The sequence below is a fragment of the Actinomadura sp. RB99 genome (assembly GCF_014706005.1).
Lineage (GTDB): Bacteria > Actinomycetota > Actinomycetes > Streptosporangiales > Streptosporangiaceae > Spirillospora.
This window is the reverse complement of the sequence record NZ_JABMCA010000082.1, coordinates 1-41456: the sequence shown is the minus strand read 5'-3', so window position 1 is coordinate 41456 and position 41456 is coordinate 1. Positions and strand designations below refer to the sequence as shown.

Genomic DNA, 41456 nt, shown 5'->3' with positions numbered 1-41456 from the left:
GGGCGCGGCGCGCCGCGCCCGGGTCCCCGCCCAGCCCCCAGGCGAGGGCCACCGCGCCGGCGAGGCCGCCGGCGATGAGCGTGCGGCGCCGTCCCCGGCGGTGGCAGGCCGGCGAGGGCGTCCCGGTCACGGCCCGGGGGCGGTCTTGATCTGGTTCGCCGGGTCGGTCAGCGGGTCGGTGACGGGCGCGTCGCCGGTGGTCAGCGCGTGCTCGACGGCGAACCGGTCGAAGGCGGGGGTGACGGTCGGGGCCTGCTGGCGGCCGCCCGCCGCGTAGGAGGCGGTGCCGAGCCCGATGAACAGGGTCGCGGCGCCCACCACGAGGTAGCGGCGGCGGTGCCGGGTCAGCCCGGCGGCGCGGGCGCCCGGCCGGGTGTCGCGGGGCCGGCCGGCCGGCGCCGTCCGGGCGGGCCGGACGGATGATCGCAGCGGCCGGGCGGGCGGCGCGGGACGCATCGGCTGGGTGGTCGCGGGCGGCTCCGGAGCGGAGCCGGCGTCGGCGCCCATGGAGCGCAGGCGGTTCAGGAAGTCGCCGGACGGCAGGTCGTCGGCGCCGTCGGAGGCGGGGATCGCGCTCAGCCCGCGCAGCCGGCCCTTGACGCGGCGCAGCTCGTCGGCCTCGGCCCGGCAGGCGGCGCAGCCGGCCAGGTGGGCGAGGGCGCGGTCGCGGTCGGCGGGGTCCAGCTCGTCGTCGATCAGAGCGGTCAGGCGCTCACCAAGGCAGCTCACACGGCCTCCTCACGCAGGGACGACCCCCCGCGCCCCCCGGCGGCCCCCGGATGGATGCCCTTGCTACGCCTGGTCATGACGCCCCTGTTCGTTCCGTTCTCCTCCGCGCGCGGCCCCGCTGCCACGCGCGCGGTCGCTACACGCCCTCCGGCTGCGGCCGGACGTCGCCGGCCGTGCTCGGGTCGGCGCCGTCGGCTGCCCGCACGCTACCGGTGCCGGAGATCGCCGCATCGGCCCGCTCCCCCACCGCGGCGGCCTCTGCGACGGCCTCGGTGGCCTGCCAGTCGTTGCGCGTCCCGGGACGGCGCCGGGTCGGTGCCCGGTGCTCCAGCGCGGCCCGCAACTGCGCCCGGCCCCGGTGGATGCGGCTCCGCACGGTGCCGAGCTTGACGCCCAGCGTGGCGGAGATCTCCTCGTAGGACAGGCCCTCGATGTCGCACAGCACGACGGCCGCGCGGTACTCGGGGGCCAGCGCGTCCAGCGCCGCCTGCACGTCGGCGTCGAAGTTGGTGTCGTCGAACGCCTGAGCGGGCGTGGGCTCGCGGCCCTGCAGCCGCTCGGCGGCGTCGTCGGCGAGTCCCTCGAAGCGGATGCGCTGGCGGCGCCGCGCCATGTCGAGGAACAGGTTCGTGGTGATCCGGTGCAGCCAGCCCTCGAACGTGCCGGGCGTGTAGTTCGACAGCGAGCGGAACACGCGGACGAAGACCTCCTGCGTGAGGTCCTCCGCGTCGTGCTGGTTGCCGGTGAGCCGGTAGGCGAGCCGGTACACGCGCGCGGAGTGCTCGCGGACGACCTCGTCCCATGACGGCGGCGCCCATTCGGCCTCGGGGGCGTTCTCACGCGCGGCGTTTCCCAGCCCCTGCCTGGGGCCGACCCCCACAGCGCCTCTAAAACTCAGTGCTGCGACTCCCATGGTGCCGGGCTGTTCCTCTCTGGTGAGCCAAGACTCTTCGCCTTGGAACGGCACGGTCTCGCCTGGGCTGGGGCGGTTCTGGACCGGTTCGGTGCTCGTGGTTCCACCCACCGGACGGCGGGTGCTTACGTCTGCTGCAACGCGCTGGAACTCCGGATGGTTCCCGGTCAGCGATATGGTCTTTCCAGCATGAGCCAGGCGGGGGTCCCGCGAGGAGGCAGCCATCGACGCCATTCAGGCCACCCTGGCCTACGTGGAGGATTACCTCCCCGAAGACGAGCCACTGCTGGAGGCCCGGCGGCGCGGCCACGAGATCGGCGCGACCCCGATCGGCCCGGCGGGCGGCGCCGCGCTGCGCTTCCTGGCGTCCCTGCTGGGCGCCCGGACGGTCGTGGAGGTCGGCTCGGGCTGCGGGGTGTCCGGCGTGTACCTGATGCGGGGGATGCCGAAGGACGCGGTGCTGACCAGCGTCGACATCGAGCCCGAGCACCAGCGGCTGGCGAAGCTCGCCTACCGCGAGGCGGGCCTGTCCGCGTTCCGCACCCGGATGATCATCGGTCCGGCGCTGGAGGTGCTGCCGCGGCTCACCGACGGCGCCTACGACATGGTCTTCTGCGACGCGGCGAAGTACGAGTACCCGGAGTACCTGTCGGCGGCGCTGCGGCTGCTGCGGCCGGGCGGCGTCGTCGCGTTCGACAACGCGCTGTGGCAGCACCGCGTCGCCGACCCGGACGCCCGCGACCCCGAGACCGAGGCGATCCGCGAGGTGCACCGGGCGGTCCGCGAGGACGAGCGGCTCGTCCCCCTGCTGGTCCCGGTGGGCGACGGCCTGCTGTGCGCGGTGAAGCGCGACTGACCGGTGACCGGAGTGGAGCGCCAGCGGAACGGAGGTCGCCGGTCAGTCGGCCTTTCCGGGGGGTCTGGGGGGTCGTCCCCCCAGAAGGGAAGCGACCGGTGACCGGAGTGGAGCGCCAGGCGGACGAAGCCGACGCCGCTGAGGGGCCGGCGGACGCGGGGCGGGACGTGCCCGGCGAGGTGTTCGCGGTCCGCGACCGCGTGACGTGGCGGGCGGTCTGGCGGCTCGCCGCGTTCCTGATCCTGTTCGTGGCGTCGATCGGGTTCGTCGCGGGCGGCGTGATCCGCGGCGCGGGCGTCGGCAGCATCACGTTCATGGTCATCGGCGTCGCGGGCTTCCTGCTGTTCGGCGCGGGCCTGGCCGTGTCGCTCGGCGGGCTGGTCGCGCGCCGTCCCGTCCTGGAGCTGGACGCCTCGGGGGTGCGGCGGCCGGCGCGCTGGCCGCTGCCGCGCCGGGCCGGGCGGCACCTGCCCTGGGACGAGGTGGCGGCGATCACGGCGCTGCGCCGGGGCGTCCCCGGCACGCGCCGCGGCGAGCAGGACTACGTGGTGTTCCTGCCGACGCAGGAGCTGGCGGAGATGGCACGCACGTCCGACCGGCCCGTCCTGGTGGCGCTGACGATGCGGGACGTCCCGGCGACGGCGGCGGCGGTGCCGTGGTGCTTCGCGGTCGGTCCCGGCTGGGACGCGGCCCTCCCCAAGATCGTCAAGGAGGCCCGGCGGCGCCGCCGCGTGCCCGTCATCGACCGCCGCACCCGCTGACGCGCGGCCCCGGGACGGCGCCGCGCCGCCCGCCGGCTCGGGTCAGGCGGTGAGCCAGTCGAGGAGGAGGCGGGTGCCGTAGCCGGTGGCGCCGCGGGTGATCTCGGCGTCGTCGGAGGTGGCGCGGCCGGGGCCGGCGATGTCCAGGTGGGCCCAGGTGCGGTCGCCGACGAACTCGCGCAGGAACAGCGCCGCCGCGATCGCGCCGCCGTTGAAGCCGCCGCGGCCCATGTTGCTGACGTCGGCGACGTCCGACTCGATCGCCTCGCGGTAGTCGTCGACGAGCGGCAGCCGCCACAGCGGCTCGCCCGCCGCGGCCCCGGCCGCCGTCAGGGCCTCGGCGAGGGCGTCGTCGTTGCTGAACAGCGCGCCGTGCCGCAGTCCCAGCGCGACCTTGGCGGCGCCGGTGAGGGTCGCGACGTCCACGACCGCGTCGGGGTCGAGCTCGGCGTCGGCGTAGGCGAGGGCGTCGGCGAGGACGAGCCGTCCCTCGGCGTCGGTGTTCAGCACCTCGGAGGTCTTGCCGCCGTAGTGGGCGATGACGTCGCCGGGCCGCATGGAGCCGCCGGACGGCATGTTCTCCGCGGCGGCGACCAGGCCGGTGACGCGGGCGCGGACGCCGAGGCCGCGCAGCGCGCTCATCACGGCGATGACCACGCCGCCGCCCGCCATGTCGGTCTTCATGGTCTTCATGCCGTCGTTCGGCTTGAGCGACAGGCCGCCGCTGTCGAACGTGATCCCCTTGCCGACGAGCACGACGTGCCGGTCGGGCGTCCCGTCGGGGGTGTAGGACAGCTCGATCAGGCGCGGCGGGCGGACGGAGCCGGAGCCCACCGCCAGCAGGCCGCCGAACCCGCCCTCGACCAGCTCCTTCTCGTCCCGGACCCGGACGGTGAGGCCCGCCTCGCGGGCGACCTCCTCGGCGCGGGCGGCGAGCCAGGACGGGTCCTTCTCGCCGGACGGGGTGTTGGTGAGGTCGCGGGCGAGGGCGGTGGCGCGGGCCCGCGCGGTGCCGCGCTCGATCGCGGGCGCGTCCGCGTCGGGGCCGGCCTCGGTCAGCACGGCGAGGGTGCCGAGCGGGCCCTTGGGCGCGGCGGCGCCGATCCGGAACTCGTAGGAGGCGAGCAGGGCGCCCTCGACGAAGGCGGCGAGGTCGCCGGAGGGGACCCCCGCGACGAGGGCCGTGCGGCCGCGGCCGCGGCGCGCGAGGGCCGCGCCGGCCTTGCGCAGCTCCGCGGGGGCCGCCTCGCCCACCCCGTACAGCAGCAGCTCGCGGACCTTGCCGCCGACCTGGACGGGGGCGGCGACGATCTCGCCCGCCTCGCCCTTGGCGCCGTGCAGCGCCAGCAGCTCGTCCAGGGTGAACGGCAGGGACTTCGCGACCTCGGCGTCCGGGGCGACCGGGCCGGAGCGGACGGGGACCGCCACCGCCTCCGCCTCGAGGTCGACCGCGGTGCCGGTCACGGTGCCGCCGGCGCCGTGGATGCGGGTCTCGATGGGCATGGCGACGGATCCCCCCTGGGCTGAGCTTTTACCGGATGTGCGGTGTACGGGAACGGCGATGGTCCCGGCGAGCACGCCGGGACCTTCGCCGGAGAGCCGGGAACGGCGGAGCCGTCAGCCCACGACGCCCTTGAGGGCCTCGCCGAGCTCCTTGGCCTCGTCGGCGGAGAGCTCGACCACAAGGCGGCCGCCGCCTTCGAGCGGGACCCGCATGACGATTCCGCGCCCCTCCTTGGTCACTTCGAGCGGACCGTCTCCCGTCCGCGGCTTCATCGCCGCCATGCGTGCATCCCCTTCCTGCCTAAAGGCCCCGCTTGGGGCCGTTTGGAGCCTCCGGGCACCGTTGGCCGCGTGGCCGCCTGTCGCATCCGCGTCATCAGTAGTGGTCCATTATCTCGTCTCCTGGGCGCGAAGTGGTAACGATCAGCCTCCAGATCGGAAGACTGCAGGCGTACGGGGCACTCCGGCGCTGATCTACCGGCATCGCCCCGGTCACCGGGAGCGAGGCGGAAGAAGCGGCCCGAAGCCCACCGGACGGTCACGCCGGGTGCACGGGAACGGAACGGCACTTGCCCGCCGCGCCCCGGTTCGTCGATGGTTGCCGGGGAAGATCTACCGAGGACCGGGAGGGTGCCGCATGTCCGAGACCGTGCTGTACGACGTGACCGACGGTGTGGGAACTATCACACTGAACCGTCCGGACGCGATGAACTCGCTGACGGCGGAGATGAAGGGCGCGCTGCTGGAGACGGTCCGGCGCGCCTCGGCGGACGCGTCGGCCCGCGCGGTCATCCTCACCGGCGCGGGACGGGCCTTCTGCGCCGGTCAGGACCTGCGCGAGCACGCCGACAACCTGGCGGCCGGCAGGGGGCTCGACGGCACCGTGACCAAGCACTACAACCCGATCGTGCTGGCGATCGCGGGGATGGCGAAGCCGGTCGTCGCGGCGGTGAACGGGGTGGCGGCGGGCGCGGGCGCGGCGCTGGCGTTCGCCTGCGACCTCGCGGTGGCCGCGGACACGGCGCGGTTCGCGACGGCCTTCACCGGCATCGGCCTGGCGCCCGACAGCGGCATGTCGTGGACGTTGCAGCGGCTGGTCGGCCGGTCGAAGGCGGCGGAGCTGCTGCTGCTCGGCGACCCGCTGAAGGCGCCCGAGGCGCTGGAGCTCGGCCTGGTCAACCGGGTCGTCCCGGCGGACGAGCTGGCTCCCGCCTCGGTGGAGCTGGCGCGGCGCCTCGCGGCGGGCCCGACCGTGGCGTACGCGGCGGTGAAGCAGGCGCTCGACCACGCGGCGACGCACGACCTGGCATCCGCGCTGGAGCGCGAGGCCGTGCTGCAGGACGAGTGCGCGGCGACGTCCGACCACCAGAACGCGACCGAGGCGTTCCTGAAGAAGCAGAAGCCCGCCTTCGAGGGCCGTTAGGGGCTCCACGCGCGCGCGGGGTGGGGACAGCCCCACCCCCGTTTCTGGAGCGCGCGCCAATGTGCCGGAAGGCCCGCGGCGGTTGGCTTGAGGGCATGACACAAGCATCCGCCGCACCGCCCGCGGGGCAGGTCCGCGATCACGTCGCCGTCGCGTCCGGCCTGGTCAAGTCGTACGGGACGGGCGACGGCGCGGTGACCGCACTGCGCGGCGTCTCGGCCTCGTTCGCGCGCGGGCAGTTCACCGCGATCATGGGGCCGTCCGGCTCCGGCAAGTCGACCTTCCTGCACTGCCTGGCGGGGCTGGACACGGTGACGTCCGGCTCGGTGCTGATCGGCGGCGTGGAGATCACCGGGCTGTCCCGCACGCGGCTGACCAAGCTGCGCCGCGACCGGCTCGGGTTCGTGTTCCAGTCGTTCAACCTGCTGCCGATGCTGACGGCGGAGGAGAACATCCGGCTGACCGGGCGGCTCGGGAACCGCCGCACGGACCGGCGGTGGTTCGACACGGTCGTGGACGCGCTGGGCCTGCGCGAGCGCCTCGGGCACCGGCCGAGCGAGCTGTCCGGCGGGCAGCAGCAGCGCGTCGCGGTCGCGCGGGCGCTGCTGACCCGGCCGGAGGTGCTGTTCGCCGACGAGCCGACGGGCAACCTCGACTCGCGCTCCGGCGCCGAGGTGCTGGGGTTCCTGCGCTCGGCGGTGGACTCCTACGGCCAGACCGTGGTCATGGTGACGCACGACCCGGCCGCCGCCGCGCACGCCGACCGGGTGCTGTTCCTCGCCGACGGCATGATCGTCCACGAGCTCGCCGGGCCGACCATCGACCAGGTGCACGCCGTGATGCGCCGGATGGGCGGCTGATCCCCATGTGGCTCATCGCGCGGCGCTCGTTCGCCGAGGGCTGGCTGCGGCTGGCCGCCACGATGCTCGCGGCGCTGTTCTCCATCGGCCTGATCGCGGGCTCGCTGCAGTTCACGCTGCGCGCGCAGGAGGCCGTCTCCGGCAGCGACGCGAGCGAGTACGCGCGCGCCGACGTGCTCGTCCAGGGTGGCTCGGTCGACCCCGACGACCCGTACGCGGTCCCGGACGGCCGGGTCGCGCTCGCGCGGGTCGCGGGACGGCCCGGCGTCGCCGCCGTGGCCGGGGACGCGTCCGTCCCGGTGACCGCGAGCGGCGCCGGCCACAAGACGATCATGCCGCCGGCCGGGGCGCGGACCCTGCTGCGGCCGTGGACGTCCGAGGCCGCGCTCAACCCGTACCACCTGGAGTCCGGGCGCGCGCCCGCCGCCGGCGGCGAGGTCGCCGTCACCCGGCACGCCGCCCGCGCCGGGAAGCTGGGCACCGGCGACACGATGACCGTCATGACGCCGAAGCAGGCCCTCACGATGAAGGTCGTCGGCATCGTCACCGTGCAGGGGCACAGCGCCGTCGCGAGCGGCGACCTGCTCCTCGCGCCGCCCGCGACGGTCCAGCAGGTCGCCGGGCTGCCCGCCGGGACCTGGCAGTCCGCCTGGGTGAAGGCCGCCCCCGGCGTGCCGCCCGCGAAGCTGCGCGGCGAGCTGACCCGCGCGTTCGGCTCCGCCGCGACCGTCCGGACGGCGAGCGGCGTCCGGCACGCGCAGTCCGCCGACCTGCAGGGCGCCGGCGCGTCCGTCGGCGGCGCCATCGGGATGCTGTCGTCCGTCGCGGTGTTCGTCGGCCTGTTCGTGGTGTCCAACACCTTCGGCACCCTCGTCCGGCAGCGGACCCGGCGGCTCGCGCTGCTCGGCGCGATCGGCGCCACCCCGCGGCAGATCAAGCGGCTGATCCGGCTGGAGGCGCTCGTCCTCGGCGTCGTCGCGTCGGCCGGCGGCGTCCTGCTCGGCTACGCCGTCTCCGAGCTGCTGACCAGGCTGTTCGCGCAGGACGGCTTCGACATCACCGCCGCCGACGCGCAGTACGGCTGGATCGCCCTCGCCGTCCCGGCCGCCGTCGGGATCCTCGTCACCCAGCTCGCCGCGTGGCGGGCCGCCCGGAAGGCGGCGCGCATCTCCCCTATGCAGGCGCTCAGGGCGGCGAGCGCCGACACGACCGGCCGCCGCTGGCCCCGCCTCGCCGGCGCCTTCGCGGTCTTCGCCTGCGCGTGGATGTTCTTCGGACCCGTCTGGGCGATCCGCGCCGAGGAGCCGCCCGGACCCGACCGCACCGTCGGGATCGCGGTGCTGATCCTGATGGGCTGCATGACGACCGTCGCGGCCCTCGCCGTGCTCGGGCCGTTCTTCGTCGGCCCCCTCGGCGGCCTGGTCGGGCGGATCGGGATGGCCGTCAGCGGTGAGGCCGGACGGCTCGCCCGCGCCACGATCACCCGCAGCCCGCGCCGCGTCTCGTCCGCCGCCTCGTCGCTGATGCTCGGCGTCGCCCTCGTCGGCGCCACCGCGATGATCGTGATGTCGGCGAACGGCCGCTTCGACGAGGCCGGACGGCAGGTGATGCGGGCCGACCACGCCATCGCCGCGACCGGGAAGACCGCCGACGGACCGGCGCCGCTGCCCCGCGACCTCGCCGCGAAGGCCGCCGCCGTCCCGGGCGTCGCGCACGCCGCCGCCCTCACCGCCTCCCAGGTCAAGCTCGTCTCGCCCCAGCCGAAGTCCCACGACGGCGACAGCGACTCCCTCTACATCGCCGTGACCGGCGTGGACCAGGGCGCGCTGCCGTCCGTGCTCCGGCTCGGCGGGCACCTGCCGGCCCTGCCGGACGGGCGGATCGGGCTCACCTCCGCGATCATGAAGGCGAAGGGCCTGCACAAGGGCCAGCGGATCGTGGTCGCGGGCGCGCGGGGCCGCGTCCCGCTCACCGTCGCGGGCGCCTACCACGACCCGTCCCACCTGTTCGCCGACGGCGCGCTCGTCGCCCCGTCCACCATGGACCGCCTCGACCCCGATGCCGCCGCCCAGGCGATCCTGGTCAGCGGCGGGTCGGCGGACGCGCTGTCGCGCGCGGTCGCGGGCCTGCCCGGCGTCGAGGTCATGGACCGGCACGCCTACGTCGAGCGGGCCGCGGGCTCGATGACCAAGGGCATGAGCGTCATCTACGGGTTCATCGGGATGTCGCTGGTCCTGTCGCTGTTCGGGATGGCCACCACCGTCTCGATGAGCGTCGCCGAACGGACCCGCGAGTTCGGCCTGCTCGGCGCCGTCGGCGCGACGGTGACGCAGATCCGGGCGATCGTCCGCTGGGAGGCCGCCACGGTCGTCCTGCTCGGCGGCCTCCTCGGCATCGGCGCCGCCGTCGGCACGGTCGCCGTCCTGCACGCCGGGACCGGCAGCTCGTTCCTCACCCCGGACCCGCCCTGGTGGCTGTTCGTCCTGGTCGCCGCCGGCGCCGCCGCCGTCACCCTCGCCACCTCGGCCCTCCCCGCCCGCCGGGCCTCCGCGATCCCCGTCCTGGAGGCCGCCAAGGCCGAGTGACCGTCAGGTGTACGCGCCTCGTCGATGGCACCCCGTCAGGTGGTCGTCGACGAGGCCGCACGCCTGCATGAGGGCGTACGCGGTGGTGGGGCCGACGAACCGGAAGCCGTGCTTCTTCAGCTCCTTGGCGAGGGCCTTCGAGCCGTCGGTGGAGGCGGGGACGTCGGACGTGTCGGCGTACGCGGGGGCGTCGGGGTCGGCGTAGCGCCAGGCCGTGGTGGCGAGGCCGCCGGGCAGGTCGAGCGCGGCGCGCGCGTTCGCGATCGCCGCGTCGATCTTCGCGCGGTTGCGGACGATCGACGCGTCGGCCATCAGCCGCGCGACGTCGTCCGGCCCGAACGCGGCGACCTTCTCGGGATCGAAGCCGCAGAACGCCGCGCGGAACCCCTCCCGCTTGCGCAGGATCGTCAGCCAGGACAGCCCCGACTGGAACGCCTCCAGGCACAGCCGCTCGTAAAGGCCCTGGTCGTCGCGGACGGGACGACCCCACTCCTCGTCGTGGTAGGCGATGTAGTCGGGGGCCGACAGCCCCCACGGGCAGCGGGCCAGCCCGTCCTCGCCTCGGATAGCGGTGCTCACCGGCCCGTTCTACCTCATGCCTCCGACAGAACGGCCCGGGTCGGGGAAGGCCGGGTCAGGACGGGCCGGCCGCCAGCGCGGCGAGCCGCCGCAGCCCGAGGCGCATGAACGCCTTCACGACGGGGCCGAGGACCAGCCATCCGGCCCGTCCGAGGACACCGAGCGGCAGGTCGACGCGTTCCGCCCACACGACGCGGCTGCCCTTCCCGTACGGGAGCACCTCGAACCGGGCCTCCCCGCGCACGAGCCGCCCGGTGTGCCGGACGGCGACGAGCCGCCCGGCCCGCCAGCCGGTGATGACCATGGTGTCGAGGAAGCCGACGGGGCCGACGCCCGTCCACGCCCTCAGCTCGGCGCCGACCTCGCGGCCGCCCTCGGCGCGGGTGAACGGCATCCAGTCGGCGTGCCTCGGCCAGTCGGTGAGGACCTCGAAGACCCGCTTCGGCGGTGCGTCGGAGAGCGCCTCGGCGTGGACGGCGACCTCGCTCACGGAATGTCCCATGGCCCGTCCTTGCCCGATTCCGGGTCGTCGTCCCCCTCGTCCTGCGGCTCGCCGTCCTCGCGCAGCCGGATCGGCGGGGCCTCCTGCTCGGGGAAGTGCGGGTCCTGGAGGCCGTGCAGCGCGCCGATCCGCTCCGGCTCGGGCGCCACCGTCGCGCCGCGGCGCAGGTCGTCGACCTGCCGCTCCAGGTCGGCCACGCGGGCGTCGCGCTCGGCGAGGGCGCGGGCGAGGTCGCGGAACGCCTGGTCCGCCACGGGCGCCTGGTAGCCCCAGAACGCGCGGGGCAGCCGGAGCGAGAGGACCGTCCGGGGCGTGACGTACCGGCCGTCGCCGAGCGGCAGCGGCGGATGGTCGGGATGGGTCTCGGTCAGCTCGCCGCCCCGGCCCATCGCGAGGACGACGACGGAGCCCAGCACGGCCAGGCCCGCCAGCACGAAGACCACGACCAACATCTCGCTCCGATCTCCTCACGACTCCGCACCCCTGATCGTGCCACGCTTGGGCGCATGGGGTTGCACGAGGAGCGCGCCGGGTCGCGCGACGGCCTGATCCTGACGGGGCCGGAGCGGGCGCCGGACGGGACCGTGGACGCGGGCACGGCGCCCCCGGCGGCCCGGGTGAGCGAGCTGGTCGAGCGGGCAGGGCCGTCCGGCGCCGTCATGGTGGCGCTGGAGTCGGACGCGGCGGAGCCCGATCCCGGGCTGATGGCCGCCGCGTCCGTCTACGCGTGGCTGGGGGCGAGCGTGTTCCGGGTGCCGCCGTCGCAGGCGGACGGGGTGCGCCAGGTCCTCGACATGGTCGCCGCGATCCGCGGCACCCGCCCCCCGGCGGTCGCCCGCCGCGGCCTCGCCTAGCCCGCGGCGGCCCCGCCTGATCCGCCGCGGCCTCGCCCAGGCCGTCGCGGGCCCGCCGGCTCAGGCGCGGAGCTTGTGCCAGGGACCGGTGATCGCGAAGGTGACGCCGGGGCCCTCCTGCCGGTTGGCGAAGAGGATCCTGCCGTCCGGGGAGAACGTGACGCCGGTGAACTCGCTGCCGTTGAGGGCGTTGCGGGCCATCGCGAACGGCTTGCCGGCCTTGGTGGTGCCGACGAGATGCTGGTCGCCGTCGCCGTCCTCGGCCAGCATCACGCCGCCGCCGTACGGGGAGACGGTGATGTTGTCCGGGCCGTCGAACCTGCCGCCCGGCTTGAACACCAGCTGCAGCTCGATCTCGTTCTTGCGCGGGTCGTAGGTCCAGACCTGGCCGGCGTGCTCGGCGGCGCCGCCGTCGGCCTTGTGGGAGTAGGAGCAGACGAAGTACGCCTTGCCGTGGCCCCACCAGGCGCCTTCCAGCTTCTGGCTGCGGGTGACGTCGTCGAGCTGCATGCGGGTCGACTCGGTCTTCGCCGACGGGTCCGGCACGGCCACCCAGCGGCAGTGCAGCTTGGTGCCGGGCTCCTGGACGACCGACAGGTCCGGGACGTCCCGGACGTTCATCGCCTCCAGCCGTCCGCCCTGCAAGTAGGCGTGGTAGTCGCCGCGGTGCGCGCGCGGGCGGAACCGGTAGAACAGGCCGAACGGACCGTGCGCGTCCTCAGTGAGGTACGCGGTGAGGGTGTCGGGGTCGACGGCGACGGCCTCGTGGGCGAACCGGCCCAGCCCCGTCAGCGGGACGGGCTCGGTCCGCCGCCCGTGCGGGTCGACCTCGAAGACCCAGCCGTGGCTCTTGGTCTGGCCGGTGAAGCCCTCGGTCTCCTCGCAGGTCAGCCAGGTGCCCCAGGGGGTGCGGCCGCCCGCGCAGTTGGTGGACGTCCCGGCGAGGCTGACGTACTGCGACAGCAGGTCGCCGTCCTTGTCGACCTCCAGCGTGGTGGTGCCGCCGTTGGCCGCCGGGTCGTAGGTGAGGGCGGCGGGCGCGACGGCGCGGGTGCCGTTGTTGCTCTGCTCGTGGTTGCGGACGAGCCGGGTCCGGCCGGGCCTGCTGCCCGGGAAGGTGGCCGTGCCGTCGTGGTGGCCGGGGACGACGACGCCGTCGGAGATCGGGTCGCCCTCCGTCGACAGGGTCTTGTAGGAGAAGCCCTTGGGCAGGTCGAGGACGCCCTTGGGGTCGGGGATCAGGGGGCCGTAGCCGTAGGCCTCTCCGGTATCGGCGCCCGCGGAGGTCTGGAAGACGGAGTCGAGGCTTCCGGCCAGGGCGATGGACAGCGCGCCGGCGGCGCCGCCCTTCATGACACCGCGACGGGTCACGGACATGGTGCGGTCTCCTTCAACGTGAGGGGATCACGCAGGAGCGTCGCGGCCGGTGCTGAACCGGGGGTGAACGATCACCTGCCGGATGGCAAACCCCCAGGACAATCTTGGTCTTTTCCGGCGTCCGCCGCGCCGAAAGCGTCCCCCACGCTGCCGTGGGGGACGCGCGGGCGGGCGGGTCAGAGCTCGGCCTCGGCGTAGTCCTCGAAGCTCATCCCGATCTTCGGCTGGGAGCGTTCCAGCAGGTCGAACGCCTCCGGCACGGAGGACGACCAGCCGATCGCGTCCCAGATCTTCGGGCGGGCGAACCCCCGCTCGGTGAGGCCCTTCATCAGCTCGCGGAGCGGCTCGTACACGCCGGTCGGGTCGAGGATCACCACGGCCTTGTCGTGCATGCCGAGCGTCCGGGCGGTCCAGATCTCGAACAGCTCCTCCAGGGTGCCGATGCCGCCGGGCAGCACCAGGAAGGCGTCGCTGCGCCTGTCCATCTCGCCCTTGCGGGTCCGCATGTCGGGCGTGACGATCAGCTCGTCGCTGTCGTCGTCGGAGAGCTCGACGCTGACCAGCCCCTCGGGGATCACCCCGACGGTGCGGGCGCCGCCGGCCCGGGCGGCGCGGGCGACGGCGCCCATGCAGGACACCCGGCCGCCGCCGCTCACCAGGCTGTGCCCGCGCCGGGCCAGCTCGTCCCCGACCTCGGCGGCGAGGTCGACGTACCGCCGGTCGATCTTGGTGCTGGAGGAGCAGAACACGCAGACGGCCAGGGACATGGCGCACGCCTTTCGGTCGGGGACGAGGCGCTGCCCACTCTACGGAGCCGGCTACTCGGCGAGCTCGTCGCGCAGGCGCGGCGCGAGGGCGACCACGATGATCATCAGGACGAGGAAGACCACCATCACCGCGTGCAGCCCGGCGGCGTGGTTGAGCGCCCCGATGATCGGCGGCCCGGCCAGGAACCCGACGTAGCCGATGGTGGACGCGGCGGCGATGGCGGGCCCGGGCGATCCGGGCGTCCGCCGCGCCAGGTGGCTGTAGGTGACGGGGACGACGGCGGCGAGCCCGAGCCCGATCAGCGCGTACCCGGTCAGGCTCGTCCAGGTGAACGGGAGGGCGAGGGCGAGGACGGCGCCGGACGCGGCGAGGGCCGCGCAGCCGAACAGGTACCGGTGCGAGCCGGTGCCGGCGCGGATCCGGTCGGCGACGAGCCGGCCGGTCACCATCCCGGCCGAGAACACCGCGAACCCGGCGGCGGCGAGCCAGGTCGGCGCTCCGGCGACGTCGCGCAGGTAGATCGACCCCCAGTCGTTCACGGTGCCCTCCCCCATCAGGGCGCAGAAGGCGACGAGGCCGGGCGTCCACACGCCGCGACCGGGGCGGACGAGCGCGAGCCCGGGTCTGTCCGACCCCGGCGGGTCGGGCGGCAGGAACGCGGTCGCGACGAGGCAGAGGGTGGTCAGCAGCACGGCGGCCAGCATGAAGTGCGTCTCCGGGCTCAGCCCGGAGTGCACGGCCAGCCCGCCGGCCGCCGCGCCGGTGACGCCGCCGAGGCTGAACCTCGCGTGGAACCCGCCCATGAGGGGGCGGGCGCTGAGCCGCTCGGCCAGCGCGCCCTGGGTGTTCATGGCGACGTCCACGCAGCTGTTGGTGATGGCGAAGAAGGTGAGCGCGCCGGTCAGGCACAGCAGTTGCGGCGCCAGCCCGACGAGCGGGAGCGCGCCGAGGTAGATGCCGGCCCCGGCGAGGATGCGCCGGCTGCCGATCCGGGCGACCAGCAGGCCGGCCAGCGGCAGCCCGGCTAAGGCCCCGGCGGCCAGCCCGGTGAGCGCCACCGACAGGCCGCCGGGGGTGAGGTCCAGCGCGTCCCGGACGTCGGGCACCCGCGAGGCCCAGGTGGCGAAGGCGGCTCCGTTCGAGAAGAAGATCGCGCCGACGCCGGCGCGGGCGGCGCGGCCGCGGGCGACGGCCGGCGGGACCGGGGGGCCGGCTCCGGCGTCGTCGGTGCCCGCGCGGGGCCCGCCTCGTGTCCTGCTTCTGGGCATGCTCGACTCCCCTGGGGTGTGGGTGCGGTGCTCCGCCCGCGGCGCCGCCGGGCGCGGCGGCGCGCGGGCTCGAACCGAGGGCCCGCGCGATCGGCGTTCCGGCTGGGGCCGGGCACGCTCGCGCGGGCCATCGGGAGCGACTTTCTTGGAACGTTCCTACGCCGGGCCGACCGGCTCCGGTCCGGCCGGTTCCGGGCCGGCCGGCTCCGGCGCGGACGCCTGCGGGGCGGCGCTCACGCCTGGACGGCGGGCTCCCGGCTGAAGGCCACCGTCACGCTGGGCAGCTCGGGGAACGGGCCGAGGTGCTCGGCGAGGGACTTCAGCCCCGCCGCGAGCGTGATCTTCGGTTCGTACCCGATGCCGCGCAGCTTGGAGATGTCGGCCACCAGCCGGAAGCTGTCGGCCAGCTCCGACTCGTCCGGCTTCAGCCGGGACGGCTTGCCGGTGGCGACCGCGACGGCGTCGGCGAGGGCCCGCATGGACACCTCGCGTCCGCTGCCCATGTTGTAGACCTCTCCCGGCACCCCGTTCTCGGCGATGGTGATCAGCGCCGAGGCGACGTCCGAGACGTGCACGAAGTCGCGGGTCTTGCGGTCGATGTCGCCGACGACGGGGATCGGCAGCTCGTTCAGCTGCCAGCGCAGGAACTGCGACACCTCCCCGCCGGCGGTGCGCGGGTCCTCGCCGGGCCCGTACACGACGAACGAGCGGGCGATCATCACCTGGAGGCCGAGGGCGTCGTGCAGGCTGCGCAGCGTCAGCTCGCCGGACAGCTTGGACGCCCCGTACGGCAGGAACGGCGCGATCGGATGCTCCTCGGTCATCGGGAACGTCTGCGGCGTGCCGTAGACGATCGCCGAGGACATGTAGACCAGCCGGCGGACCTGGTTCTCCACGCAGGCGTTGCCGACGTTGCAGGTGCCGAGGCCGTTGACCTGGAAGTCGAACCTCGGGTTCTGGACGGACAGGGTGCCGCTGGCGTTGCCCGCCAGGTGGTAGACGATGTCGACGCCGCGCAGCGCCAGCAGCGTCTCGCCGTAGTCGCGCAGGTCCGCGCGCCGGTGCTGGACGCCCGGGAGGGCGCCCAGCTCCGGTGCGGGCTGGGCCAGGTCGACGACGATCACCTCGTTGCCGTCGTCGACCAGCCGTGCGACGAGGTTGCTCCCGACGAAGCCGGAGCCGCCGGTGACGGCGACGACCTTCCTCTGGGGGCGGGAACCGTTCGGTGTCTTGCCCATGGTGAGGCTCCAGACGTCATGTGCACCCTGCCGGGCGCACGAGGGGGTTGGTCTGCGGACGCGCGGGGCCGGGTCAGCGGCCCCCGCCGAGTTCGGCGACGCCGCGGCGCACCGCGGCGATCATGTGCTCCACCTGCGCGTCGGTGAGGTGGTCGTAGATGGGCAGCTGGATCTGGTGCTCGAAGTAGGTCTTCTCGGCGACCGGGCACTCCCCGTAGCGATGTCCGAGCGCCCGGAACTCCGGGAGCAGATGGATCGGGAAGTACCGGATGACGATCTCGATCCCCTCCTTTTCCTGCAGATGGCGGATGAAGTCGTCCTTCGGGGCGCCGACGACCTCGGGGTCGTAGAAGCACGTGTAGAGGTGGTAGACGTGGTGGGCGTAGGGCTTCTCGGACTGGACGCCGATGCCCCGGATCCCGTTGAGCCCGTCGTCGAGCCGGTGCGCGATCTCCCGGCGCCGCTCGTTGAGCCGGTCGAGCTTGCCGAGCTGGACGACGCCGAGCGCGGCGGACAGCTCGCTCATCCGGAAGTTGTTGCCGACGAGGTAGCGGCCGCCGGCGTAGTCGTGGGTGTACGACCGGAGCACGTGCGCGTCCTTGTAGTAGGCGGGCTGCGCGTGCGGGCCGATGCGCTGGTCGTCGCGCTCGACCATCTCGCCGTAGTTGTGGATGGTGCCGAGCGCGCGCGCCATCTCGGCGTAGCGGTCGTGGCGGGTGACGAACGCGCCGCCCTCGCCGGTGGTCATGTTCTTCAGCGAGTGGAAGCTGAAGCAGCCGATGTCGCCGATGGTCCCGAGGGCGCGGCCCTTGTAGGTGGCGCCGGCGGCGTGCGCGCAGTCCTCGACGACGGTGAGGCCGTGCCGCTGGGCGATCTCCATGACCGGGTCCATGTCGACGGCCTGGCCGCCGAAGTGCACGACCCAGATGGACCTGGTCTTCTCGGTGACGAGCGGCTCGATCGTCGTCGGGTCGATGTTGAGGGTGTCGGGGTCGACGTCGGCGAACTTGACGACGACGCCGCGCGCCTGCAGCGGCCACGTCGTCACCCAGAACGTCTGCGGGGTGGTGATGACCTCGTCGCCCGGCTGCAGTTCGAGCACCTGGGCGGCGAGGAACAGGGCGGTCGTGCACGAGCTGGTCGCCTGGGCGTGCGGTGAGCCGAGCCGCTCGGCGAGCAGCCGCTCGAACTCCTTGCCGCGCGGACCCATGGCCAGCGTGTCCTGCCGCAGCGCCTCGCCGACGGCCTTGATCTCCTCGTCGCCCAGCCGGTTCGAGATGCCGCTGTAAGGCACCACGTACGTCATGGCACTTCTCCCTTGGTCCGTGATCGACATTCCTGTGCTCGTCATTGGTCTGACCGGCGCGCGGCCTCCCATGCGGGACCGCGCACGGTCCGCGCCAATGCGTCGCCGGAGCCCGGCGACCCGCGGAACACGGCGGCATCGACCGGCGAAGGTAAATCTCGTTTGAAGGTATGACGGGGCGCGGCCTACCGGAAAGCTCATCGGTGCGGCCCGTGCTCCGATGTTAATTGAACTCAGATCCCGAGCGGTATCGACGTCAGGGAAGAAGATGGTAACCCGCCGACGGCGCGCATCGCCAAAACAGTGCGTTAGGTAAAGCCTTGATATTGAATTCGACGGTCCAAGGGAAATATCACCCGATGTCGCGCGGGATCGGAGCAAGAGGGAAAAGGCCGGGCGAGCCACGCGCGGCATGGCCGCACCGCGCGCGGGTACGGTGACGGCGACGGCGGTGCGCACCGGCGCCCGCCGCGGCGCGCACCGGACCGTCGCGCGGCCGTTCCGGCCGCGTTCGTGCCGGTCAGAGCCGTGATCACGACAACATGTGGATGGTGGCGAGGTGGCGGGACGGATGCGGGAGGCACCCTGGTGACCGGCGCATCCGGCCGGCGGACGGCCCTGGTGACCGGCGCGTCACGCGGACTCGGCGGCGCGATCTCGGCGGCGCTGGCCCGCGACGGCGCCCACGTCGCGATCAATTACCGGCGCGATCACGCCGCGGCCGAGGCGCTGCGCGCGCGAATAACCGAGGCCGGTGGACGTGCCGAACTGTTCCGTGCCGACATCACCGACGAGGCCGCGGTGGAGGAATTGTACGACCACATCGTGGCCGAGTTCGGAAGTCTCGACATTCTGGTGCTGAACGCCACCGGACCGCAGCCGGACCTGCCCGTCGAGGAACTGCGCTGGCGCGATGTCCTCGATCAACTCGAATTCTTCGTCAAGAGCCCGCTGCTGCTCGTCCGCCGGGCCGTGCCGGGCATGCGGGAGCGCGGGTTCGGCCGCATCGTGCAGATCGGGTCCGACGTCGTCGCGCTCGGCCCGGCCCGCTCCAGCGCCTACGTGGCCGCGAAGTCCGCCCAGGCCGGCCTGACCCGCAGCTGGGCCCGCGAGCTCGGCCCGCACGGGATCACCGTCAACACCGTCGCGCCCGGCTGGATCCCGACCGACCGGCACGACGGCATCGGCCCCGACGCCCGCGACGCGTACACCGCGAGCGTCCCGCTCGGCCGCTTCGGCGTCCCGGCCGACATCGGGGAGGCCGTCGCGTTCCTCGCCTCCGACCGCGCCGCGTTCATCACCGGCCAGACCCTGACCGTCAACGGCGGGATGGTCTTCGTCTAGGACCCGGTGGCGGGCGGGGCGGTCAGGCGGGCCTCGGCGCACTTGCGGAAGGCGGCCACCAGGCCCGAGCGGTCGTCCGCGCGGGTCGCCAGCACGACATGGCTCGGGTCGACCCCCTCCAGGGGGATCATGACGAGGTCGGGACGCGGCGCGCGGCCGGGGACATGGGCGGTGATCGCGACGGCCTGGCCCGCGGCGACGAGCTCGAACTTGTCCTCCAGGTCGTCCATGACGGGCCCGTCGGGCGCCGGACGGCCGCCGGGCCGCGGTTCGAGCCGCCAGAAGGCGCTCCAGGCCGGGTCGGCGCCGGGGACCCGGGGCAGCGGCTCGTCGGCGATGTCGTCGGCGGTCACCGACTCCCGGCCGGCCAGGCGGTGGTCGGCGGACACCACGACGGCGCGGGGCTCGTCGTAGAGGATCGTCACGCGCAGCTGGTCGGTGGCGAGCGGCAGCCGGGTCACGAGGGCGTCCACGCGGTGGTCGAGCAGCGCCCGCCGCGGCTCCTTCCAGTCGAGGTGCACGACCCGCACATCGGCGTCGGGGTGCAGGCGCCGCAGCTCGCGCACCGCCGGGGTGACGATGATGCCGCTGGTGTACCCGATCGTGACGCGCCCGGGCCGCGCCGCGGCGCGGGTGCGCGCGACCGCCTTGGCGGACGAGCGCAGCAGCGACCTGGCGAGCGGCAGGAAGACCTCCCCGGCCTCGGTCAGGCGGGTGCCCTGTGGCGTGCGGTCGAACAGCCGGGCGCCGAGCAGCCGTTCGAGCTGCCGGATCTGGCGGCTGAGCGACGGCTGGGTGATGTGCAGGGCCTCGGCGGCGCGGCCGAAGTGCCGGTGGTCGGCGACGGCGGTGAAGTACCGCACCGGCCGCAGGTCGAGGTCCACCGGGGGCTGCGGCGAATCGGACATACCGCCAGCGTATCCGGGAGCGGCGGTGACTTCAGGCCGATCATGCCCTTGACGTGTGGTTATGCCTGAAACGTATCGCCGGTTTCGAAACAGGCTTTGGACATGGCACATTCGCGGCGCGCAGAGTGGGGATACCGGCCGGGCACCGTCCCGGTGCCCGCATCGAGCCGGTTCCTGCATCGGGCCGGTTCCGCATCGGGCCGGTTTCTGCATCGTTGCGTTCAAGGAGTAGGCCATGCGCGTTTTCGTCACGGGTGCGACCGGATTCGTCGGGAGCGCCGTCGTCCGCGAGCTGCTGGACGCGGGTCACCAGGTGACCGGGCTCGCCCGCTCGGACGCGTCGGCGGCGTCGCTGGAGGCGGCCGGAGCCGGCGTCCACCGCGGCGACCTGGACGACCCCGACGGGCTGGGCCGCGCGGCGGCCGCGGCCGACGGGGTCGTCCACACCGCGTTCCACCACGACTTCGCCGACTTCGAGGCCGCCGTCGCGAAGGAGCGCCGCGCGATCGCGGCGATCGGCGACGCCCTCGCCGGATCCGGCAGGCCGTTCGTCATGACCTCCGGGACCGGCGGGGTCGCCCCCGGCCGCGTCGCGACGGAGGACAGCGTGCCCGACCCGGATTCGTTCGCGGCCGTCCGGTACGCGGCGGAGAAGGACGCGCTCGCGCTCGCCGCGCGCGACGTCCGGGTGTCGGCGGTCCGGCTGCCGTCGTCGGTGCACGGCGAGGGCGATCGCGGCTTCGTCCACTGGCTGATCGGCGCCGCCCGTGACAAGGGCGTCTCGGCCTACCCGGGCGACGGCGCGAACCGCTGGGCCGCCGTGCACCGCCTCGACGCCGCCCGCCTGTACCGGCTGGCCCTGGAGTCGGCGCCGGCGGGAGCGGTCCTGCACGGCGTCGTCGAGGAGGGCGTCCCGGTCCGGGACATCGCCGAGGTCATCGGCCGGAAGCTGGAGCTGCCGGTCACGTCGCTGCCGCCGGAGGACGCCGTCGGGCACTTCGGCTTCGTCGGCGGGGTCTTCGCCATGGACATCCCGGCGTCGAGCGCCCGCACCCGGAAGGAACTGGACTGGCACCCCACCCGGCAGGGCCTCATCGCGGACCTCGAAGAGGGCCACTACTTCGGCGCCTAGCCGGACGCGGGCAGGTCATCACCCGCCCGGGCAGATCGTGCGGCCGGGGCGTCCCCCGTGTGGGGGACGCCCCGGTCGCTGGCGGAGGGGGCGGCGATATCGCTTCCCAGAGGGACGCGCCATGGGCGCCCGGAGAGCGACCATTCATGGTGTGCGGCGGAGTGCTCGCCCGGCGCACGACCCGGGGTTCCCCGGAGACAGGGCCGACTGCCCCGTTCACCTGTCTCCGGGGAGCCGCCCATCGGCCCGTCCCGGCGCGGGCCGTCCGACCCGCCCGGTTCCGCGGTTGGACGGGCCGATGGGCACCCTCACCGGGCGCTCACCCGTCGCTCCACACGGGTTCGCGCCCGGCGGCGAACGCCTTCGGACCCTCGACCGCGTCGCGGCCGCGCAGCCGCCGCTCCTCCCACACGTACCGGGTGCGGAAGGCCTGCTCCAGCGGCATGTCGACCGAGGTGAGCGCCGCCTCCTTGATCGCCCGGACCGACAGCGGCGCGGCGCGGACCAGGTCGGCGGTCCACTCGGCGACGCACGCGTCGAGCCGCTCGGCCTCGACGACCTCGTTGACCAGGCCGTACCGCTCGGCCGTCCGCGCGCTCATCCGGCGCCCGGTCAGCAGGTGCCCCATCGCGATCTTGAGGGGCAGCTGCCGGGCCAGCCGGAACGCGCCGCCGGCGCCGGGCACGAGCCCGAGCGTCGCCTCCGGCAGCCCGAACACCGACCGGTCGGAGCAGACGATGATGTCGCAGGCCAGCGCCAGTTCGAAGCCGCCGCCGAGCGCGTAGCCGTCCACCCGCGCGAGCACGGGCTTGGAGAGCGTGAAGCGCTCGGTGAGCCGCGGCCAGCCCGGCTGCCCGCGGCTGCCGAACGTCGTCGGCTCCGCCCCTCCGGCGTTCAGCGCGGCCCGCTCCTTCAGGTCCTGCCCGACCGAGAAGGCCCGCCCTCCCGCACCGGTCAGCACCGCGACCCGCACGGCGCGGTCGGCTTCGACGTCGTCCCAGACCTCGGCGAGCTCGCGGTGCGTCGCCGAGTCCATCGCGTTCAGCACCTCGGGCCGGTCGAGGGTGACGAAGGCGACGCCGTCCTTCTTGTCGTAGCGGACGCGGGGGCCGGTCACGCGCCCGCCCCCGACGTGCTGCGGCGCAGCGCCCGGTCGCAGGCGGCCAGGTGCGCGCCGAGCGCCTCCTCGAAGCTCGTGGAGACCGCGTCGTCCATCAGCCGCCGCCGGATGGCGAGCTCGCGGCCCGGCAGCCCGGCGGCGGCCCGGGCCACCCGCGCGAGCGCCTCGGCCGGGTCGTCGGCCGTCTCGTTCAGCAGGCCGAGCGCGACGGCCTCCGCCGCCTCGATCGCGCGGCCGAGGAGCACCGTGCGCCGCGTCGCGGCGATGCCCGCCTGCCGGACGAGCCGGTAGATCGCCATGCCGGGCCACGCGCCGCCGGCGGTCACCGGCACCAGCAGCCGCGTGTCCGGGGACGCGACCCGCACGTCGGTCGCGAGCAGCACGTCGAGCGCGGTGCCGCCGACGTCGCCGGCGGCGACCCCGACGGTGGCGGCGTCCAGCCGCTCGAAGCGGCGCACCGCGCGCTCCCAGCGGGTCGCGAGCGCCAGGTCCGGCACCGTCCAGGGCAGGGCGGGCGCGCCGGAGAGCGCGACGGTCACCGGGGCCTCCAGGCCGAGCGACTCCACGCGGTCGCACAGGTCCGCGAGCCGCCGGACGGTCTCCTTCGACAACGGCTCGGCGCCGTCGATGCGCAGGTCGTACTCCGGGACGCTCACCACTGCACCAGCGCCGTCTCGAGGGTGGAGCCGGGCCCCATGGTCATCAGCACGCCGAAGTCGCCGGGCATGGCCGTCCCCTCGTCGAGAAGCCGTTCGTAGGAGAAGAGGAAGGAACCGCTGGACAGGTTCCCGTAGTCGCGCAGCACCCCGGTGGTGTGCCGGACGTCGTGGCGGCTGAGGCCGAGGTTGACGACCACCGCGTCGATGACCTTCTTGCCGCCCGAGTGCACGAGCCAGTGCGCGATGTCGCTGCGCAGCAGGCCCGTTCCGGACAGCAGCCGGTCGACGACGATCTCCGCGTGCGCCCCGACGACGTAGGGGATCTGCGGATCGAGGAAGAAGCTGAACCTGTTCTGCTCCCGGTCCCAGTCGTAGCGCATGGCGTCCACGGCCTCGGGGATGATGCAGCTGGCGAAGCGCAGCAGCCGCGGGCCCGGCAGACCGCGGCCCCCTCCCCCGTCCGGACCGCCCCTGTCCGGGCCGTCCCCGTCCGGCCCGCCCGCGACCAGCGCGACCGCGGCGGCGCCGTCCCCGAACAGGCTGTTGACGACGGCGGTCCGCATCGTGCCGTCGACGGTGTAGGCCGACGAGCACGCCTCCGCGCAGAGCACGACGGCGAGGTCGCCCGGGTTCGCGACCGCCCATCCCGACACGACGTTGAGGGCGTTGAGGCCGGCGTTGCAGCCCATGCCGACGACGTCCGACCGGCTGCAGTGCCGGTCGATGCCGAGCTCCCGGATGATGAGGGCGCTGAGCCCCGGGGTCAGGAACCCGGTGGTGGTGACGCAGCACAGGTGGCGCAGGTCGGCGAGGGTGCGGCCGCTGCGTTCCAGGCAGGCGAGCAGGGCGCGCGCGCCCATCTCCACCGCGTGCTCCTTGTGCTTGTCCAGCAGGTCGCCCTGCGACTCGGAGCGGCGCGCGCCGTTCTCGTCCAGCGGCGGCAACACCAGGTGGCGGCGCTCGATCGCGCTGTTGAGGAAGACCGAGCGGACCTTCGGGTCGTCGATCCCGAGGGCCTCCAGCACCTGCGGCTGGGAGTAGGAGGTGGCGGGAACGGCCGTCCCGACACCGATGATCATCGCGCGGTCGGCGGGCGCGAGCGCCCCGGGTAAGTCGAGCGGGCGGGTGAGCTCTACGGTCATCGGAACGTCCATCCCCACATGCGGCGCTTGCTGCGGATCATTTGTTTGACTCCTCTGCGGGACATCTACCGATCTCCTTGCTCGGCTCGGACGAAGCGGGACAGCCGTTCGACGCCCACCTCGATGTCACGGTCGCTGAGATAGCTGACGGAGAGCCTGATGGTGCGCTCGCCTCCTCCTTCCGGGTAGAAGTACGACATCGGCGTCCAGATGACGCCGAACTCCTCGGCCGACCGCGCCAGCGCGGCATTGTCGGCGAGGAACGGAACGTGCATGGACAGGAAGAATCCGCCGGTCGGGGCGTTCCACTCGACGCCGAGCCGCTCCCGCTCCGCGGGCGGGAAGCACTGCTCCAGCCGGTCCAGCGTGGCGCGCAGCGCGTTGCCGTAGTAGGCGGACGTCCGCCGGTTGAGGTCCGCGACGCGCCCGTCCGCCCCGAGGATCGCCCCCGCGACGACGGCCTGGCTGAGCGCCGCGGTGTTCACCGTGACCATGCTCTTGATGCGGGTGAGCTCGCCGGCGAGCAGCCCGGTGGCGCCGGCGTCGTCCACGACCACCTGGTCGGCGACGGCGAACCCCACGCGCGCGCCGGGGAAGACCGTCTTGGAGAACGAGCCGAGGTAGACCACCCGGCGGTCCTCGTCCATGCTCTTCAGCGTCGGCACCTGCTCGCCCAGGCTCACCAGCCGGTACGGGCTGTCCTCCAAGATGAGCAGGTCCTCGCGGGCGGCCAGGTCCAGCAGCGCGCGGCGCTCGCCCGCGGGCATCGTGACGCCGGACGGGTTGGAGTGGTCCGGGATCACGTACAGCGCCCTGACCCGGCCGCCGCGCGCCTCGACCTCGCGGACCTTCGCCTCGACGTCGCGGTGCGACAGCCCGGTCGGCCGTTCGGCCACGGGCACCACCTCGATGTCGAGGAGGAGGGCCGCCCCCGTGATGCCGACGTAGCAGGGGCTGGACACGAGCAGCACGTCGCGAGGCCCGGAGAACAGTGCCCGCAGCGTCAGCAGCATGGCCTCCTGGCAGCCGACGGTCACCACGACGGACTCGGGTGCGACGTCGATGCCCTCGTCCTTGCGCAGCGCGTCGGCCACGATCCCGCGGATGCGCCCGGCCGTCGGCCCGTACTGGAACAGCGCGTCGCGGATCGCCGCGGGACTCTCCCCGCCCTCGGCCAGGTGGTCGATGTAGCGGTTCAGGTGGCCGGTGATCTGGTCCGTGTCGAAGAACCCGTCGTAGGGGCGGCCCGGCGCGAACGACACCGCGTCGGGATAGCGCGCGGCGATCTCGTTGAGGAAGTTCATCGTGTCCATGACGGGGTCGGCCACGGACGAGTGCAGGGTGCTCTTGTGCAGGTCCGCTCCTTGCGCGGCGGGCGCGGGCGCACGGCGTTCCGCGGCGGCGTCCGGTCCGGACGGCGCCGAGAGGAGGCTCGCCGGGACGGCGGACACCGAGGCGGTCCCGGTCAGCACCATCGCGTCGGCGAGCTCGTCGGCCAGGAGCCGGAACGCCCGGGTCAGTGCGGCCTCACCCCCGGCCGCGAGGGCGTGCAGCACGGGACGGCCGATCAGAACGGCCTGCGCCCCGAGGGCCAGCGCGGCCAGGACGTCGGTGCCCCGGCGGACGCCGCCGTCCATGAGCACCGGGCACGCGCCGCCGACGGCGGCGACGACCTCCGGCAGGGCGGTGAGGGCGGCGGGGGCGCCGTCGAGCTGGCGGCCGCCGTGGTTGGAGACGATCACGCCGTCGACGCCCGCGGCGACGGCACGGCCCGCGTCCTCGCCGGTCAGCACGCCCTTGACCAGGATCGGCAGATCGGTGGCCGCGCGCATCCGCCCGACCACGCTCCAGTCGAGCGCGGGTTCGAACTCGGCCCGGGCGTGCTCGGCGGGCACCGCGTAGCCGGCGCCGCCGTGGCCGTCCGGGTCGAGGTTGGCGGGGGCGAGGCCGTCCGGCAGGCGGAAGCCGTTGCGCAGGTCGCGCAGCCGCCGGCCCAGCCGGGGCGCGTCGACGGTGAGCACGAGGGCCTCGAACCCGGCCCGCTCGGCACGTTCCACCATGCGCAGCGTCGCGGCGCGGTCGCGCAGGCAGTAGACCTGGAGCCACAGCGGCGCCGACGCCTCGGCGGCCAGGTCGGCGAACGTCCGCGAGGCGAAGGTGCTGACGACGACCGGGAGCCCGGCGGCGCCGGCGGCCCGGACGGTGGCGAGCTCCCCCTCGGGGTCGGCGAGCGCCTGGTAGGCCATCGGGGCGACCGCGACCGGCGCGGCCCAGGCCCGGCCGAGGATCTTGGTCGCCAGTTCCGGTTCGGCGACGCCGGTGAGCACGGCGGGCCGGAGCCGGACGGCGTCGAACGCCGCGGTGTTCGCGGCGAGGGTGCGCTCGTCGCCGGCGCCCCCTGCCAGGAAGTCCCAGACGGCGGGGTCGAGGCGCTGCCGGGCCAGCCGCGAGAACTGCTCCAGCGAGAACGCCGCGGCCTCCTGTTCGCGTTCGGTACGGGACATGTGCAACCACCTTAGGAAGAGAGGTTCGCCAAACCATCTTCTGTTGTCGCCCGCTGCTCGACAATCGCACTGCCGTACTGTCCAATTGACAACCCTCGACAGCGTCGCGAGAAAGCGGTTACCCTTCGGTGGCCCTCGTGGCCCAACGGTAGAGGCAGACCACTTAAAATGGTCGAGATATCGGTTCGAATCCGATCGGGGGTACGGTCCAATCGCCGTACCGGGCGCGCCCGCCGGGCTTCAGGACGGCTCTTCGCGTTCGAGGCGGTGCGCAAAGTCCGCCCAGATTCTGCTGCACTTCCTGGCAAGTTCGGCCACCGTGCCGCCGCAGTACGGCGGCACGCCCTCGATAATTCTGGGCAAGTTCTCGGATTCCTCTGAATGCGCTCTGAGGAGGCCGAGCAGAGCCCTGCCGTCGGCGGAATTACGCAGTTCCGGCCCGGCGTGCAGGTGCCGCACGGTGGGCCGCGGCGCAGCGACGGCTCGGGCCGCTCGGCGAACAGCGCGGCGGCGGCCCGCCGCTTCTCGCGGGCGTCCAGCGGGCGGACCCGGCCATCGCGCCCGATCCGGGTCCGCCGCCCCGGTGCCGGCCGCCATCAGACCTGTCTGGCCTGGTCGGAGAAGCGCTGGCGCTCGATCGCCTCGTACAGCGCCTTGATGTTGTTGCCGCCGAAGGTGCGGGCGCCGCGCCGGTCGATCAGCTCGTAGAACAGGGTGCGCCGGGGGTGCTCGGACTCGGTGAAGATCTGCAGCATGATCCCCCAGCGGTCGCGGTCGGCGAGAATGCTCAGCTCGCGCAGCGTCTCCAGGGGGACGTCCAGCGCGCCGAGGCGCCCGGGCAGCGCGTCGTAGTAGCCGGACGGCGTCGTCAGGAAGCGCACCCCGCCGGCCGTGCTCTCCCGGACCGAGGCGGCGATGTCGGCGGTCAGGAACGCCAGGTGCTGCACGCCCGCGCCGTCGTGCGCGGCGACGAACTCGTCGATCTGGCCGGGGCTGAGCGTGGTGTCGGGTTCGAGGATGGTGAGGGTGACCTGCCCGGTCGGGTTCTCCACGACCTTCGAGTCCATCGCCTGCGCGCCGACGAGGATGCGCTCCTCGAAGATCTGGTCGAAGCCGAACACGTCCTGGTAGCGGCGGACGGCCTCGTCCAGCTCGCCGGCGGGCACGCACACGGCGATGTGGTCGACGGCCAGCAGGCCGCCGGTGGCGGCGGGCGGGTCGGCGAACTCGGTGACGGCCCCGGGCGCGAAGCCCGCGTCCGGCGAGCGCCGCGAGGTGAAGCGGTGCTCCACGTCGCCGAACCCGTAGACGGACGCGAAGGTGACCTGGCCGTCGTCGGGGCCGAGGACGTCGGGCGGTGCGACGGGCAGCGCGCCGCGCTCGACCGCCTCGGCGAACGCCGCCTGCGCGTCGGGCACGGCCAGCGCGATCACGGCGACGCCGTCGCCGTGCCTGGCCACGTACTCGGCGGCGCGGTGCCCCTCGCCCAGGGCCGAGGTCACCAGCAGCGTGATCTCCCCCTGGCGCAGCAGCAGCGACCGGCACCCGGCGAGGCCGGTCTCCGGTCCGCCGCGCCCGCGCAGGGCGAAGCCGTAGGCGTCGCAGAGGCGCGCCGCCGTCCGCTCGGCGTCCTCGACGAATAACTCGATGTGGTCGATCGACTGGATCTCCATGTCCTGCCTCCCAGGAAGCCGCGAACGCCCCCGGCGCATTCGCACCGTCGCCCGCCCGATAGGGACGGGATCGATGTAACCGTCGGCCGGACACGCCGTCCAACCGCCGGTCCCCGCAGTTGAACGGCGCGCGGTCACCCCGCCTCGCCGCGCGGCCCGGCGCCGTCCCGGGGCCGTCCCGGGGCGGCGGCTCCGCGCGTTGTCGAGCGGCCGCATCCGGCCGTCGCGTCCGATCCGCGTCTCCTCCTCTCCCGGTTCACCGACAACCTCTCGAAAGTCTCCGAACGAGACCCCCTGGTGCGGTGAGGACGTCAGCGCGCGGCCGCCGACGCCTCCCGGCGGAAGGCGGCCAGGTGGTCGGCCAGCAGTTCCAGGCCCGCGGCGAGCGCGCCGGGCTCGCCTCCGAACCCGACCCTGACGTGCCGCGGGGCGCCGAAGCACGAGCCCGGGATCACCAGGACACCGCGGCGCTGGAACAGCTCCTCGCAGAACGGGCCGGTGTCCTCCAGGCCCTCCAGCCGGGGGAACGCGGAGACGCCGCCCCGCGGGCGCACGAGCGTGACCAGGTCGGCGTGCTCGTCCGCCCAACGCGTCAGCAGCTCGCGGCCCCGGCGCGCCTCCGCGAGCCGCGGCCCGATGAAGCTCTCCGCGTGCTCCAGCACCCCGAGCGCGAGCAGCTCGACGAGCGGCGACACGTGCAGGGTCGTGTAGTCGCGGATCCGCACGCACGCGGCGAGCAGGTCGGGCGGCCCGAGGCACCAGCCGAAGCGGAGCCCGGGCAGCCCGAACGCCTTGGAGAACGTCCCGAAGCCCACCGCCCGGTCGTAGAGCGTCGACGCGTCGGGCAGCGGCTCGCCGTCGTGCACGAGGTCGGCGAACGCCGCGTCCCACAGGACGTACGCGCCCACGCCCGCGGCGATGTCGAGCAGCCTCCGCTGGCCGGCCGCCGTGACCGTGGTGCCGGTCGGGTTCTGCGGGAAGTTGACGATGATCGCCCGGGTGCGCTCGGTGACCAGTGCGGCCAGCTCGTCCAGCGCCGGCCGCCAGCCCGTGTCCGGGCGCAGCCGCCACGTCCGGACGGCGCAGCCGAGCCCGGCCGCGAACTCCACCAGCAGGTGGTAGCCCGGCTCGACGACGACGACCTCGTCGCCGGGCCGCAGCAGCGCCATCAGCACCAGCGAGAGCGCCTCGCCCGACCCGCAGGTCGTCATCACCCGGTCGGGGTCGTCGCCCCACCGCCGCGCGATGGCGGCGCGGACGGCGGGCGTGCCGAGCGAGTAGCCGTCGTCGAAGACGAGCCCGTCCAGGTCGTCCTGGGTCACCCCGGTCATCCGGCGCAGCTCTCCCATGGAGTACGAGCGCACACCGCTGGAGCTGATGTCGATCTCGCTGTTGAAGTACCGGTCGCGCAGCCAGTCCTCCAGCGGCGCGGATCGCAGTCTCATCCGGGGCACGCTCCGCTCGTCCGTCCGGCGGGACGCGGCCGGTGCCCGTCTCGGCGAAAGCGCCGTTCCTCACTCATGTGCCCCTCCATCGGGTCATCGCGCCGACCCGGCCGACGCGCCCTCCGCCCGATCACCGCGGCGGCTCTCAGATCCCCGCCTTGATCAGCCTCGCGTCCCGCACCGCGCGGGACTTGCGCAGGTCCGCGGTGAGGTTCACGCGCTTCAGCCAGCGGTCGGTCCCGTCGTGGCGCGCCTTGAACGGCTTGCGCCCGTGGACGACCCGGTAGTTGTCGAGGAAGCAGAAGTCGCCGGCCTCCAGGCGCATGTCGAACATCTGCGCGTCCATGGCCGCGACGAACGCGGCCAACGCCTCCTCGGCCTCCCGGTCGCCGTCCGGGACGACCATGAAGTACGGATCGGCCCTCATGTAGGGACGGTCCGCGTCACCGAACAGGACGGCCACGCGTTCGGGCTCGCGCTGCATGCGCTCGATGCCGTCGAAGGCCTCCTCGCCGGGGACGGAGTTGTTCTTGGCGAGGTGGGACTCGTCGGGCCGGATGCCGAACCGCTCCTGGAAGAGCACCTCGCGCACGTGCGCGGGCAGGTCGAGCGACTCCGCGTACCCGACGGTCGTGGCGGCGCCGTAGGGGTTGCGCAGGCATGCGAACGACAGGAAGTCACCGCGGAGCGGGTGGAAGGCGTCCTCGGTATGCCAGGTCAGCAGCGCCTCGCTGCTCGAACCGAGCTGCTCGTTCTCGTGCCCCTTGATGGGGATGACGTCGTGGATCAGCCGCCCGTCCTGCTGGGTGGCCCAGCTGAACGGGTCGGCGAGCAGCGACCCGTACATGACGAGCAGCAGCTCCTCGCGCCGCGCGGGCGAGACCTTCGGCCGGTCCCGCCAGTGCGCCGGCGTGGGGCCGATCCGCTCCTCGTCGACCTGGTAGCCCGAGATGCAGAGCACGCCCGACAGGTGCTCCAGCCGGAACGCGTTCAGGTAGAGGCGGACGCGGGCGGGTAAGCGGTGCGCGTGCACCGTGGCGCGGTGCAGCGCCTCGTCGCTCTCCAGGTCCCCGAAGTCGTCCTCGATCTCGTCCAGCAGATCGTTCACCTGGCGCAGTTCCGCCTCGTTGATCTCCAGCCTGTCCATGCAGATCTTCCCTCCGTGCTCGGCGATCGAATGACCGCAATTCGCCAGCGAGATCTTCTCTCCGGCCCGGTTGAGAGGCCCCCGCCCCGGCACGCCGTCTCAGGCATGCGGGAACGCGGTTCCTCCGACATCGACATCCGCACAAAAACTCATGACTTGCCGTGTGCTCTGCGCTGCCGCGAACGTGGTTCGCGCTTCCGGACCGGACGAAGGCCCGCCATTGCGGAAGACATCGCCAGTCACGGTAGGAGTTTCACTCCGGTTGAGCTTTCTGCCGCTCGGTCCGGCCGGCCCCCTCCCTTTCACCCCGGAACTCCGGGTGCCTCGCCAGAAAGGATCACACGCGGTTAGGAAACCGACAAGGGCTCGTTACGGGGCACCGTTCTCGCTCCAGCGAGGCTCCATCGGGCCGCCGAATTCACGGGGACGTGCGCCGGCCGGGACACGACCGATCGCCACCCGCCGGCGGTGACGCGCCGGAGCCGCGGGCCGCGGCGGCGCGCCTCGATCCGGTCCGCCGCTCAGCGCCGGTCGGGGATCTCCGCCTCCAGGAACCGCACCAGCCGCGCCACGCCCTCGTCGATCTCGTCCTCGCACAGGCCCGCCGCCGACAACCGCAGCACCCGACCGCCGTCCTCGCCCCCGGGCGGCGACGACCAGACGACGCCGAAGTCCCGTGCGGCACGGTCCCGTGCCAGGGCGTCCACCCGGAAGGGGAGCCGCACCGTCAGCGACGCCCCGCTGCACGGCAGGCTCCACCGCACCCCGAGCCGGGCGGGCACCCGCCGCTGGACGCTCTGGAGCAGCAGCCGTGTGGCGGCCGCCTCGGCGCGCCTGTCGCCGGGTGACGCGGCCCGGCCGGAGCGGGGCGGCCCGAACGAGATCGTCCAGGGGTGGCGCGGCGCGGTCCCGCCGGGCGCGGGCCCGGCTGCCGCCGGACGTGTCGCCGACCGGTCCGTCATGTCCCGCTCGCCTCGACGGCCAGGGGCGGCAGGGGGTCTCCGCCGGCCTCCCGTCCGGCAAGCACGGTCCATCTCCTGGCCCGCAGCTCGCGGACCAGCGCCGGGGCCGACTCCGCCCGCACCGACACCTCGACGAGACCGGCCTGCTGGCCCGGCAGATTCTCGATCATCATGTCCTCGATGTTGATCTCGGCGGCCTCGACGGCCTGGACGAGCAGCGCCAGCTCGCCGAGCCGGTCGGGGACCAGCACCGGCACCACGGTGTAGCGGTCGGCGTGCGCGCCCCGCTTGCCGGGGACCCGGGCCCGGCCCGCGGCGCCCCTCGCGAGCACCTCGGCGACGCCCGCGGCGGCGTCGCCGCGCAACGCCGCAGCGATCCGGGCGAGGTCGCGCACCACGGCGTCCAGGACGTCGGCGACCGGACGCGCGTTCGCGGCGAGGACGTCCGGGCGCGGTTCGGGATCTCCGGCCGCGACGACGGCGTGCACGTTCCGGCCTGCGAGGTCGAGGAAGGACTGCGGGGCGTCGGCGAACCGCGCCGCCAGGACCGACGCCACCACCTGCGGCGCGTAGCGCACCAGGGCCGTCGCCCTGTCGTGTTCGGCAGCGTCCATGACGACGGGGAAAGCGCCGCAGGACCGCACCAGCGCCGAGGCCGCCGCGACGGCGTCCGCGGCGGTCTCCGGCCCGGTGCACAGGACCCAGGCCCGGCCGAGGAACAGGCCGGTGTGCGCGTCCAGTGTGCGCAGCCGCCGGTGCTCGGTCATCGGATGGCCGCCGACGTACACCGACATGTCGCACCCGAGCCGGGCCGCCTCGGCGGCGGGCCCCTGCTTGGCCCCGGCGGTGTCGGTGTAGTGGCGGGCGAGGCCGCGCCGCTGCGCTTCCAGCAGCGTGCGCGGGACGGCGGCCGACGGGACGGCCAGCACCGCGAGGTCGGCGGGCCTCCCGGGCGGGTCGGGCAGCGCCGTCCCCGCCCCCTTGCGGACGGCCGCCGCGACCGCCGCCGAGTCGCGGTCGGCGAGCAGCACCTCGGCCCCCTGCGCGCTCAGGGTCAGCGCGACCGACGTGCCCACGGCGCCGGCGCCGACGACCACGACCCGGTGCTCCCGCGCCCAGTCGGTCATCGGTTCAACCGAGCCGTTCCCGCAGTTGGACGGCCGCCGGTTCCGGCTTCGCGGCGAACCGCCCGGCCTTCGTGATCACGTCGTCGCCGTACAGGCGCAGCGCCTGTGCCAGCGCGAACTCGGCGGCGTAGGCGCGCAGGACGTCCGGCGGCTCCTCGGCGAGGTTCAGCATCGCCCGGTTGGCCGACACCGCCTCGCCGTCCAGCCGTTCGAGGGCGCGCTCGACCGCGGCGTCCATCTCCTCCCGCTCGACCACCTCGTCCACCAGCAGCCGGGCCTCGGGCTCGGCGGCCCAGATCCGCCGGCCGCCGAGGATCACCTGCCGGGACGTGCGCGGCCCGGTGAACCGGGTGAGCCGCAGGTTCGCCACGCCCGGGACGATGCCCTCCTTGGCGGCGGGCAGGCTCAGGTAGGCGCCGGCCTCGATGATCACGTGGTCGAAGGCCAGCAGGAGCTGGGTCCCGCCGCCGATGGCGAAGCCGTCGACGGCCGCCGCCCACGGCTTGGCGACCAGCGGCGAGTGCCAGCGCTCCGGACCGGCGTCCTCGATCCGCACCCCGCGGATGATCTTGTGGATGTAGCCCAGCTCGCGCCGGAGCAGGAACCCGACCAGCGGGATCCCGCCCGCCCCGAGGGCCTTGAGGTTGATGCCGGCGCTGAACACCCGCCGCCCCCGGTAGCGTGGGTGGCTCATCTCGCCGCCGCGGACGAGCCCGACCCGGACGTCCGGGTCGAGCAGCGCGAGGTCCACCGCGGTCTCCATGTCGTCGACCTGGCGCTCGTCCTCGGCGTTCAGCCGGTCGTCGCGGCACATGGTCAGCCGCGCGGTGCCGCCGCGCCGCTCGATCCGCACCGCCTCCATCTCGGCCGCGCCGGTCCGGAGGAAGTCCGGCAGCATCGCGAGCGCGCGGGGGGTCGGCGCGAGCATCGAGTCGAGCAGGTGCGGCCCGGCCACCGGCGAGCGCAGCACGGCTCGCAGGAAGATGCCCTGGTCGATCTCCCGCCCTTCCTTGGCGGCCTGCGGCAGGCGGCGTTCGGCCTCGATCTGAGCGCCCGTCGGGACGAGCCCGGGGAACTCCTCGGCCGCCGTCTCGACCAGTTCGGCGATGCGGGGACGCCGGGACCGCCCCGCGGTGAGCCGGTCGTAGACGCCGTCGGCGTGCACCTCGAGGAAGCGCGTCCGCAGCGACCTGAGCTCCGCGTGCACCGCCGCCGCCTCGGCTCGCTGCGCGGCCGTGCGGTCCTGGGGCGCGGGCAGGGCGGCCAGCCGCTTCTCCCCGAGCTCCGCGCCGTCGGAGAGTACGGTGCTCGCGCTCGGTAACGCGTCCGGAATGTCGATGGTCACGGAGCCTCCCCGGCTGCAGGCGTCGGCGGCGTCAAAGTAAGCGGGCTCGCCGGAGACCGTCAATGGCGCCGTTCAACTGCTGCAGTGCCCGTGAGGACGAAAGGCGGACGGCATGGAATCGCCACCGGAAACGGCGATTTCCGGCGGCTCCTTTCCCTTGTCCGAAAAGGAAGGCCGCGGCGAGCCGCCGCCCGTGGCAGCGGTCCGCCGCGACCGGCGCGGCACGCGGGACCCCGCGTCAGGTGCCGTCGATGCCCCTCTCGCCGGCGGCCTGGACGGCGGCCTGCTCCTGGAGGCGCCGCTCGGCCTCGAGGTGCGCGTCCACGATCGTCTTGACGACCTCGTCCGGGTCGTCGGTGAGGTGGATCAGGTCCAGGTCCTCGGGGGAGATCTTGCCGGACGGCAGCATCGTGGCGCGCACCCAGTCGATCAGCCCGCCCCAGAACTCCGTGCCGACCAGCACGATCGGGAACCGGGTGATCTTCTTGGTCTGGACGAGGGTGATCGCCTCGAACAGCTCGTCCAGCGTCCCGAAGCCGCCGGGCAGCACCACGAACGCCTGGCTGTACTTCACGAACATCGTCTTGCGGACGAAGAAGTAGCGGAACTCCAGCCCGATGTCGATGTGGTCGTTCAGCTTCTGCTCGAACGGCAGCTCGATGCCGAGGCCCACCGACAGGCCGCCGTTCTCGTCGCAGCCCTTGTTGGCCGCCTCCATGATCCCCGGACCGCCGCCGGTGATCACCGCGTAGCCGGCCGCGTGCAGCCGGGCGCCGATGTCCACGGCCATCTCGTACTCGTCCGACCCCGGCTTGGTGCGGGCGCTGCCGAAGACGCTGACCGCCTTCGGCAGCTCGGCGAGCAGCCCGAAGCCCTCGACGAACTCCGCCTGGATCCGCAGCACCCGCCACGGGTCGGCGTGCACCCAGTCGACCGGGCCGCGGCTGTCCAGCAGCCGCTGGTCGGTGGTGGTCTGCGGGACTGCGCGTCCGCGCAGCGTGGCCGGCCCCTGCCGGCGCGTCCGGGGGTTCGCTTCGCGTGTCATGGACCCACGGTAGTGCGGCGCAACGACCGTCAGCCGCCGATTTCGGATCGGCTCGGCGGCGGCACGGTTACGGGCGGTGCGTCGGGGGCCGCCACCGGACGGCCGGGGACGAGCAGCAGCCCCACCAGCGCCCCGGCCAGCGCGATCCCCGCGGCGGCGAGCATGCCCGCCTGGAACCCGTCGGTGAGCGCGTCCACCGGGATCCGCGCGGAGGAGTGCTTCGTGGCGGCCGTCGACACCGCCACCACCACGGCCAGCCCGAGCGCGCCGCCGACCTGCTGCGTCGTGTTGATCAACCCGGACGCGAGCCCGGACTCCCCCGCCGAGGCCCCGGCGGTGGCCGCGATCGTGACGGACACGAAGACCAGCCCGCCGCCGAGACCCATCACGATCGCCGGGCCGAGGACGTCCGCCGCGTAGTGGCCGGTGGCGGACATCCCCGCGAACCACGCCAGCCCGGCGGCGACGGCGGCGAGCCCGGCGGCCAGCGGCACCCGGGCGCCGAACCTGGTGATCAGTCGCGACCCGGCGCCGGCGCCGAACGCCATGGTGACCGCGACGGGCAGCTGCCCGAGCCCCGCCCGGATCGGCCCGTAGCCCTTCACCTGCTGCAGGTAGAGCGTCATCACGTAGAACATCGGGAAGATCGCCATCGTGGCGAGGACGGCCGCGAGGTTGCCGCCGCGCAGGGACCGTCCCCGGAAGATCCCGAGCGGGACGAGCGGGTGCCGCACCCGCGCCTCGACCGCGACGAACGCCGCGAGCAGCACCGCGGCGCCGGCGCCCCGCAGGTAGGTCGCCGTGGAGTCCCAGCCGGCGTTGTTGGCGTCGACGAGCGTGTAGACCAGCAGCGCGAGCCCGCCGGTGACCGCGGCGGCGCCGAGCAGGTCGAACCCCCGCACCTCCTGGTCGCGGGCCTCGGGCAGCAGCACGGGCGCGAGCCCGATCGCGACGGCGCCGATCGGCACGTTGACGAACAGCACCGCCTCCCAGCCGAACCAGTCGGTGAGCAGCCCGCCGAGGATCGCCCCGGCCGCGCCGCCCGCGCCCGCGACCGCGCCGAACAGGCCGAGCGCCCGGTTGCGCTCCGGGCCGTCGGAGAACAGCGTCATGATCAGCGAGAGCGCGGCGGGGGCGACCAGCGCCGCCCCGAGGCCCTGCACCGCCCGCGCGCCGACGAGGGCGCCCGCCGTGGGGGCGAGCCCGCCCGCCAGCGAGGCGGCGGTGAACAGCGCGAGCCCGGCGACGAACATCCGGCGCCGTCCGGCGAGGTCGGCGACCCGCCCGCCGAACAGCAGGAACCCGCCGAAGGTCAGCGTGTAGGCGTTGCCGACCCAGGACAGGTCGGCCTGGTCGAAGTGCAGGTCGCGGCCGATGGACGGCAGCGCGACGTTGACGATCGAGGCGTCCAGCACCAGGACGAACTGGACGGTGACGAGCAGGGCGAGGGCGAGCCCCCGCTGCCGGGCGGCCATGCGCGGCTCCTAGGTGGAAGTCGAATTCCGGTTCCGCTTGCAGCCTCGGACGATACGGAAGCTCGATTCCGTTTGTCAATCCGTGGTTGACTGGAGGGGATGACCGCCGCCCCGTCAAGTCACCGGCCGCTCCGGGCCGACGCGCGCCGCAACCGGCGCCGCGTCCTGGACGCCGCGCGCGCCGCCTTCGAGGAGAGCGGCAACGACGCCCAGATGGAGGACATCGCGAAACGGGCGGGCGTCGGCGTCGGCACGATCTACCGCCACTTCCCGACGAAGCAGGCCCTGGTCGACGAGCTGACCGCCGAGTGGATGGCCGACGGCGCCGCCAAGGCCGCCGACGCCCTGGCCGAGCCCGACCCCTGGGACGGGGTCGTCCTGTTCGTCCGGCGCAGCGCGGACATCATGGTCCGCAACCGCGGCCTACGCGAGGTCTTCGGCGACGTCGGGAAGCTCTTCGAAGAGGACGCGCCCGTCCAGAACAACGACCTGCAGGTCAAGGTGGCCGCGCTGCTCGCCCGCGCGCACACGGCCGGCGTCCTGCGCCCGGACGTCGGCGTCAACGAGTTCCGCGCCCTCATGTGCGGCCTCGCCATGGCCGTCACCAACACCCCGCCCGGCACCCAACAGCTCTACGCCGACGTCATCCTCAAGGGCCTGCGAACCCCGTCCTGACCACAGCGAGCGTGTCGCGCGCGCCCCTGGGCGACGGACAGCGTGCCGACACCGCGAGCACACCGGCCGAAATCCCACCCTGTCGGCCCGAGCCTCAGCCACCACGCGGGCAGGCCCGCAGAGCGAGTACCAGCGGACGACACCGCGAGCACGCTGGTCGAACTCCCACCCCGGGCGTCCGAACCTCAGCCACCATGCGGGCAGGCCCGCAGAGCGAGCGCCAGCGGACCGACACCCCGAGCACACCAGTCGAACTCCCACCCCGGGGGCCCGAGCCTCAGCCACCACGCGGGCAGGCCCGCGGAGCGAGTGCAGCGAGCGCAGCGGGCATGCCCGACGGCTGGCGGGCTGTTTCACGCGGAGCTCTAGCGGAGCGGGAAACAGCCCGCCAGCCGTGACGGGGGTTCCAGGGGGTCGTCCCCCTGGGTCAAGACAGCCAGGCGCGCATCCGCCGCTCGCAGTCGGCGATCAGCGGCATCTCGACGTACTCGTCCTTGGTGTGGGCGAGGGTGGGTTCACCGGGGCCGTAGTTGACGGCCGGGACGCCGAGTTCGGAGAAGCGCGCCACGTCCGTCCAGCCGAGCTTGGCGCGGACCTCGGTGCCGCCGGACGCGACGGACGACACGAACGCGGCGGCGGCCGGGTGGGTGAGGCCGGGACGGGCGGCGGACGCGGCGTCGGTCACCTTCACGTCGAAGCCGTCGAACACCTCGCGCAGGTACGCCTCCGCCTCGGCGACGGACTTGTCGGGTGCGAACCGGTAGTTGACGGTGACGACGCATTCGTCCGGGATGACGTTTCCGGCGACGCCGCCCTGGATGAACACGGCGTTGAGTCCTTCGTGGTACTCCAGGCCGTCCACGACGGGACGGGTGGGCTCGTACGCGCGCAGGACGTCGAGGATCCGCCCGGCCGTGTGGATGGCGTTGGACCCCATCCAGGCGCGTGCGCTGTGCGCCCTCTCGCCCTTCGCCGTGACGTCGACGCGCATGGTGCCCTGGCATCCGCCCTCAATGTGCGCGCCCGTCGGCTCCATCAGGACGGCGAAGTCGCCCGCGAGCAGTTCGGGACGGGTCGCCGCGAGCCGCCGCAGCCCGTTGCGATCCGCCTCGATCTCCTCGCACTCGTAGAACACGAAGGTGATGTCGCGGGTGGGCTCGGTGACGGTCGCGGCCAGGCGCAGCGCGACCGCGACGCCGCTCTTCATGTCGGTCGTCCCGCAGCCGTACAGGCGGTCGCCCTCCATGCGCGACGGCAGGTTGCCGTTCAGTGGCACGGTGTCGAGGTGCCCGGCCAGCACGACCCGTTCGGCGCGCCCCAGGTCCGTGCGGGCGATCACGTTGTTCCCGTCGCGCTCCACCGCGAGGTGCGGAAGCGCGCGCAGCGCCTCCTCGACGGCGTCCGCCAACGGCCCCTCCGCACCGCTCACCGACTCGATGTCGACGATCGCCGCCGTCAGGTCCGCCACGTCCGAGAACAGATCAAGCCGCATGGACAGCAAGCGTACGCGGCTTATGATCGCGGGCGTGGAGATGCCTGTGCTCGAGTGCGCCGTCCACTGGGCGGTCCCCGCGGACGAAGCGCATATGCGCGACCTTCTGGACGGCGGTGAGCGCGAACGCTACGAGCGGTTCATGCGCGCCGAGGACAAGGCCAGGTTCGTCACCGGACGGTTCCTGGCCCGCACCGTCCTGGCGGAGGCGACCGGCCTGGCGCCGCGCGACATCCGCTTCACCACGGACTGCCCGCACTGCGGCGGCGCCCACGGCAAGCCGCGCCTCCCCGGCTCCGACCTGGACTTCTCGCTCTCGCACTCGGCGGAGCGGGTCGTCCTCGTCCTCACCGACGGCCCGGAGGTCGGCGTCGACGTGGAGCGGGAGAGCGACCGGGACGTCGACCGGCTCGGCGAGATGGTCCTCAGCGTCCCCGAACGGGACGTCCTCATGGCACTCCCCCCGGACCAGCGCAAACGCGGCTTCCATGCCTACTGGTGCCGCAAGGAGGCGCTGCTCAAGGCCACCGGCCACGGCCTGGCGGCGCCCATGACGGCGATCCACGTGTCCGGCCCCGACGAGCCCGCCGAGGTGCTGTCCTGGGACGACGACAAGGCGGTCTCCCCCGTCCGCCTCGCCGACCTCACCCCGGGCCCGGGCTATGCCGCGGCCCTGGCCGTCCTCACCGCCCGCCCCCTCAAGATCACCGAAACCCCGATCGGCTGACCGGCGTCAGGTGTTGATGCCGTGGTCGCGCAGGATGTCGTTCAGGGCCGCCTTGTCGTGCCGCCGACCCGGGTCCAGGCGCTTCAGGATCAGGACCGCCGGGAGGCCGAACGTCCCGCCCTTGAACTCCTTGTAGCGGGTGCCGCCGACCGCGACGCACCAGTCCGGGATGCGGCCCCGGCTGATCTCCTCGCCCGTCTCCACGTCGATGACCGGCATGGACGCCGACAGGTTCGTCCCGGAGCCGACCACGGCCCCCTTCCCGACCCGCGCGCCCTCCACGATCATCGAGCGGCTGCCGATCATGGCCTCGTCCTCGACCACGACGGGCTTGGCGTTCGGCGGCTCCAGCACGCCGCCGATCCCGACGCCGCCCGAAAGGTGGACGTTCTTGCCGATCTGCGCGCATGACCCCACGGTCGCCCACGTGTCGACCATCGTCCCGGAGTCGACGTAGGCGCCGAAGTTGGTGAACGACGGCATCAGCACCACGCCCGGGGCCAGGTAGGCGCCCCAGCGGGCGATCGCGCCGGGCACCACCCGCACGCCGTCGAACCGGCTCTTCAGCGGGATGCGGTCGTGGTACTGGAAGTCGCCGACCTGCGAACGCACCATCCCGAGGACCTTGAAGCTCAGCAGGATCGACCGCTTCGCGCGCTCGTCCACGACGACCTCGTCGGTCGCGGGGTCGATCCGGGCGACGCGCGCCTCCCCCGCGTCGAGCTGGTCCACGGCGGCCACGATCGCCGCGCGCGCGTCGGCGTCGTCCGGGCCGAGCTCGGCGCGCCGCTCCCACAGCTCGTCGATGACCTGGGAAATCGGGCTGGTGAACGTTTCCGTCATGGTCCTTGAGCTTACTGGTGGCCGGTTCCCGGTACCTTCTTCGCGTGGCTGTTTGGTCGAGGTTGAGGACGCGCCCCGAACAGGGTCCGGGCGGCGGCGGGCGCCGCCGGCGGCGCTGGCCGTTCGTCGTGGCCGCGCTCGTCCTCGTGCTGGGCGTGGGCGGCTACATCGCGTTCGACCGCGCGCGCCCCTACCTGCACGGGTCGGGCTGCGAGGTCGCCGTGGGCAAGTCCAAGATGCCGCTGGACCTCGACCAGGCCGCGAACGCCTCGACGATCTCGGCCGTGGCGTTCCGCAAGCAGCTCCCCGAACGCGCCGCGGTGATCGCGTACGCGACGGCGATCCAGGAGTCGCACATCCGCAACCTGCCCAGCGGCGACCGCGACTCCGTCGGGATGTTCCAGCAGCGCCCCTCCCAGGGCTGGGGCACCCCCGCCAAGCTGCGCGATCCCGTCCAGTCCACCAGCAAGTTCTTCGACGCCTTGGTGAAGGTCAAGGACTACCTCGACCGCGACGTACACGACGCCGCCCAGCGCGTCCAGCACAGCGCCGACGGCCGCGCCTACGCCCAGCACGAGCCGGACGGCAAGCTCCTCGCTCAGGTCTTCACCGGCCGCCAGCCCGCCGGGGCCCGCTGCTGGTACCCGCCGGACAAGCAGACCAAGTCCCGCCGCCCCGACGCGATCCGCGAGATGCGCCGCGCCTTCGGCCCCCGCCTCCAGGTGGACGGCCCGGGCCCGCTCACCGCCGGCGCCCCGTCCCGTCCGGACTCCTGGAACGGCGTCAAGGTCACCAACGCCCGCGCCGGCTGGGCCGTCGCCGCCTGGGCCGTCACCCACGCCCAGGTCTACGGCCTCAAGGAGGTCCGCTACGCGGGCCTCCACTGGCGGTCCGACGCCGGCCACGACGGCTGGACAACGGACAAGAACGCCTCCAGCGCCCACGTCATCATCCACTGATCCTTTTCCGGGCCAATTCCGGCCAAAATAGGACGGAACCGAACGGGCGCGCGACCACTTCGCCTGTTCAGCCCGAAAGGTCCCACCGCCCATAGTTATCCACAGGTGACTTACCTGATGGACAGGCGGAATCGGCGGTCTCTACGCTTCATCTTGCTCGTTGTCACGGGGTGTGTCGTCGTATCGGGCGGATGGGGATTTTCGCCGGTA

The 41456-nt window shown here is 73.8% G+C and carries 37 protein-coding genes, 1 tRNA gene and 1 pseudogene; 12 read left to right on the top strand and 27 right to left on the bottom strand.

The annotated features are described in order from the left end of the window. Positions 1-126: 126 nt before the first annotated feature. Both amrb99_RS42240 and sigE read right to left on the bottom strand, forming a co-directional pair. On the bottom strand, positions 127-729 hold the full coding sequence (locus amrb99_RS42240) for a zf-HC2 domain-containing protein (protein WP_190867235.1): 603 nt from the start codon (positions 727-729) through the stop codon (positions 127-129). 313 nt (positions 730-1042) lie between these two features. Next, positions 1043-1642 (bottom strand): annotated as a pseudogene (sigE, locus tag amrb99_RS42235) (RNA polymerase sigma factor SigE); the annotation flags it as partial. 253 nt (positions 1643-1895) lie between these two features. On the opposite strand from sigE, the gene amrb99_RS42230 reads away from it, so the two are divergent. After that, positions 1896-2498 (top strand): class I SAM-dependent methyltransferase, encoded by a 603-nt coding sequence (locus amrb99_RS42230; RefSeq protein WP_190867233.1) that lies wholly within the window; start codon positions 1896-1898, stop codon positions 2496-2498. Positions 2499-2596: 98 nt separating this feature from the next. Beyond that, positions 2597-3259, top strand: a complete 663-nt coding sequence (locus tag amrb99_RS42225; RefSeq protein ID WP_194737653.1) for a hypothetical protein — start codon at positions 2597-2599, stop codon at positions 3257-3259. A gap of 42 nt (positions 3260-3301) precedes the next feature. On the opposite strand, the gene amrb99_RS42220 is transcribed toward amrb99_RS42225, so the two are convergent. Together amrb99_RS42220 and amrb99_RS42215 are read right to left on the bottom strand one after the other, a co-directional pair. Beyond that, complete coding sequence (locus amrb99_RS42220; RefSeq protein WP_190867232.1) at positions 3302-4762, bottom strand: leucyl aminopeptidase; 1461 nt, start codon at positions 4760-4762, stop codon at positions 3302-3304. 114 nt (positions 4763-4876) lie between these two features. Next, positions 4877-5044, bottom strand: coding sequence for a DUF3117 domain-containing protein (locus amrb99_RS42215; protein ID WP_083946426.1), 168 nt, complete (start codon positions 5042-5044; stop codon positions 4877-4879). A gap of 355 nt (positions 5045-5399) precedes the next feature. On the opposite strand from amrb99_RS42215, the gene amrb99_RS42210 reads away from it, so the two are divergent. From amrb99_RS42210 to amrb99_RS42200, 3 genes are all read left to right on the top strand, one after another. Next, positions 5400-6185, top strand: coding sequence for an enoyl-CoA hydratase-related protein (locus amrb99_RS42210; protein WP_190867231.1), 786 nt, complete (start codon positions 5400-5402; stop codon positions 6183-6185). Positions 6186-6280: 95 nt separating this feature from the next. After that, the gene (locus amrb99_RS42205) at positions 6281-7045 is read left to right on the top strand and encodes an ABC transporter ATP-binding protein (RefSeq protein WP_190867230.1); all 765 of its coding nucleotides are present in this window, start codon (positions 6281-6283) and stop codon (positions 7043-7045) included. Positions 7046-7050: 5 nt separating this feature from the next. Next, positions 7051-9630, top strand: coding sequence for an FtsX-like permease family protein (locus tag amrb99_RS42200; RefSeq protein WP_190867229.1), 2580 nt, complete (start codon positions 7051-7053; stop codon positions 9628-9630). A 3-nt stretch (positions 9631-9633) separates the two neighbouring features. On the opposite strand, the gene amrb99_RS42195 is transcribed toward amrb99_RS42200, so the two are convergent. Genes amrb99_RS42195 through amrb99_RS42185 form a run of 3 tightly spaced genes read right to left on the bottom strand, consistent with a single transcriptional unit; the run spans position 9634 to position 11163 of the window. Further along, a complete protein-coding gene (locus amrb99_RS42195) occupies positions 9634-10209 on the bottom strand; it encodes a DNA-3-methyladenine glycosylase I (RefSeq protein WP_190867227.1) in 576 nt (191 codons plus the stop codon). A gap of 55 nt (positions 10210-10264) precedes the next feature. After that, complete coding sequence (locus amrb99_RS42190) at positions 10265-10711, bottom strand: SRPBCC family protein (protein WP_190867225.1); 447 nt, start codon at positions 10709-10711, stop codon at positions 10265-10267. Further along, complete coding sequence (locus amrb99_RS42185; RefSeq protein ID WP_190867223.1) at positions 10696-11163, bottom strand: hypothetical protein; 468 nt, start codon at positions 11161-11163, stop codon at positions 10696-10698. Before amrb99_RS42185 ends, amrb99_RS42190 begins: the two co-directional genes overlap by 16 nt. Before the next feature lie 54 nt (positions 11164-11217). Between amrb99_RS42185 and amrb99_RS42180 the strand changes: the two genes are divergently transcribed. Further along, complete coding sequence (locus tag amrb99_RS42180; protein WP_241756453.1) at positions 11218-11565, top strand: hypothetical protein; 348 nt, start codon at positions 11218-11220, stop codon at positions 11563-11565. 60 nt (positions 11566-11625) lie between these two features. Here the strand turns inward: amrb99_RS42180 and amrb99_RS42175 are convergent, their stop codons facing one another. The 5 genes from amrb99_RS42175 to amrb99_RS42155 all read right to left on the bottom strand — a co-directional run bounded on the left by amrb99_RS42175 (position 11626) and on the right by amrb99_RS42155 (position 17522). After that, entirely contained in the window at positions 11626-12942 is a 1317-nt protein-coding gene (locus amrb99_RS42175) for an alkaline phosphatase PhoX (RefSeq protein WP_190867221.1), read from the bottom strand. A gap of 176 nt (positions 12943-13118) precedes the next feature. Beyond that, entirely contained in the window at positions 13119-13709 is a 591-nt protein-coding gene (locus tag amrb99_RS42170) for a TIGR00730 family Rossman fold protein (RefSeq protein WP_190867219.1), read from the bottom strand. A 51-nt stretch (positions 13710-13760) separates the two neighbouring features. Then, complete coding sequence (locus amrb99_RS42165; RefSeq protein ID WP_190867217.1) at positions 13761-14978, bottom strand: MFS transporter; 1218 nt, start codon at positions 14976-14978, stop codon at positions 13761-13763. Between the two features lie 233 nt (positions 14979-15211). After that, positions 15212-16216 carry an NAD-dependent epimerase/dehydratase family protein gene (locus amrb99_RS42160; RefSeq protein WP_190867214.1) on the bottom strand — a complete coding sequence of 335 codons (1005 nt, stop codon included), beginning with the start codon at positions 16214-16216 and terminating at the stop codon, positions 15212-15214. 73 nt (positions 16217-16289) lie between these two features. Continuing rightward, a complete protein-coding gene (locus amrb99_RS42155; protein ID WP_190867212.1) occupies positions 16290-17522 on the bottom strand; it encodes a DegT/DnrJ/EryC1/StrS family aminotransferase in 1233 nt (410 codons plus the stop codon). 588 nt (positions 17523-18110) lie between these two features. Here amrb99_RS42155 and amrb99_RS42150 point away from each other — a divergent pair. Then, positions 18111-18866, top strand: coding sequence for an SDR family oxidoreductase (locus tag amrb99_RS42150; protein ID WP_190867210.1), 756 nt, complete (start codon positions 18111-18113; stop codon positions 18864-18866). Here amrb99_RS42150 and amrb99_RS42145 read toward each other — a convergent pair. Next, on the bottom strand, positions 18863-19774 hold the full coding sequence (locus tag amrb99_RS42145; protein WP_190867208.1) for a LysR substrate-binding domain-containing protein: 912 nt from the start codon (positions 19772-19774) through the stop codon (positions 18863-18865). The two genes, amrb99_RS42150 and amrb99_RS42145, sit on opposite strands and share 4 nt — an antisense overlap. Positions 19775-20009: 235 nt before the next feature. Between amrb99_RS42145 and amrb99_RS42140 the strand changes: the two genes are divergently transcribed. Continuing rightward, positions 20010-20906, top strand: coding sequence for an SDR family oxidoreductase (locus amrb99_RS42140; protein WP_190867206.1), 897 nt, complete (start codon positions 20010-20012; stop codon positions 20904-20906). A 319-nt stretch (positions 20907-21225) separates the two neighbouring features. Here amrb99_RS42140 and dpgD read toward each other — a convergent pair whose 3' ends face one another. The 4 genes from dpgD to amrb99_RS42120 all read right to left on the bottom strand — a co-directional run bounded on the left by dpgD (position 21226) and on the right by amrb99_RS42120 (position 26331). Beyond that, positions 21226-22023: an enoyl-CoA-hydratase DpgD gene (dpgD, locus tag amrb99_RS42135; protein ID WP_190867204.1), complete on the bottom strand. Its 798-nt coding sequence runs from the start codon at positions 22021-22023 to the stop codon at positions 21226-21228. Then, a complete protein-coding gene (gene dpgB, locus amrb99_RS42130) occupies positions 22020-22682 on the bottom strand; it encodes an enoyl-CoA-hydratase DpgB (protein ID WP_190867202.1) in 663 nt (220 codons plus the stop codon). Before dpgB ends, dpgD begins: the two co-directional genes overlap by 4 nt. Beyond that, the gene (gene dpgA, locus amrb99_RS42125) at positions 22679-23827 is read right to left on the bottom strand and encodes a 3,5-dihydroxyphenylacetyl-CoA synthase DpgA (RefSeq protein WP_190867200.1); all 1149 of its coding nucleotides are present in this window, start codon (positions 23825-23827) and stop codon (positions 22679-22681) included. The genes dpgB and dpgA overlap by 4 nt, the downstream gene beginning before the upstream one ends. A gap of 65 nt (positions 23828-23892) precedes the next feature. Continuing rightward, a complete protein-coding gene (locus amrb99_RS42120; RefSeq protein ID WP_190867198.1) occupies positions 23893-26331 on the bottom strand; it encodes an aminotransferase class I/II-fold pyridoxal phosphate-dependent enzyme in 2439 nt (812 codons plus the stop codon). A gap of 131 nt (positions 26332-26462) precedes the next feature. On the opposite strand from amrb99_RS42120, the gene amrb99_RS42115 reads away from it, so the two are divergent. Then, positions 26463-26535: transfer RNA gene (locus tag amrb99_RS42115), tRNA-Leu, on the top strand. Between the two features lie 392 nt (positions 26536-26927). Here amrb99_RS42115 and hppD read toward each other — a convergent pair. From hppD to amrb99_RS42075, 8 genes are all read right to left on the bottom strand, one after another. Then, complete coding sequence (gene hppD / locus amrb99_RS42110; RefSeq protein WP_190867196.1) at positions 26928-28004, bottom strand: 4-hydroxyphenylpyruvate dioxygenase; 1077 nt, start codon at positions 28002-28004, stop codon at positions 26928-26930. Positions 28005-28315: 311 nt separating this feature from the next. Next, positions 28316-29449 (bottom strand): capreomycidine synthase, encoded by a 1134-nt coding sequence (gene vioD / locus amrb99_RS42105; RefSeq protein ID WP_190867194.1) that lies wholly within the window; start codon positions 29447-29449, stop codon positions 28316-28318. A gap of 145 nt (positions 29450-29594) precedes the next feature. Beyond that, positions 29595-30596, bottom strand: coding sequence for a guanitoxin biosynthesis L-enduracididine beta-hydroxylase GntD (gntD, locus tag amrb99_RS42100; protein ID WP_190867192.1), 1002 nt, complete (start codon positions 30594-30596; stop codon positions 29595-29597). A gap of 521 nt (positions 30597-31117) precedes the next feature. Further along, positions 31118-31558, bottom strand: a complete 441-nt coding sequence (locus tag amrb99_RS42095) for a hypothetical protein (protein ID WP_190867191.1) — start codon at positions 31556-31558, stop codon at positions 31118-31120. Further along, entirely contained in the window at positions 31555-32685 is a 1131-nt protein-coding gene (locus tag amrb99_RS42090; protein ID WP_190867189.1) for a prephenate dehydrogenase, read from the bottom strand. Before amrb99_RS42090 ends, amrb99_RS42095 begins: the two co-directional genes overlap by 4 nt. Positions 32686-32689: 4 nt before the next feature. Beyond that, positions 32690-34030 carry a (3,5-dihydroxyphenyl)acetyl-CoA 1,2-dioxygenase DpgC gene (gene dpgC / locus amrb99_RS42085; RefSeq protein WP_347257092.1) on the bottom strand — a complete coding sequence of 447 codons (1341 nt, stop codon included), beginning with the start codon at positions 34028-34030 and terminating at the stop codon, positions 32690-32692. 238 nt (positions 34031-34268) lie between these two features. Beyond that, entirely contained in the window at positions 34269-35075 is an 807-nt protein-coding gene (locus amrb99_RS42080) for a TIGR00730 family Rossman fold protein (protein ID WP_190867187.1), read from the bottom strand. A 29-nt stretch (positions 35076-35104) separates the two neighbouring features. Beyond that, the gene (locus amrb99_RS42075) at positions 35105-36550 is read right to left on the bottom strand and encodes an MFS transporter (protein ID WP_190867185.1); all 1446 of its coding nucleotides are present in this window, start codon (positions 36548-36550) and stop codon (positions 35105-35107) included. Between the two features lie 99 nt (positions 36551-36649). Between amrb99_RS42075 and amrb99_RS42070 the strand changes: the two genes are divergently transcribed. Continuing rightward, on the top strand, positions 36650-37225 hold the full coding sequence (locus amrb99_RS42070; protein ID WP_190867182.1) for a TetR/AcrR family transcriptional regulator: 576 nt from the start codon (positions 36650-36652) through the stop codon (positions 37223-37225). 427 nt (positions 37226-37652) lie between these two features. On the opposite strand, the gene dapE is transcribed toward amrb99_RS42070, so the two are convergent. Continuing rightward, positions 37653-38717: a succinyl-diaminopimelate desuccinylase gene (gene dapE / locus amrb99_RS42065; protein WP_190867180.1), complete on the bottom strand. Its 1065-nt coding sequence runs from the start codon at positions 38715-38717 to the stop codon at positions 37653-37655. Between the two features lie 40 nt (positions 38718-38757). Here dapE and amrb99_RS42060 point away from each other — a divergent pair, with 40 nt between their 5' ends. Continuing rightward, on the top strand, positions 38758-39444 hold the full coding sequence (locus amrb99_RS42060; protein WP_190867240.1) for a 4'-phosphopantetheinyl transferase superfamily protein: 687 nt from the start codon (positions 38758-38760) through the stop codon (positions 39442-39444). Between the two features lie 6 nt (positions 39445-39450). On the opposite strand, the gene amrb99_RS42055 is transcribed toward amrb99_RS42060, so the two are convergent. Then, positions 39451-40287 (bottom strand): 2,3,4,5-tetrahydropyridine-2,6-dicarboxylate N-succinyltransferase, encoded by an 837-nt coding sequence (locus amrb99_RS42055; protein ID WP_190867179.1) that lies wholly within the window; start codon positions 40285-40287, stop codon positions 39451-39453. 44 nt (positions 40288-40331) lie between these two features. Here amrb99_RS42055 and amrb99_RS42050 point away from each other — a divergent pair, with 44 nt between their 5' ends. After that, the gene (locus tag amrb99_RS42050) at positions 40332-41246 is read left to right on the top strand and encodes a hypothetical protein (RefSeq protein ID WP_347257091.1); all 915 of its coding nucleotides are present in this window, start codon (positions 40332-40334) and stop codon (positions 41244-41246) included. Positions 41247-41456: the final 210 nt, after the last annotated feature.

Coding starts and splice junctions, on each gene's coding strand:
- amrb99_RS42220 (WP_190867232.1), bottom strand. CDS start 4,762: ATGCCCATCGAGACCCGCATCCACGGCGCCGGCGGCACCGTGACCGGC.
- dpgA (WP_190867200.1), bottom strand. CDS start 23,827: ATGACCGTAGAGCTCACCCGCCCGCTCGACTTACCCGGGGCGCTCGCG.
- hppD (WP_190867196.1), bottom strand. CDS start 28,004: ATGGAGATCCAGTCGATCGACCACATCGAGTTATTCGTCGAGGACGCC.
- amrb99_RS42060 (WP_190867240.1), top strand. CDS start 38,758: ATGCCTGTGCTCGAGTGCGCCGTCCACTGGGCGGTCCCCGCGGACGAA.
- amrb99_RS42120 (WP_190867198.1), bottom strand. CDS start 26,331: ATGTCCCGTACCGAACGCGAACAGGAGGCCGCGGCGTTCTCGCTGGAG.
- amrb99_RS42165 (WP_190867217.1), bottom strand. CDS start 14,978: ATGCCCAGAAGCAGGACACGAGGCGGGCCCCGCGCGGGCACCGACGAC.
- amrb99_RS42170 (WP_190867219.1), bottom strand. CDS start 13,709: ATGTCCCTGGCCGTCTGCGTGTTCTGCTCCTCCAGCACCAAGATCGAC.
- amrb99_RS42160 (WP_190867214.1), bottom strand. CDS start 16,216: ATGGGCAAGACACCGAACGGTTCCCGCCCCCAGAGGAAGGTCGTCGCC.
- amrb99_RS42190 (WP_190867225.1), bottom strand. CDS start 10,711: ATGGGACATTCCGTGAGCGAGGTCGCCGTCCACGCCGAGGCGCTCTCC.
- amrb99_RS42145 (WP_190867208.1), bottom strand. CDS start 19,774: ATGTCCGATTCGCCGCAGCCCCCGGTGGACCTCGACCTGCGGCCGGTG.
- amrb99_RS42090 (WP_190867189.1), bottom strand. CDS start 32,685: ATGACCGACTGGGCGCGGGAGCACCGGGTCGTGGTCGTCGGCGCCGGC.
- vioD (WP_190867194.1), bottom strand. CDS start 29,449: ATGAGACTGCGATCCGCGCCGCTGGAGGACTGGCTGCGCGACCGGTAC.
- dapE (WP_190867180.1), bottom strand. CDS start 38,717: ATGCGGCTTGATCTGTTCTCGGACGTGGCGGACCTGACGGCGGCGATC.
- amrb99_RS42175 (WP_190867221.1), bottom strand. CDS start 12,942: ATGTCCGTGACCCGTCGCGGTGTCATGAAGGGCGGCGCCGCCGGCGCG.
- amrb99_RS42070 (WP_190867182.1), top strand. CDS start 36,650: ATGACCGCCGCCCCGTCAAGTCACCGGCCGCTCCGGGCCGACGCGCGC.
- amrb99_RS42095 (WP_190867191.1), bottom strand. CDS start 31,558: ATGACGGACCGGTCGGCGACACGTCCGGCGGCAGCCGGGCCCGCGCCC.
- amrb99_RS42055 (WP_190867179.1), bottom strand. CDS start 40,287: ATGACGGAAACGTTCACCAGCCCGATTTCCCAGGTCATCGACGAGCTG.
- amrb99_RS42205 (WP_190867230.1), top strand. CDS start 6,281: ATGACACAAGCATCCGCCGCACCGCCCGCGGGGCAGGTCCGCGATCAC.
- amrb99_RS42200 (WP_190867229.1), top strand. CDS start 7,051: ATGTGGCTCATCGCGCGGCGCTCGTTCGCCGAGGGCTGGCTGCGGCTG.
- amrb99_RS42140 (WP_190867206.1), top strand. CDS start 20,010: ATGCGCGTTTTCGTCACGGGTGCGACCGGATTCGTCGGGAGCGCCGTC.
- amrb99_RS42215 (WP_083946426.1), bottom strand. CDS start 5,044: ATGGCGGCGATGAAGCCGCGGACGGGAGACGGTCCGCTCGAAGTGACC.
- amrb99_RS42210 (WP_190867231.1), top strand. CDS start 5,400: ATGTCCGAGACCGTGCTGTACGACGTGACCGACGGTGTGGGAACTATC.
- amrb99_RS42185 (WP_190867223.1), bottom strand. CDS start 11,163: ATGTTGGTCGTGGTCTTCGTGCTGGCGGGCCTGGCCGTGCTGGGCTCC.
- gntD (WP_190867192.1), bottom strand. CDS start 30,596: ATGGACAGGCTGGAGATCAACGAGGCGGAACTGCGCCAGGTGAACGAT.
- amrb99_RS42180 (WP_241756453.1), top strand. CDS start 11,218: ATGGGGTTGCACGAGGAGCGCGCCGGGTCGCGCGACGGCCTGATCCTG.
- amrb99_RS42155 (WP_190867212.1), bottom strand. CDS start 17,522: ATGACGTACGTGGTGCCTTACAGCGGCATCTCGAACCGGCTGGGCGAC.
- amrb99_RS42080 (WP_190867187.1), bottom strand. CDS start 35,075: ATGACACGCGAAGCGAACCCCCGGACGCGCCGGCAGGGGCCGGCCACG.
- amrb99_RS42075 (WP_190867185.1), bottom strand. CDS start 36,550: ATGGCCGCCCGGCAGCGGGGGCTCGCCCTCGCCCTGCTCGTCACCGTC.